Below are 55,975 nucleotides of genomic sequence, written 5' to 3'. Positions count from 1 at the left end.
GGTCACATCAATGACCTGCGGCTTAGAATTTTCGGAACGAAGGGTGGCCTAGACGTGCGGTTTGAGGGGGAGACGAGCAAGCTTTATGCCTGTCTGGAACCCGACCTGCAATCGGCAAATTGGCAAGAGGTCGATACGCCCGAAGTCAAAACCAACTACCGCCGGTTCATCGAAGCGATCCGGTCGGGCGTCCCAGGCTTGCCGGATTTCGACCGTGGCGCTGTTCTTCAAACTGCTTTGGACGCTGCTGTGGCGTCTGATGAAGATGGTGGCAAAAACACCCCAGTCGCGATCTAAGGCGAACGCCTTCGCCAAGGTTTGCCATTAATGCTCTGACAATCTGACGCTTTGCGTTTTAATTCGTTAAACGCTGAGATTGAGAAGCAGGGTAGGGCAAACCTTGGCACAAAATACGGAAAATAAGTCGCTCAAACGACGCGCCATCGAAGCGCATCGTGCAGGCGATTTGCAACGTGCCCAGAAATTCTATGCCGCACATCTCGCGACACACCATACCGATGCAGGCGCATTGTCCAATCTTGGCGTGCTGAACCGTTCGCTGGGTCGTCACCATGTTGCGCTCGAACTCCAGCGAAAAGCCTATCACATCGACCCCGACGACAAAGGCGTTCGAACCAACCTTGCGAACATCTTGTCCGACCTTGGCGATTATGATGGATCGATTTCTCTAAGAACTGCGCTGCTTGCGAAAGACCCAGACCATCTAAACCAGCTTGCGATGATTGGTCGATGCCATCGCGGCAAAGGGGCTTATGACGCCGCAATCGCTCACCTGAAAGACGCCCTAAAGAAATATCCCGACGATCCTGAACTCAATATGCAGCTTGCCTTTGCTTGCTTGGGAGCAGGCGATCACGTTTCCGGATTTGAGGCCTATCGGGCGCGCTGGACTGCGGGTGAACTGACCCCTCGCAATTTGGAAATACCGGAATGGTCCGGCCAGCCTTTGGACGGTAAGACTGTTGTTGTTTTGCCAGAACAAGGGTTCGGTGACGCGGTGTTTTACATGCGGTTCCTCCTGATCCTAAAAGACCTCGGCGCGACGGTGCGCGTTTGCGCTGAGGCGCCGGTTCTTCCTCTCTTCGCGGAGCTTGAAGACGCTGACGAAGTGGTTCTTTTCGTGCCTGAAAACATCGTCGGCGATTATTGGGTGAACCTGATCGATCTGGCCCTCTATCATTTCCGATCTTCCGACGATTGGCCCGATCCAACGCGGCTCACGGTGCCGGATACGTCGCGTCAGCGTGCGCGTGAAAGGGTCGCTCCGTTTGACGAAATGTTCAGAATTGGTGTCGTATGGTCCGGCTCGGAGACCTACAAAGGAAACGCTTTCCGATCCTTTCAACCGATGGAATTCACCACGCTCGCCGCACTGCCGAATGTTCAACTTTTTTCCCTCTATAAGGGCAAAGGCATGCGTGCTTTTGAAGACGCAGGGCTTTCTGGCCTGATCGTCGATGCAGCCAGCGATGATCGGCATTTCGGGGATTGCGCAGCAACCATGATGCAAATGGACCTTGTGATCACATCTGACACAGCCACCGCGCATATCGCAGGCTCGCTCGGCGTACCGACGTGGGTCCTGCTGCATTGGGATCCGTTTTGGGTGTGGAGACATTCATGCGATGCAACCGATTGGTATCCGTCAGTCCGGCTGTTCAGACAAGATCAACCGCAAGATTGGGCAGGAGTATTTGCGAAAGTCCGCACTGCTTTGACCACAGAATTGGCCGCGCGACATGGATGAAATCTTGATCCCCATCTCACCCGGAGAGTTGATCGATAAGCTGACCATCCTTCGGATCAAATCTGAAAAGTTGACGGACCCAAGCAAACTGGAAAACGTCCGGTTTGAACAGCGCAGGCTGCAATTGATTGCTGACGACGTTTTGCCAACAGATGAAACGCTATCCACGCTCTGGGCTGAACTTTATGAAGTGAATGTGGATTTATGGACGATCGAAGAAGACATCAGAAAGTTCGAAGATCAAAAAGACTTCGGCGCTGCGTTCATCGCCTTGGCGCGGGCGGTTTACGTGACAAACGATCGACGGGCTGAGTTGAAAAAGCAGATCAACACGCTGCTTGGATCGACTCTGGTTGAAGAAAAATCCTACACATCTTGTCTACCATGACACCGCAAGATCGTATCAAATCGGCGCGTGAGGAACTGCTCAAAGCCCAAAAGGAGCTGAATGAAGCGCTCGGATCAACGAAAACCCGTGCCCGCGCGCAGATTGTTCAGTCACTGCATGAGATCGGGGGTATGCTCTCCCCCGCTCGCCCATTCGCCAGCCAAGCCGGTCAGGATCGCGTTGTTGATCACATCTTCAAAGGCAAGATTGGCGGCACGTTTATCGATGTCGGCGGTTATGACGGCGTGACCGGATCGAACTCACTGTTCTTTGAAAAATGGCGCGGGTGGAAGGGTGTTCTAGTTGAACCCGTTGAGCTGCATCGCACCAAGGCCAAAGCGGCGCGGCAATGCCCGTGTTTGCCCTACGCTGTGTCGGCCGACGCGGGGGAGGCGGAGTTTCTGACGGTCGAGTCTGGCTTTACACAAATGAGCGGGTTGGTCAGTTCTTACGATACCAAACTGTTGTCTCGCGTGCGCTCTGATCAGCGCCACAAGGAAAGCATCTCAAAGGTGGAGACAAAGCCTTTGGCGGCGATCCTGAAGGAAGTTGGCATCGAGCATCCCGATTTCATTTCTCTCGACATCGAAGGCGGAGAGATGGATGTTCTCATGAGTTTTCCATTTGAGGATCATGAGGTCAAAACCTGGTCGATAGAAAACAACAATGGATCTTCCGAGCTTGGGAAGCTGATGCTGTCTAAGGGCTACCGCTTGATCGAATTTTGTGGGCCGGATGAGGTATACGCCCACCAAAGCCTTTTGCCGGTTTCGGCTTAGACCAATTGCTGAATTCCCAGAACGGCGGCTGCTGAGACCACCGCACCTAAGGCAAACCACGCTGCACGCGCTTTACGTCGCTGCGGCTTTGGCGGTGGCGGTGGATTGTTCGCGCGGATCAAAGCGGCCTCTGCCATGGCTGGCAATTGCGGGCCAAACCGCGACAGGATCATCACGGTTTTCCCAAGGTCTTTAAGCAACGCTTTGGGGCCAATGCTTTCAGTGATGTAGCGTTCGACCGTCGGGCGTGACACCTGCCAAATGTTCATATGCGGGTCGAGCGACCGCGCGACACCTTCAACAACGACCATTGTGCGCTGCAACAAGATCAACTCGGTCCGCGTTTCCATGCCGAACCGTTCGGTCACCTCGAACAGATACGACAACAAACGCGCCATCGAAATCCGGCTCGCGTCCATGCCAAAGATGGGCTCTCCCACGGCACGAAGCGCGCGAGCAAATTCATCGACGTCTTGGTTTGATGGCACATAACCGGCTTCAAAATGCACCTCTGCCACGCGCTGATAATCTTTGCGGATAAATCCAAACAGGATTTCGGCGTAGACTCTGCGTGTGTATTCATCGATCCGCCCCATGATCCCGAAGTCATAGGCGATGATGTCGCCGTTCTGGGCCACCTTCAGATTGCCCTGATGCATATCCCCGTGGAAATACCCATCGCGCAAAGCGTGGTTAAGGAACATTTGCAAAACCCGCGCGGCGAGGGCGCGGCGATCATGACCCGCCGCATCCAACGCATCATTATCCCCGATGCCGATACCTTCGGCCCAATCGAGCGTCATCACGCGACGGCCGGAGAGGTGCCAGCGCACATTCGGCACGTCAAAGCCTTCGTCTTTTTCGGTATTGGACGCAAATTCAGAGGCCGCAGAGCTTTCCAACCTCAGATCAAGTTCCCCCATCACGACGCCTTCGAAATGCTCGATCACATCCATCGGACGCAGGCGGCGCGAGGCGGGGGACAGCAATTCAATCGCACGGGCGGCGAAGTAGAAGGCGTCGATATCCTTGCGGAATGCCTTTTCGATCCCTGGGCGCAAAATCTTGACGGCCACTGCGTCACCACTTTCAACCAGATGCGCCTTATGCACTTGGGCGAGCGAGGCAGCCGCAACGGGTTCTGAGAAGGACGAGAAAAGCTCTTGAACCGATTGTCCAAGCTCGCGCTTCACTTCGCGCTCTGCTTCTTTCATTGAGAACGGTGGCAGTTTGTCCTGCAAGACACGCAGCTGTACCGCGAGTTCATCGCCGACGACATCAGGACGAGTCGACAGCACCTGACCAAACTTGATGTAGGCTGGTCCAAGCGCGGTCAACGCCCGTGTCGCCGGCGGCATGGTGACATCGCCTTTGTAGCCGAGCCATTGGAATGGCCAAACAATCGTGCGGAAGGTGACACGCAGCAGTGGCCCCGCATCAAAGGCATCCAATACGACGTTCATCGCGCCCGTGCGTTCGAGCGTTGCGCCCGTTCGGATCAGGCGAATAATGTTGTGCGGTCCGCGCATCGCTTAGATTTTCCATCCCGAATGCAATGCGGCAATCCCCATAGAGAGGTTGCGATACTTCGCATTCTCAAAACCAGCGGTCTTCACCATGCCAAGGAAGGTTTCCTGATCAGGGAACTTGCGGATAGATTCAACAAGGTACTGATAGCTGTCCGCATCATTGGCGATCAGCTTGCCCATACGCGGGATCACATTGAACGAATAAAGGTCATAGGCCTTTTGCATCATGTCGTTCGGCAATTGGCTGAACTCCAAAACCATCAAACGCCCGCCGGGTTTCAACACACGGTAGGCTTCATTCAACGCTTCTTGCGGGCGGGTCACATTCCGAATGCCAAAGCTGATCGTGTAGACGTCAAAGGTGTTGTCCTCAAACGGCAGCGCCATCGCGTCGCCAACCACCCAATCAAGGCTGTCGGCCATGCTTGCGGCTTCTGCTCGCTGGCGTCCCTCAACCAACATGGGTTCGGTCAGGTCCAGAACGATGGCATGGCCAGACCCGGCGCGTTTCAGAAAGCGGAAGGAAATATCACCCGTCCCGCCGGCCACATCCAACAGCTTTTGTCCCGGACGTGGTGCGAGCCAATCCATCATCGCGTCTTTCCAGATGCGGTGGATGCCGACGGACATCACGTCGTTCATAATGTCGTACTTATTCGCGACAGACGAAAAGACACCCTGCACCCGACCGGCCTTTTCGCCCTCTGGCACGGTTTCAAATCCGAAATGGGTGGTTGATTGGGTTTTGTCAGCCATGGCAGCACGTCGCTTTTCGTTTCAGGCTTGAGTTATACCTTCTGAACCCAAAGGACAAATTGTCATTCCGCCACAGTCTGTTTGCTTTTCTCCGAAATGTCATATCTTTAGGCGACCATGCCAGAACTACCCGAAGTCGAAACTGTCCGAACTGGCCTCGCCCCCGCGATGGAGGGGCAGGTGATCGTGCAGGCTGACGTCAATCGCCCTGACCTGCGGTGGCCGTTTCCTGAACAGATGAGCGAACGGTTGACCGGTGCGGAGATTCTGCGCCTCAGACGTCGATCCAAATATATCCTCGCGGACCTGAGCACCGATGAAACCCTGCTGATCCACCTCGGTATGTCGGGCCGCATGACTGTTTCGGGTCACGCGTTGGGCGATTTCTACCACGACCATCCCGCGCCGCAGAAACACGATCACGTGGTGTTCCACATGAGCAACGACGCCCGCATCACGTTTAACGACGCTCGCCGGTTCGGCGCGATGGATTTGATGCCCACTGCGGGGCAAGACGATCACTGGCTGCTGAAAGATATTGGCCCCGAACCCTTGGGCAATGATTTCAACGAAGCGCATTTGATCGCAAAACTGAAAGGCAAGAACACTCCAATCAAAACCGCGCTTTTGGATCAGCGAATTGTTGCAGGTCTCGGCAACATTTATGTGTGCGAGGTCTTGTTCCGCGCTGGTATCCATCCCGCGCGCAAAGCCGGAAGAATTAGTGCCAATCGAGTCGCGTCGATGGTCCCGATCATTCGTGATGTATTGTCGGAGGCGATAGAATCCGGTGGATCATCTTTGCGCGACTACCGACAGGCCGATGGCGAATTGGGGTATTTTCAACACGGTTTCAAAACCTACGACCGTGATGGTGAAACCTGCGTAACCCCCGACTGTGGCAAGAAAATTAAACGAATCGTCCAATCTGGCCGGTCCTCTTTTTTCTGTCCGCAATGCCAAAGATAGCTTGATTGCCGCGTTCGAATAACGGCACAAACAGCCCAGCCAAACCAAATAGAGGAACCGGAATGGCCTATGAGACTATCATCGTCGCAATCGAAGATCATGTCGCGACCATTACCCTGAATCGCCCCGATGCGTTGAATGCGCTTAGCCAAAAACTCTTGAAAGAATTGGCCCAAGCAATGGAAGAGGCAGACGCCTCTGATAAGGTTCGGTGCATCGTGCTCACTGGTTCCGAAAAAGCATTTGCGGCTGGGGCCGACATCACAGAGATGGCGGATCAGTCTTTTGTCGACATCTACACCAGCGCGTTCTTCGAACCCGAAACCACGCGGTTCAATCGGACCCGCAAACCGATCATCGCAGCCGTATCCGGCTACGCGCTGGGCGGTGGTTGCGAATTGGCGATGATGTGCGATTTCATCATTGCCTCTGACACTGCAAAGTTCGGCCAGCCAGAGATCAACCTTGGCGTTATCGCAGGCATCGGCGGCACCCAGCGTTTGACCCGCTTTGTAGGCAAGTCAAAAGCAATGGACATGAACCTGACAGGCCGCATGATGGACGCGGAAGAAGCGGAACGCAGCGGCCTTGTCAGCCGTGTCGTGCCCGCAAACAAGCTTTTGCAAGAGGCGAAAGACGCCGCTTCGAAGATTGCTGAGAAATCCTTGCTTGCCTCTATGGCTGCCAAAGATGCCGTGAATCGCTCCTACGAAACAACGCTCGCCGAAGGCCTGAACTACGAACGTCGCATGTTCCAAGCGCTCTTTGCGACGGAAGATCAGAAAGAAGGCATGGCGGCCTTCAGAGAAAAGCGCGAAGCGAATTTCCGGGATCGCTAAGAAAACTCTTTCCATTATGGCTTGAACGGGCTAAAGCCGCGCACAACATGCGCGTGATGCCCGCTTTGGCAGATTCGGCCGGTACAGAACCCGGTGGGCCATTAGGCGCATATATTTGTATTTGATGGACCAGACCGAAAGACACGACCATGGCAAACACAGCACAGTCTAAGAAGCGCGCCCGCCAGAATGCGGCCCGCTATGCAGTCAACAAACAGCGCCGTTCGCGCATCCGCACACATCTGCGCGCAGTCGAAGAAGCGATCGCATCCGGTGATCAGGCGGCAGCAGCAGCAGCTTTGAAAGCAGCACAGCCAGAGATCATGCGTGGCGTGACCAAAGGTATCCTGCACAAAAACACAGCAGCGCGTAAAATGTCGCGCCTGTCTGCGCGTGTGAAAGCCATCGCGTAAACAGTCTTTTTCCAGCAACACATGGCTGGAAATACCTCGATAAAAGGCGCGTCCTAAACGACGCGCCTTTTTGCATTTGCAGCACGACGCTCAAGTTTTTGAGTGGTTTCAAAGGGGTCAGAGATTCTTTTTCGACAAAGTATGAGTCAAGCGCGTTGTTGTGTTGAATGCGTCGCAAACACGTTGCTACGTTAGGCATGCGATTCACATCGTTCCGGGGGGGACATGGAGGAATTCGGCAGATTGTTGTGGCATTGATCCATCCGAGATTTTGCTACAAAGGGCTAATCTGACGAACTTCATGCGAAGACTTTGACAGGGCTAGGTCTTGATCAATGAATTCGTGTCCACGGCGCTGGTCAGGGAACTGGCGCCAATGTCCTAGAGACTGTCGAGATGTCGCCGAACACCTTAGCCGGGTGAAAGGGCGTCTGGGCCAAAGGTTCGTGTTGCAAGACCTGACGTCGAAAGACTTTTCGGCGAACGCGATTGTGCTGGACCTCTCCTGCGATTGATCGCCATGGCCCGGGGGGCTGTGTGGCAGGGATTGAGCGAAGGGACACGAGGGAACAATGACAACTCAAGTATGGGGCGAGGTTTTGCAATCACTCAAAGCTGGGATGAGTGCAAATAGCTATAAGAACTGGATCGCGCCCCTCGAGTTGAAAAGCCTCTCAGATAAAGTAGCGACATTTGAAGTGCCCACGGGATTCATCGGCAATTACGTTCAACAGAATTTCGGTGATCAGATTATTTATCAACTGAACCGTCACGAACAGGACGTTCAGCGCCTTAGTTTCTCCGTACCAGAGAAGACATCTGCCAAGCCTGCCGCGAAAGCACCTCGCAAAGCCCAAAAAGCAGACGACACCGCCGGCGGCCCAATCGACCCACGCTTTACCTTCGATAGTTTTGTTGTTGGTAAGCCGAACGAGCTGGCCAATGCAGCGGCGCGTCGTGTGGCCGAAGGAGGCCCGGTCACATTCAACCCGCTTTTCCTCTACGGCGGCGTCGGTCTAGGCAAGACACACCTGATGCACGCCATTGCTAACGAATTGCGCGAGCGTCAGCCTGAATTGAACGTGCTTTACCTTTCTGCTGAGCAATTCATGTATCGCTTCATCACCGCATTGCGTGAACGCAAGATGATGGACTTCAAGCAGCTGTTCCGCTCCGTCGACGTACTCATGGTCGATGACGTGCAGTTCATCGCGGGCAAAGACAGCACGCAGGAAGAGTTCTTCCACACGTTCAACGCGCTCGTAGATGCCAACAAACAGATCATCATTTCTGCCGACCGTGCACCAGGTGAGATTAAAGACCTCGAAGATCGCATCCGCTCCCGCCTACAGTGTGGTTTGGTTGTTGACCTCCATCCAACAGACTACGAATTGCGCTTGGGCGTTTTGCAGGCGAAAGTTGCCATCCAACAGGCGCAATATCCCGATCTGGTCATCGCCGATGGCGTTTTGGAGTTCCTCGCCCATCGGATCACAACGAACGTGCGCGTCCTTGAAGGGGCTTTGACCCGTCTGTTCGCCTTCGCCAGCCTTGTCGGTCGCGAAATCACACTGGAACTGACGCAGGACTGTCTGTCCGACGTGCTTAAAGCCTCTGACCGGAAAGTCACGGTTGAGGAAATTCAGCGCAAAGTCAGTGAACATTTCAACATTCGCTTGTCCGACATGATCGGGCCAAAGCGTCTTCGCACCTTTGCGCGCCCGCGTCAGATGGCGATGTATCTGGCCAAACAGATGACCAGCCGGTCGCTGCCTGAAATTGGCCGTCGGTTCGGCGGGCGTGACCACACAACCGTCATGCATGGCGTGAAGCGGATCGAAGAACTGATGGTCACCGACAGCCAGATCGCCGATGATGTGGAACTCTTGCGCCGCGCATTGGAAGAATAAGGTCTTGGGCGCTTGACGCCCATCGCACCTTGACAGACAGTTCATTTAAATTCTGCTTGAGCCGGACGTGAAAACAGGTAGTTTTTGCGTCCCTAAAGGCGTCAGCCACAGACATCGGAGCGTGGGATTATGAAGTTAAGTATTGAACGTGCAAGTCTGCTGAAGGCAGTCGCCCAAGCCCAATCCGTTGTGGAGCGTAGGAACACCATTCCAATCTTGGCCAACGTGTTGATCGAAGCCGAGGGCGACACGGTGCAATTCCGAGCGACTGACCTTGATATAGAGGTGGTTGATCGCGCGCCTGCCCAAGTTGAACGCGCAGGGGCAACGACTGTGTCGGCCGTGACTCTGAACGAGATTGTGCGCAAGCTGCCTGATGGGGCCTTAGTCACTTTGACTGAAGATGGTGCGTCAGGACGTTTGACGATTGAAGCGGGGAGGTCCAATTTCTCGCTCGCCACGCTACCGAAGGAAGATTTCCCGGTGATGGCGTCGTCCGAATATGCCGCGAATTTCTCCGCTCCAGCTCCCATGTTGCGCCGCCTGTTCGACAAATCGAAATTTGCGATTTCGACGGAAGAGACGCGTTACTATTTGAACGGTGTCTACATGCACATCGCTGACGCAGATGGCGGCAAAGTGTTGCGCTGTGTCGCGACGGACGGCCACCGACTGGCTCGTATTGATGCGGATTTGCCTGATGGGGCCGCCGATATGGCCGGTGTGATCGTGCCGCGCAAAACTGTTGGTGAGTTGCGCAAGCTTCTCGACGATGATGAGACGCAAATCGCCGTCTCGGTCAGCGAAACCAAAGTGCGTTTCGCAACGCCGGATATCACGCTCACATCGAAAGTGATCGATGGAACCTTCCCCGACTACACCCGCGTGATCCCGCAAGGAAACACCCGCAAGTTGGAAGTAGATGCCTCCGAATTTGCCAAAGCTGTTGATCGCGTCGCGACAGTGTCTTCCGAACGCTCGCGCGCTGTGAAGCTGGCCTTGGAAGAAGACAAACTGGTTCTGTCCGTGAATGCTCCGGACAGTGGCGCTGCGGAGGAAGAATTGGCCGTGGCCTATGGCGACGAGCGTTTGGACATCGGGTTTAACGCGAAGTACCTGCTGGAAATCGCCAGTCAGGTGGATCGCGAAAACGCCGTGTTCCTGTTCAATTCCTCAGGCGATCCGACCTTGATGCGCGAAGGCAATGACACCAGCGCGGTCTATGTCGTGATGCCGATGCGGGTCTAAGCGCCCTTTGCGAGGTGGGGAGCCACCGGCGTGAGGGTGAGTGGCGTCTCGGAAACGATACGGTGTATCGTTTCAGCCGCGAACGGGCGGAGCCCAGGATTTGAGTTCGCGACTGGGGAACCGCTATGAAACAACTCGCGCTGACCTCTTTGATGTTGTCGCATTTCCGGTCGCACAAGCTGGTGGAGCTTGAGTGCGATGGACGTCCTATTGCGATTTACGGGGCCAATGGCGCGGGTAAGACAAATCTGATTGAGGCTGTATCGTTGTTGTCACCCGGGCGCGGGTTGCGGCGCGCGGGGCCGGATGATCTGACGCGCAGGCCGGAAGCCTTGGGGTGGAAGGTGAAGGGTGTTCTGCAATCGCTTCACCAGACTCATGAGCTGGAAACAGGGGCTGAAGCGGGGCAGTCTCGACAGGTGCGGATTGACGATAAGGCCGCAGCCCAGATTGCTTTGGGTCGTGTCGGGCGCATGGTTTGGCTCGTGCCCTCCATGGACCGGCTTTGGATCGAAGGCGCGGATGGACGCAGGCGGTTCTTGGACCGCGCGACGCTCAGCTTTCTGCCACATCACGCAGAGGCAGTGTTAAAATATGAAAAAGCGATGCGGGAGCGGAACCGTTTGCTGAAAGACATGGTGCGCGATGCCCATTGGTATGTGGCACTTGAGGCGCAAATGGCAGAGGCGGGCGCGGAGATTACGCGAAACCGCCAACACGCAATCTCTGAACTGATAGCGGGGCAGGCGGATGCCGAAACCGCGTTTCCTCAGGCGGGTTTGAGCCTTGGCAATGCCAACCCCTTTGAGGGGCAGGATGATTCGGAGGCCCTAAAGGCCGCACTGGCTGATGGGCGGTCCAGCGATCTGGGTGCCGGTCGGACACTTGTCGGGCCGCATCGAGCGGATTTGGAGGCGGTGTTCACGGATAAAGGCGTGCCTGCGAAGGATTGTTCAACCGGCGAACAGAAGGCGCTTTTGATCAGCGTCATCCTTGCCAACGCCCGCGCGGTGGGGCGCGATTTTGGCGCGCCGCCGATCATTCTATTGGATGAGGTGGCGGCGCATCTCGATGCAGGGCGTCGTGCGGCGCTTTACGATGAGATATGCGCCTTGGGGGCGCAAGCGTGGATGACCGGCACAGGGCCGGAGCTGTTTGCAGAACTCGGCGATCGCGCGCAGTATATAGAGGTGAGCGAAGTGGACGGAGCCTCGGTCGCCGAACAAAGGAGCAGCCTATGACACCACAACGAGTGACTTTGATTACCCTAGGTGTCGCCGATCTTGAGCGGTCAAAAGCCTTTTATGCAGCCCTTGGATGGGAACCGAAAGAGGATTTGGAGGAAGCTGCTTTCTATCAGATCAATGGTATGGCTTTGGGGTTGTTTGGCTTGAAAGATTTAGCAAAGGATCAAGGCCGCCCTGGCACACAGCTTGGGATCGGGGGATCGACGCTTGGTCAGAACTTTCCAACAGAAGCAGAGGTGGATGCGGCCTTTGACAAGGCGCTAGCAGCGGGCGCCACCGAGTTAAAACGCCCCGAAAAAGTGTTCTGGGGTGGGTATTCCGGCTACTATGCAGACCCTGACGGCCATGTCTGGGAGGTCGCGATGAACCCGTTTTGGCCGCCAAATGAGGATGGGAGTTTGACTTTACCCGATGCAGGTTGAACGCATTCACGAACTTGATCTCACCTCGGAAGACGAGGCTCAGATCGCCGACCTGATGGCGCGGTGTTTTGAGACGGATTTTGGCGGCAGATCGTTTTTCCAACAACGTCACCACCTTCGGCTTGCCTTGCGAGATGAAGGAAAGATTGTCGCCCATATGGCCTTGGATTTCCGCGTCATTCGCTTAGGCGAAGACCTTTGTGATGCTGTCGGCCTTGCCGAAGTCGCAACCGACCCAACCTATCGAGGCAAGGGTTTGGCCACAGTGCTGATGAATGCCGCAGTCGAAGAAGCCAAAGCGAGCCTGGCTGATTTCTTCGTCCTATTCGGCGATCGGCCAATCTATGCAGGGCATGGTTTCCGAACCGTCCCGAACCATGCCATCTATACCACGATGGAAGGTGCACGTTCAGGCAAGGTCGTCCAAAGGCCGACGGGTGCGCTTATGGTGCTTCCCTTGCGCGGCAAACCATGGAATGACAGCGTGGTTGTCGATCTGATGGGACATAAATTCTGACATGACGATCACGCCGTCTGACATGCTGCTCTATGCCGGGGCGCTTTTGGTGCTGTTCCTAACGCCTGGGCCGGTCTGGGTTGCCTTGATCGCCAGAGGGCTCTCAGGCGGCTTCCACGGGGCGTGGCCGCTTGCACTCGGGGTCGTTGTCGGAGACGTCCTCTGGCCGTTTCTGGCGATCATCGGGGTCAGCTGGGTGGTGTCGGTCTACGCGGACTTCATGACCGTGCTGAAATGGGTTGCTGCGGTGATCTTCCTTGTCATGGGTTACATGGTCATCAAAAACGCGGACAAAACCATCGCAAGCGACAGCCGCTTGACCCGTCCTGGGGCGTGGGCAGGTTTCCTCGCTGGATTAGCGGTCATCCTCGGAAACCCTAAAGCGATCTTGTTTTACATGGGTGTCCTGCCTGGGTTCTTTGACCTCCGCGCGCTGACGGGTTGGGACATTGCCGTTATCTGCTTTCTCAGCTTCATCATCCCGCTGATCGGTAACCTGTGCCTTGCGATTTTCATCGACAAAGCACGGTCAATTCTCAAGTCGCCAACGGCTCTGCGCCGGACCAATATCACCTCTGGTGTCCTACTGATCGGAGTAGGTTTGGTGATCCCACTTACCTAGCGAAGATTGCCCCAAAATCTTGTGCCGATTGCGTGACATTCCGTCGCAAATTCTCTATATATTGAGGGATACAACGCAGGAAAATCCGCATGTCAGACGAGCAGCAGACACCAGAAGAATACGGCGCCGATTCCATCAAGGTTTTGAAAGGGTTAGAAGCTGTGCGTAAGCGTCCGGGCATGTACATCGGGGATACCGATGATGGCTCTGGTCTGCATCACATGGTCTATGAAGTTGTCGACAACGGGATCGATGAGGCTTTGGCCGGTCATGCTGACTATGTGCAGGTGAAAATCCACGCAGATTCGTCTGTTTCCGTCCGCGACAACGGGCGCGGTATTCCGGTCGATATGCACCCCGAAGAGGGCGTCAGCGCGGCGGAGGTCATCATGACCCAGCTGCACGCCGGTGGTAAGTTCGACAGCAACTCCTATAAGGTCTCTGGCGGTCTGCACGGCGTGGGTGTGTCGGTTGTGAATGCTCTGTCCGTTTGGCTGGAGCTGAAGGTCTGGCGCAACGGCAAAGTCCACTCTGCCCGGTTTGAGCATGGTGAGACGACGAAACATCTTGAGGTGATCGGCGATGCTGGCGACGAAACAGGGACAGAGGTGCGGTTCCTTGGCTCCACCGATACATTCTCGAACCTTGATTATTCCTTTGACACACTCGAAAAGCGCCTGCGTGAATTGGCATTTCTGAACTCAGGTGTCCGCATCATCCTCGAAGATGAACGCCCCGCGGAACCGCTTCGGTCCGAGCTGTTCTATGAAGGCGGCGTCAACGAATTCGTCAAATACCTCGACCGCTCCAAAACGCCTCTGATGGAGGCCCCGATCTACGTCAAAGGCGAACGCGACGACATCGGCGTCGAGGTCGCGATGTGGTGGAATGACAGCTACAACGAAATGGTACTGCCTTTCACCAACAACATTCCGCAACGCGATGGCGGCACGCATATGGCGGGCTTCCGTGGCGCGTTGACCCGTGCGATTTCGAAGTACGCGACAGAAAGCGGGATCGCGAAAAAAGAAAAAGTCTCGCTGACCGGTGATGACGCGCGTGAAGGGTTGACCTGTGTGCTTTCGGTGAAGGTGCCTGATCCGAAATTTAGCTCTCAGACCAAGGATAAACTCGTCAGTTCCGAGGTCCGCCCAGCGGTCGAAAACCTGATGGGCGAAAAGCTCAACGAATGGTTTGAGGAAAACCCCGGCGAGGCGAAATCGATCATCACCAAGATCGTCGAAGCCGCCGCCGCCCGGGAGGCCGCCCGCAAAGCCCGCGAAATCCGCCGTAAATCCGCGATGGACGTGAACTACAACGCATCCAAGCTGAAAGACTGCTCCGAAAAAGATCCCGCCAAAACCGAAGTGTTTCTGGTGGAGGGGGACTCCGCCGGTGGCTCCGCTCAAACGGGCCGTGACCGCCGCACGCAAGCGGTTCTGCCGCTCCGGGGTAAAATCCTCAACGTCGAACGCGCCCGCTTTGACCGGATGCTATCAAGCCAAGAGATCGGCAACCTCGTCATGGCGCTGGGCACCGGCATTGGCCGCGATGAGTTCAACATCGAAAAACTGCGCTACCACAAGATCGTCATAATGACCGACGCGGACGTCGACGGCGCGCACATCCGCACGCTGCTGCTCACCTTCTTCTTCCGTCAGATGCCGGAACTGATCGAAGGCGGCTACCTCTACATCGCGCAGCCGCCGCTTTATAAGGTGTCGCGCGGTAAGTCGGAGGTCTATCTGAAAGACCAAGCCGCCCTTGATGACTACCTGATCGAACAGGGCGTCGAAGGCGCGATCTTGCGTCAGGGCAATGGCGAAGAAATCACTGGCAACGACCTGCGCCGCGTGGTGGACGAAGCGCGTCAATTGAAGCGCGTGTTGGAGGCCTTCCCAACCCACTACCCGCGCCACATCCTCGAACAGGCCGCGATTGCGGGTGCGTTCGTGCAGGGCGCGGTGGACGCTGACTTGCAAGGCGTAGCCGACAAAGTCGCCAAACGCCTCGACCTGATCGCGCTCGAATGGGAACGCGGCTGGCAGGGCAGGATCACGCAAGACAAAGGCATCCGCCTCGCGCGTATCCTGCGCGGTGTGGAAGAGGTGCGCACCTTGGACGGCCCAATGCTCCGCTCCGGCGAGGCCCGCCGCTCCGGCAGCTTCACCCAAAGCCTGCAAGAGGTCTACGACCTCCCCGCAACGCTGATCCGTAAGGATCGCTCACAACTCATTCACGGGCCATTGGACCTGCTGAAAGCAATCCTAGAGGAAGGCGAAAAGGGCCTGACCTTGCAGCGCTACAAGGGGTTGGGAGAGATGAACCCAGACCAGCTCTGGGAAACCACCCTAGACCCCGATGCACGGACATTGCTGCAAGTGAAGGTCGAAGATGTGGCCGAGGCTGATGATCTCTTCACCAAGCTCATGGGCGATGTCGTCGAGCCACGGCGTGAGTTTATTCAGACCAACGCGCTGAGTGTGGAAAATTTGGATTTTTAGTTTGCTAGTCATATCACGAGTCAGTTCAGCAGTTTATGATGCAAAATAATTCGTAGCGGTATGTTTTTTGCGCCGCCGCAAGACGCGATAACTCTAGTTTTGAGGTAAGAATTTATGAGTTCTAGGAAATGTTTCTTCTTCTTTGGCTCTTTAGTTTTGTCTTTGGCGAAACCCGCATCCGCACAAGAAGCTACGCTTTATGAGGAGGCAGCCCTTTCGCAACGCTTGCCAACTGCGGAGGAACGTTTGCGCCAAGAGAACGAGTGTCAAATCGAGTATGATTACCAAAGCAGTAATGCATTGGTGGCTTTGTCAGCCGCTTATCAGGGGCGCGTTGTAAACTTACATCCCCAGCGCGGCTTGCTTATTTATTGGATTGCCTATGAAGGTCCCGAGAAAGGAACGTTCGCGATCTCATCTTCTGGTGAACTTCCACTAGGTGGCATTGCTGGCTTTGATATCTGTGAATTTATGACTTTGATGACGACACGTCCCGTGCAAAATCGGGGCGATGTCTTAAGATATGCGACGCTCAGGCTTCGCAGCAATTTGGATCTATCTGTTGACTATCCAACAGCAAATGCAGTGATTGACGAGAAAGGTTTGCTCGCAGTTACACCGGCATCAAAGTACGTTGAAATTTATGCCGATGAACCAAATGAACTACTTGATTGGATTGAAGAAAATAAGCAGCAGATTGATTGGCTCCGAATCCCTTTTCCGATAATTGGTTTGTCAGATCGCGTCTTGCTTCCCATGAAATAATGAGATCAGAGCCATTTGGGTCTCAATCTGATGTGCCCCTCTAAAAGTGGGGGGATTATCGGTAGACACGTTGGCAAAGGCCCCTTCGACAAGCTCATCGGTTGGGACTCGAGGCGGACTTCTTATCACCTTGCGCAATAGGTCGAATTTTCTATGTCCGGCTTTCCCGAAAAGCGATCTCAGATGTTTCAATGCGCCTTTGGCCAGCTGGCTTATTCGGTGTTCAACGCGCGACAGAAAATGTCTCACGGCCTCGAAAAATCATCCCGGACTAGGTCGTCATGATCGAAAACGAACCGACGGAAGGCCTGCTACGCTTCAAATCAGTGCCGTCCATCTTCCGCGCATACGAGGCCCACTTAAAGCCGCATTTCGCTTATGGGGTCCTCGAGAAAAGCGATTACGCCATCGCCTATGTCCTATACATCAGCAACCACTTGGAAGAGTTCCGCCTAACCTAATCTAACTCCACCTCACCAACCCAATAATCGCCGACCCCGCGTAGAACGCCTGCAATAGCAAAAACGCCCAACGCTTGTCCAGCCACCCCCACGCCGCAAAAAGCAGCGCAGAGATCAGCAGCAGCGAGAACCCCAAAATCTCATTCCCGGTATTCGACGCGATCAGCAGCGCATAGGCCATGGCCAGCACCGATCCCGTCACCTCAAACACTGTTGTCCAGCGACGGTTGTCCATCAGGTCTTGACCGAGCGGGCTTTGATCATCTCCACCCCGCTCTCGCCCAAGGGCACCACAGCGAACGGCCCGCCGTGGCACATATCTTCTGGGTCTTGGTTGTTCTGCGGCGGCGCGTTGGCAAGGATTTCTGCCGCGAACTCTTCCGCATTGTCCTTCGGCCGATACCCCAAAGCCGATGCGCCGGAGTTGTCCAACCCTGCTCGGTCGTTGTTCGATACACCATAGACAATCGTGAAGCCCGTCGTGGGTGCTGTCACGGATTTCTGCACCAACTGCACTAAATCCCCATCCGACAGCCACGACCCCAAAGCGCGAGAATTGCAAACCTTACCTGAGGCCGAAGCGATCCGCATCGCGACGGTCTCCAAGCCCCGCTTATCCCAATAAAGGCTGGCGAGGTCTTCGGTGAAACACTTCGCCAACCCGTAGTAAGTATCTGGCCGATGCGCCGCATCGACACCGATGAAGTCGTGTTTCTTGTGCATCCCAACCGCGTGGATCGATGAGGCGAATACGATCCGCTTCACCCCATGCTGATACGCACTTTCCCAGATGTTATAGGCACTCAAGATGTTGGAATGAAGGATATCTCCCCACGGCGCCTCATCCGCGATGGACCCAAAATGGACGACCATATCCGCGCCTTCCAGCAGAGCATGAACCGGCTCCCGCTCACCAATATCGCATTTCACATAGGTCTCATTCGCGGCCAATCCGTCGATGCTGTCGACGCGGTCGGTTGAGACCAGCTCATCACACATCTTCGACAAAGGCTCCCGACAAATGCCGCCCAAACGCCCTGCGGCTCCGGTTAAAACGATTTTCATGGCTCTCGTCCTTTCCCGTCAGATGACGGCCTTCTCTACAAATTTCCGATTTTCGATCACCCGATCATAGCCGAAAGGGCTCATGTCGATGGATTGATACGCGCCCGACGCGATCCATTCCGCTACGCCACGTCCGATGGCAGGGGATTGCTGGAAGCCATGGCCTGAGAACCCATTGGCGAAGATGAAATTCGTCACCTCCGGGTGCGGCCCGACAATCGCGTTTTGATCCAGCGTGTTATAGGCATAATGCCCGGCCCAAGAGTTGATCACCTTGGCCCGTTCAAAATGCGGCACGCGATAGGCCACCGCCGGCCAGATGTGATCTTCCCAAATCGCATGATCCATTTCGAAATCATCATAGGCGACGGCGTGATCATCCTCCGGCGGGCAACCGGCCATGAAGTAGGGGCCATCGCTGCGCATGTGCACGCCTGATGGGTTGATTGTGAGCGGTAAAACATGGCCCAGCGGCTCTTCGGATCGGAAGATGAATGTGTAGCGCTTGCGCGGTTCGATCGGCACTTCAATCCCCGCCATCCGACTGGTTTCTACTGCCCGCGGGCCAGAGCAATTGACCACCGTGCCGCAAGAGATTTCCTCTCCTGTTGCAAGCGTGACGGACGTGACAAGACCTGAGGGCGCTTGTGTCATCGACACGACTTCGTTGTGGGCATATTCGACACCACGCTCGCGCGCGGATCGTTTCCACCAGTCAAAGATCGTGTTGCCGTCGAAATACCCCTCATCAACGAGGTTGTGATTACCCGCCAGAATGTCTTCGAGGTTATAGAACGGATACCGTTCCTGAATTTCATCCCGCGTCAGGTGCATCGTGCCCGAGCCAAGCTTTGACTGGACCTGCTGGGCATCTTTGAGCGTCGCCGCAAAACCTTCATTGTCGGCCAGATAGAGATAGCCAAAACTTTGCAGCGTGATGTCAGGCACCCGCTCATCCCCGCCCATAAAACTGCGGAAGTTTTTGATAAACTCTGCCCCGAACTGAGAGATTTGGATGTTGATTGGTGCGCTAAATTGCTGCCGGATGCAGCTGTTCGTATGCGAGGTCGAGCAAAACTCATACGTCGGATCACGCTCGACGACCAAAACGGAACCATCAAAACCGGCCTGTTCTGTCAGCCACCACGCGATCGACGACCCGTACATCGCGCCACCGACAATGACCACGTCATAGGATGTTTTTGACGGAGCCTGCATTCACCTATCCTCCATGATTGAGTGCAGCGATATGGCGGACGGCATCATCATTTTGGAGCACTGTAAAGTGAAATATGCGCCCGAAATGCAAAGCGCTTCGGATCGCGACCGACCGTTAGCTAAGAACGACCCCAGCGTCCGCCATGCCGGTTTTCGCCGCCTCCAGTGAGCCGTCAAAATCGATCGCGCGGCACAGATTCTGCCGTACCGTTACATCGAACCCAAGCTTTGCCGCATCAACAGCAGAATAGTTCACGCAGAAGTCAAACGCCAAGCCAACCATCGTCACATTGTTGATCCCACGGGTGCGAAGATATCCTTCAAGCCCAGTCGGAGTGGTGTGATCGTTTTCGAAGAAAGCGGAATAACTGTCGATTGCAGGATTGTAGCCTTTACGGATGATCAGGTCGCCATCAACGCGCAGATCGCTGTGAAAGGCGCTGCCGCGGGTGCCTTGAATACAATGATCGGGCCAAAGCACCTGCGGCCCATAAGGCATCTCGATAACGCTCATCGGCTCCTGACCGTCATGCGAACTCGCCAATGAAGAATGCCCTGCCGGATGCCAATCTTGCGTCAGGATCACGGCGTCGAAATCATCCATCAAAGCGTTGATCCCACCGACGATCTCATCACCACCCGCAACGGCCAGCGCACCGCCGGGGCAAAAGTCATTTTGCACATCGATCACGATCAGAGCTTTTGTCATATCGGGCCTCCTAAAACTTAGCTCGTGCCTACCATCACGTCAGGCAGCGTCAAGTTTTGCAAGGTATTCATCGACATCTTTGCGCGTTTGAAGATGAACCAATTTAGCCGCTCCTGCATCAATCGCCATCTTTTCGAGTACGGCTCTATTCTTCTTTCGTGTGCGCAGAATGAACCACCAAAACGGCAAAGTTTCCTTATGAAACCCTTCATAACACCCCTCAGCAATGTCTGGGCGGTGTTTGCCATGGTCCCGAACCGTGCGTTTGATCACCCGCCAAAACCGCAAAGCAAACGGCAAGTCGAGCCAAATCATCGTATCCGAACGCGCCAGTCGCTCGGCATAGGTCGAGGACATGCCCCCTTCGAACACCCACCGATCCTGCGCGATGATCTCAAGCGCCATCAGCCGCTTTTCCTCATCATCGCGCGGCTCCCAACCCGGTTTCCAATGCAGATGATCCATATGAAAGACAGGCAAACCTGTCTTCTTGCCCAACAAACAGGCGAGGGTGCTTTTGCCCAATCCGAGGCCGCCGACGATCATCACGCGTTGCATTTGATTTTCCACTTGGCAGAGGGCTGTCAATGTCATAGGTCGGGCGTCTTTTTCAAGGGATTGGTCAGATGAAACACAGGCTCGGGATTGATTTCGGCACCTCCAACACCGCCGCTGCGATCATGGCGGGGGACAAACCCTATCTGATCCCCGTTGAGGAGGGCAAAACCACCCTTCCGACATCCGTGTTCTTTGACACCCACCGCGCCAATGCCGTTTACGGGTCGGCGGCGAATGCCGCCTTGATCGACGGGCGCGAAGGGCGGTTTATGCGCGCGCTGAAATCGGTCCTTGGCACGCCGCTGATGCACGAACGCCGCCTGATCTCCTACCAGCGCGTGACTTTGATCGAAGTCGTGGCTCTATTCCTGACTACCGTGAAACAACGCGCTGAACAGGCAACGGGCCTCACCATCGACAGCGTCCTGTCTGGCCGCCCCGTCCGGTTCCACCCCGACCCTGACCGTAACGCGCGTGCCGAGGTTGATCTGCGTAGTGCCTATGAAACCGCGGGCTTTACCGACATCTCTTTCATGTATGAACCAGAGGCCGCGGCGCAAACCAGCACCGCCAATCTCGATGGGAACTACGGGCTGGTTGTCGACATCGGCGGCGGTACCTCGGACTTCACAATCTTTGAAAAGTCATCGGGTCAAACACGGGTGATCGCCTCACACGGAGTTCGCGTCGGCGGCACCAATTTTGACCGTGCGCTGAACCTTGCCACTGTCATGCCGCTTCTTGGCTATCATGGCGAACTCAAGAATGAGATGTGCCCCGGCACCCACACTGCCCCAAACGCGCTGTTCCAAGACCTCGCGACATGGGAAAAGATCCCCTTCCTTTACACGCCTGAAACCCAACGGTTTACAAAACGCTACGCCAAACTGGCTCTCGACAAACCGCCCTTTGAACGCCTGGCAGAGGTGATTGAAATGGAAATGGGCCACGATATTTCCTTTGCGGTGGAGGCAGGAAAAATCGCGCGGAACGCAAGCGACAGCGCCGAAATAGACCTCAGCTTCATCGAACCGAATTTGGTTGTACCGCTCAGCGGCTCGATCCTTTCAACGACACTCACGCCGCTTACCACGCAAATCTCTGACGCCGCGCGAGCCACGCTCGCTATGGCGGACCTGTCGTCCGACGATATCGGCACAGTTGTCTATGTTGGTGGTTCAAGCCTGATGCGCTCCGTCACCGAGGCGATCACAGCCGTTCTGCCAAACGCGGCCCAAGAACGCACCGCCGCCTTCACCGCCGTTGCAGATGGCTTAGCCATGGCTGCAGCGCAAAGCCGCTAGACCTTGCCGATTCAAATTGACAGGCGTATCTGACCCCCATGTACACTGTAGCCGCGCTCTATCACTTCACGCGTTTCGACGACCCAGCTGCGATCAAAGACCCGCTGCTGGCCGCCTGTCGCGAACACGGTATTTCCGGCACGCTCCTGCTGGCGAAAGAGGGGATCAACGGCACCATCGCAGGTTCGGCAACTGGTATTGCGGCCATCCTAAAAGTAATCCGCGCGCTCCCCGGCTGCGCCAATCTGGAACATAAAGAAAGTCACGCAACTGTCCCCCCTTTCAACCGTATGAAAGTGCGCTTGAAAAAGGAAATCGTCACCATGGGGCAGCCCGACGTCGACCCGGTAGAGAAGGTCGGAAAATACGTGGCCCCCGAAGACTGGAACGAGCTGATCAGCGCCCCCGACGTGGCCGTCATCGATACGCGCAACGACTATGAAGTCGCGATTGGTACCTTTGACGGGGCCATCGACCCTGAGACAAAATCTTTTGGTGAATTTCCTGCGTGGTGGGAAGAAAACAAAGACCGGTTCCACAATAAACGCATTGCCATGTTCTGCACCGGAGGCATCCGCTGCGAGAAATCGACCAACTACCTGCTAGGGCAGGGTGTCGAAGACGTCTTCCACCTCAAAGGCGGCATTCTGAAATACCTTGAAGAAGTGCCGGAAGAAGACAGCACATGGAACGGCGACTGCTTTGTCTTTGATGCCCGCGTCAGTGTGGGCCATGGCCTCAAAGAAGGCCCGCATGAACTCTGCCATGCTTGTCGACAACCTATCCTACCGTCCGACAAATCCCGCCCTGAGTATGAGGACGGTGTCTCGTGCCATCAGTGCTTTGACACCACGACCGAAGACGCCAAGAACCGGTTCCGAGAACGGCAAAAACAAATTCGCCTCTCTGCTGAACGGGGTGAGAAACATATGGGTGAATTTTAGATGACAACCCAGCGCCTCGGCCCACCATTCTTGGCGCTCATCATCGGCCTACTTTCGGGCACCCTCGCTTACATTATCAATATGCCACTGCCATGGATGCTCGGTTCGATGATTGGCGTCACCATCGTCGCGATGGCCGGTGCGCCGATTAAAGCGCCCAACAGACTGCGCCCGATTGTGATACCGATCATTGGTGTCATGCTTGGGTCTGGCATGACGGCAGAGATCTTTGGCCAGTTGGGCCAATGGGCCGGCACCCTGATCGTGCTACCTTTCGTACTAACGGCAGCGGGCGTTGTAAGTTATACCGTCTATAGACGCATCGGAGGCTACGACCCGACAACAGCGTTTTACAGTTCCATGCCTGGCGGCTTAAACGAGATGCTCCTAATGGGGGGCGCCGCAGGTGGTGACGAACGCCGTATTGCTTTGGCCCACGCGGCCCGAGTCCTTTTGATTATTTTCTTGGTCGCAATGGTCTTTGGGCTGCTATTCGGCGTTCAAACTGGCGCGGGCGGCGGCAATTGGACGTCCCTCACCGCGCCCACTGTGCAAGATTATGCGCTCTTAATCGGCTGTGCAGTCATCGGCGTCCCTTTGGCGCGTGCGGCACGGTTCCCTGCGCCCGGCCTCTTTGGCCCCATGATTCTCAGCGGCCTCGTCCATACCCTAGGGTGGACTTATGTGTCCCCGCCGAGCCTCTTCATCATCACCGCCCAAATCGTCGTTGGCACGATCATCGGTTGTCGCTTCCTTGGCGCGACCCTGCGCGAGGTCGGTAAAGACCTCGTTCTTGCGGCGCTTGTGACCATCATCGCGCTGCTCGCAACAGGCCTATTCGCCTTCATAACCGCAGCCATCATCGGCATGTCAGAAGCGCAAGCCTTCCTTGCCTTCGCCCCCGGCGGTGTGACCGAGATGAGCTTGATGACCTTGGCGATCGGCGAAGACGTTGCCTTTGTCTCTATCGCACACCTCATCCGCATCACCCTCGTGATTGCAATTGCACCGATCCTGTTCCGCGCCTTCATGCGCATATCTGGCTTGGCACCGACAAAAGATTTGGATTAGCCTGCTCCAAAACCACCGTCAGAGTGACCACCATGATCGACCGTCTCCTCGCCTTTTTCAAAGCACCCGAAGACCATGAAACACCTTTGCCCGAAACGGATGCCCGCCACGCGCTAGGAGCCCTGCTCGTGCGGGCTGCGAAAGCGGATCATCTCTATCTGTTCGAAGAAGTGCAGCAAATTGACAAAGTACTGGCTGAACGCAACGGCTTAAACCCAGTGGAGGCCGCCAAGATGCGTGCTTCTTGCGAGAAATTAGAAGCAGAGATGCCGCCAACGGAAGAATTGGCCACGATCCTGAAGACTGCCGTCAGCGACGCGGAAAAAGAGGCGACAGTGGCTGCGCTTTGGAAGGTCGTATTCGCTGACGGGATCGAACACGAAAACGAGGACGAACTGCTCCATCAGATCGAAGCGGTCTTGGGCGTTTCACCTGCGACGGCAAAGCGCTTTCATGATGAGGCGGCGCAGACCTAGGCGCGTTTTGCGAGGATCAACGTGGCGAACCCGGACACAAGAATGATGCTCAATCCGATGAGGCTTTGCCGATCTGGCCATTCTCCAAACACGGCCCATCCAAGAAACGCCGCGTGGATCAGCTGGCTATAGATCAATGGCGCGATTAAACTCGCATCCGCAATCCGGCTTGCCAACACGATCAGCAGGTTACCAAAGGCCGACCCGAGAGCGCTGACCATCACCAAGCCGAGGACAGGCCACGACAGATTTGGCATGTCTCCGATGCCAAATGGAGCCAGGAAAACGGCGCCAATGAGAAGCTGTGACAGAAGAAGAAAACGCGGTCGGTACTGATCCGCGAGCCATTTCGTCGCCACCAAATAGCTGCCATGAAACAGCCCCGCCGCTAGGGCAAAGGCCAAGCCAATGGTCATCCCAAAGCCGGGCCGCACCACGATCAAGACACCGCCGAAACTCACCAACAAAAGCACCGCTCGCATCCAACCTGCACGTTCTTTGAACAGAACAACTGACAAAACAAATGCAAAGATTGGGCTGACGAAGAACGCTCCAAAGACATTGGCGATCGCTTCCGTTTGCAATGCCGTCAAAATGCAAAAGATCCCACAGACGATCAGCAACGTCCGCACCATAAGCCGCCAATCAAGAAACGCCGGAACCTCACGCAGGGCCACACCGCAAAACGGGGCCAAAACAACCGCGGCAACCGCAAATCGCGACCAGGCCACAAACACCGGGCTCACTCCTTCGCGCGTTAGGATCGTGCCTGCAATGTCGCCACCCACGATCAGAAACATCGCGCCCACAACCATTGCTGCGACTTGCCACATCTTGCCTTTGACCGCTCCAATTGCTCTAACACCCCTCAGCTACAGGGAATTACTGCAATGGTCGATATCGCCACCCGCGTCTGGAACCACAAATGGAAAATCGACCCGATCGTGCGCTCGCTGATCGATACCGATTTCTACAAACTGCTGATGTGCCAGTCGGTGTTCCGCAACCGGCCCGACACGCAGGTCACCTTCTCCCTGATCAACCGGACCAAAACCATCCGCCTCGCTGAACTCATCGACGAGGGCGAGCTGCGCGAACAACTCGATCACGTCCGCTCCCTCTCGCTCTCCCGCGGCGAAAGCACCTGGATGCGCGGCAACACCTTCTACGGCAAACGCCAGATGTTCACGTCCGAATTCATGGACTGGTTCGAAAACCTGCGCCTGCCGCCCTACCACCTCGAAAAACGCGACGGCCAATATGAGCTGACCTTCGAAGGGTCATGGCCTGAGGTCATGCTCTGGGAAATCCCCGCCCTCGCCATCCTGATGGAGCTGCGCGGCCGTGCCGTCGTGAACCAAATGGGCCGGTTTGAGATACAAGTCCTTTATGCCCGCGCCATGACCCGCCTGTGGGAAAAGGTCGAGAAACTGCAAGGCAACCCCGACCTCCGCATCGCTGATTTCGGCACCCGCCGCCGCCATTCCTTCCTCTGGCAGGATTGGTGTGTGCAGGCGATGAACGCAGGCCTTGGCGAAAGCTTCGTCGGTACCTCCAACTGCCTGATCGCCAAGAACCGAGACCTCGAGGCGATCGGCACCAACGCCCACGAACTCCCTATGGTCTATTCCGCGCTGGCGGAGACAGATGACGAGCTGCGCCAAGCGCCCTATGACGTGCTCTCCGACTGGCACGCTGAACACGACGGCAACCTGCGGATCATCCTGCCCGACACCTATGGGACCAAAGGCTTCCTCGACGCGGCGCCCGATTGGCTCGCCGGGTGGACAGGCATCCGTGTCGATTCAGGTGATCCGGCTACAGGGGCGGAAACGGCGATCAACTGGTGGAAAGAACGCGGCGAGGATCCCACGCAAAAGCTCGTGATCTTCTCCGACGGCCTCGATGTCGACAAGATCCTAGAGCTTCAATCCCAATTCGCCGGCCGCTGCCGCGTGTCCTTCGGCTGGGGAACGATGCTGACAAATGATTTCAAAGGCCTAACCCATAACGATACCCTCGCGCCGTTTTCCTTGGTCTGCAAAGCTATATCAGCCGACGGTAAACCGACCGTTAAGCTGAGCGACAATCCGAGGAAGGCGATGGGGCCTGAGGCGGAAATCGAGCGCTATAAGCGGGTGTTCGGGGTAGGCGATCAGGCCGAGGTTGAGGTGGTGTTTTAATTTTGGAAATAGACGTTCAATCAAAGGCAGAATAAGATAGGGTGATTTCACCAAGGTCCATTTTAGACTTCGTTTCAGAATGAATTTAAATACGTTGAACACCCTGCGTTTTATTACGCCTGCTATATTGATACTCATTTGTTTTTCGGTGCTGGGAGCCATGACTGGCGAGTGGGCTTTAGCGCTGCCTTCCGACCTTTCAGATTGGTTCAATTTTTGGCCCGCGTTGGTCCTTGGGTTGCTGTACTACTTGACCCCTTTTCGATCTCTTTCAAACCAAAAGTACTTTTCAGACGTTACTGAAAACATAAGAACCAGATTACTTGAAATTGCCGGGCGCGAGCATGATGAGACAAATGAATGGCCTAAGATACGAAAAGTATTTTTTGCTTTAGTTGACGATGACGATCAATTGAAACTTCAAGCAAACAGAGTGATGTTCAATGGCTACTATGGACGACATTGGCCGACCTTCGGGTCTTAGCCATATTTTCCGCCGCACTGTCGTTCATGTTTTTTCTACTCTTCGATAACTCCGGGAGTATGGCAGCTGCGCTGATCTTTGTAATTGTTGCCGCTATTTCTTTTCCGATCTCAGCGATTTTGACCAAGAGGCATAAAGACTTGGGTGAAGAGCAGCTTGGAATAATCTCGTTGAAGTATCCAGACAAGCTCAAATTGATGCTCTCAAGACTCCATGAGTGAACTGGTCTTTCAAGCGATTCAGCGGACTACTGAAGCACTAGAATGCCACGTTGATAGAGAGTGGATACTAGGGTTTTCTGGGGGAAAAGACTCAACGGCCCTACTGAAGATTTTCGTTTCAGCTTTGAGAAAGGTGAAGCGTTTTCCGCAAAAAGTTAGTGTGATCTTTTGCGATACTGGGGTCGAGAACCCCGTAATAGATTCTTACGTTAAAGGGCTCTTTTGCCTTTTGAATTCAGAGTTTGAAAACCTTGGATTGCCAATCGACTTGATAATGCTCAAAGCGCCTGTCGAAGAGAGGTATTTTGTCAAAGTAATTGGAAGGGGTTACCCAACTCCTACCAACAGCTTCAGATGGTGCACACAATCTTTGAGGATCAAGCCAGTTTCCCGCTTTATTGAAAACTCTTTCGCAGATGATGTTGTCGTACTGATCGGGAGCAGAAAAGCTGAAAGTCAGCAAAGGCGTAGGTCAATCGAAAAGATGGGTGGCGGCCATTGGCAAAAACAGGTTGAAGGAAACAGACGCTACGATTTGTTCTTACCAATACTTGATTTGTCGTTGGCTGATGTTTGGGATTCGATTTTTTTGTTGGATTACCCTCGCAGCATCGATCCAAAAAAGCTGGAGTCTATTTACAAGGATGCTTCGGGTGAATGCCCGATAATAAAGTCGCCTGATGCTCCGCCTTGCGCTAGCGGTCGATTTGGTTGCTGGACATGTACCGTGGTACGGAAAGACAGATCGGCAACGAAGATGATTGAAGCGGGTCACGACCAATTGTTGCCTTACCTAGAATTTCGGAATTGGATCAGCAAATTTCGAGATGACCTAGATATGCGTTGGCTTGTCCGGCGCAATGGCGTCCCGCGCCCAGGGCCTTTTAGTTTGATGGGACGAAAGACCATTCTGGAAAAAGTGAGAGAACTGGAGCGGGCTGTAGGACAGCAAATAATTGATGACGAGGAAACGATCGAAATTAAACGCCTATGGGATTTGGACGCAAATCATCCACAAGAAAAACTATGCTAGACCTCACTCCTCAACCTTCCCCCTAAGCGCCTTTACCTCCCCACGCTTCTTCTTCCCATCCAACCGCCGCCGGACCGACCCGCGCGTTGGGCGCGTCGCAATCCTCCGCTTCGGCGCGACCAAGGCTTTCTCAATCATCTCCACCAACCGCTCCCGCGCAATCTCTCGGTTGCGGACCTGACTGCGAGTCTCCTTAACAAACAACACAATCGCCCCGTCCCGCGTCCAGCGCCGCCCCGCGATCCGGCGCAGGCGTTTCTTCACCGCCGCCGTCAGGGCGGGGGACCGCTCCGCCTCAAACCGCAGTTCGACCGCCGTGCTGACCTTGTTCACGTTCTGCCCGCCGGGGCCGGAGCTGCGGGTGAACTGTTCCGAGATCTCCCAATCGGCGATCTCGATCTGATCATTGATGCGTAACGTCATCGTCTTTTGAGCCTAAATACTTGCCCGCCGCAGGCGTCCTTCGTGTGCCACATGTACATACGCCCTGTGTACGGCGTGTGTACGCACGGTGTACACGTAAAATAAGGGTTTTGGGCGCTTCCGTTGTATCCGAAGGATGCAACGGAAAAGGGCTGCCCCGGCGTTGGGACAGCCCTTCCTGATTTTTCGGAGGTGGGTCGGTTAGGTTTCCCACCTTATGGTGTTTTCAACCAAGGACTGCCTCAGTTGCGAACCTCATAAGTTGTCCCGACTGCCTTCTCCAATACGTCATGATGCACTGGATCACCTCCTTTCAAATGTTTCGCCTGATTAGGAGGTTGGCATAGATTTGGTTTAAATCAAGATAATTCTCACAACATCTCGCGGTTATGTGGCCGGTTGTGTAATCCGCCCAACAATGATGCGGAACGGGATCAGCGCGATCAAAGCGACGGCAATCTTCACACACCAGTCAGCGACAGCCAGCGTGACCCACAGCGGGGCGTCGGGGCCAACGTTGAAGAATGGCACGATCTCTTGCGCCCAGCTGACCTGCTCGGCCGCCGCAGCGCTGAAGCCATTGAAAAAGCTGGAGAATGCGACGCTGAAGAAGATGAAGGTATCAACGATTGATCCCACAAATGTCGACACCAGTGGCGCCGTCCACCAATTGCCATCGCGCAGGCGATCAAAGATAGAAATGTCCAAAAGTTGCGCGACCAAAAAGGCCGTCGCGGAGCCAATGGCCACGCGGATCGGCACCGCAGGTCCAAACTCTAGCTGGATTTGCGACCCGATGAGGGAACAGATGATGCCGACAACGAGACCCGCAAACACAACCTTCCGCGCCGGTCCGACGCCGTACACTCGGTTCATGACGTCTGTGACAAGGAATGCGAGCGGGTAGGTGAAGGCCCCCCAGGTCAGCAATCCGTCGAGGATCAGAAATTGAACGAGGATGTTTGAGGCAACCACGATGGCGGCCATGGCGAGAACGCCGGGAAGGATACGTGTCATGTCATGTGTTCCGTTTTGGCAAGGGTGCGGCACTTGGTCCGCACACCATGCGCGGACGGGGGCATGTACCGTTCTATCGATCGTCCGTCAAACGGTATTCAACGATCTCGGTTTGTTGGTACCATTTGAAATTGTCGTCGGAGACCATGACAATGCGGATATACCCTTCAGGGTCGCGCCAGATGGCGATGCCTTCAAGGTTGTCATGTGTGGCGTTGGCGGTTTCGAGGAGTGTTTCTTCATTGCCGCCTTCGAGGTCAAATCGACGCACGCGCGAGCGGAAGCCGATGCCTGTGAAATCCCGTTCAAGCAGGTAAAACAAGCCGTCGGGTCCAATATCAGCACCAACAGGAAGGAAGGGCGCACGCCTCGGGATTTGGAAGGATTTCTCCCAGTCCAGCCCTTTCGTCCGATACACTTGAAATGGTCGGGTGATCCGACCAGATCGTTCTGCGAGGGTATAGACCCAACCCTCTTGATCGATGGCGAGGGCTTCGAGGCTCGAATTGTCTTGCATGTTCTCAAAGTCTGGGTGGGCGCGCGGTTCTACTGCGGCAGACCGTTCATCGGCATAAAACCATACACGGGCAGGGCCTTCGAAGGAGACATAGAGGCGGCCATTCTCGTCGATGGCCAGACCTTCCGAGTCATTGTAGCCAGTCCAGAGATTCCGCTCCCAGCGGTTTTTGAGTTTCCTCAAAGCGCCGCTTTCGATGTCAGAAATCTCGCCCTCGGATCGAACCAACGTCCCCCGAATGACATGAGCTTTATCCGACATCGCGACGAAACTCGATCCGTTCTCGTCCACCTCAATTGCTGAAATGCCCCCGAAACGCGGCGTGTCACGATACCAAACGGTTTCAGACATAAGCTCTGCGCCAGCGCAGGCAGACGTTGCGCTTAAGAAAAGCGCGAAACATAGGCAAAGTCGTTTCATCAGTTAGACGTCAGAACCCCTGCACATTGACCAGGAAGTTGCGCCATTATGATAGGTCCGCGAGGTGGGCGCGGATTTGGGTCGGGTGGTGGCGGGTTCAGGATGCGGTCGACCCAACCTTGTGCATCGTCGCAGCCATCGCCCGGTGGCGGCGGAGGTTGGTTCGTGCAGTTTGCGTCACCTGCTGGGCAATTCAAACGAACGTGGAAGTGATAGTGATGACCCCACCATGGTCTGATTTTATTGAGCCAGCTTCTATCTCCGGTGGCGGAGTTACACATTGCAACTTTTGCACCGGCGAAGACAAAAATCCGAGCAACTCGAGGGTCTGATGCGGCCGCTTTCAGAATGGCTTCGTGCTGCGGCGTCCAGTTGCTGTTGGTATAAGCGCCTCCCGTACGTCGTGTTGAAATAGAAGACAGGTTCTCACGTTCGTCCCGCGTCAGGTTCAAACGATCTGGGGGCAGCATCCAGATGTCCGCATCCAATCCGATCTGGTGGCTGGCATGGCCAGAAAGCATTGGCCCGCCGCGAGGCTGACTAAGATCGCCAACATAGAGCCCCTCCCACCCTGGTTGAGTGGCCGCAAAACGGCTGAGGTCTTGCACGTAGTCAATGAGAACCGGCTTTCCCCAATTGCGGTTTCGCGAAAGCCGCATCGCTTGCCATGTAGGCCCTGTTTCAGGCAGTTCCACTCCACCCGCCATGCAACCGCGGGAGTATCCGCCGAAGGCCTGCGCGCGCTGTTGGCTCCCGACATCAGCAGCGCCAAAGAGGTTCTTTGCGACACGCGTGTCGTTGCTGTTTTGTGTCGAAATTGACGTCGTATCGCTGTCGCCTTGGCACGCGGCCAAAGCGAGAAGGAATGCGATTACTGCTGCGAAGCGGCCCATTCTGCGCGGTCCCCATCCTTGTTGACCCACCTTAGCAGGATAAGCCCAAGGAGGAACAGGAAGATAAGCGGAAGATAGCCGAGTTGGACGTTCCCCGTCGCCGCTGTGAATACGCTAATCAGCAAGGGCGCAAGGAACGCGGTGGCTTTTCCAGACAAAGCAAAAAGGCCAAATGTCTCGGTAGGTCGATCCGGATGGCCATGTCGTACCATGAGCGACCTTGATGCAGCGTAGAGCGCACCACCTGCGCCACCAATCATACATCCGATGATGAAGAAGATGATGTCCGGAATATTGGACCCCTCTGGTAGTGGAATACCGAATAAAGATTCACGCGACAGGCTAACGGTGACAACGCATACAAAGATCAGGAAGTAGATGCAGACCTTGATCACAGGCTTTGGACCAACCCTTGCATCAAAACGCCCACCCACGAAAGTGAAGACCGCTGCCGCGATGATTGACGCTATCGCGAATGGCCCGAGTTCTGCGACAGTCCAACCCAGAACCAAAGTCGCATAGACCCCGCCAAACGCGTAGAGCGCATTCAAGGCGTCGCGATAAAACATGCCGCCAATCAAGAAACTGGCTGTACTCTTGTGCTGTCCAACGCGCTTCAACGTTGTGACGAGGTCAGAGATTACCTTAGACATCTTCGGCACTTCGCCGGCATCTTCTGGGTCATCTTTAACCCACATGAAGAAGGGGATGATGAAAAGGACATACCAGATCGCAATAAACGGACCGACGGCGCGGGTGCCTTCGCGCTGGTCTGGGTCTAGGCCAAAGACGGGGCTAAGGCCTGCGATCGTTTTTCCTGTGTCGCCACTTTCCGCAAAGAAGGCGAGCATGATGATAACACTCACCAAGCCGCCCCAATAGCCGAACGCTGCACCGGACCCTGAGACTTTCCCAACTTCATCATCGTCACCCATTGAAGGCAGATACGCGTTGACAAAGTTCAACGCGGATTCTGCTGCGATAAAGCCGATGTAGAAGATAAAGAGGAACAGGAAGAGCGAAGATGTATCGGGCTTCATGTACCAAAGAGCGGCCGCACCGATGACATAGATGACAGAGAAGAGTGCGATCCACGGCCGTTTCCTCCCGGTGTTGTCAGCGAAAGCGCCTAGGAATGGAGCGGTGAAAGCAATGACCAAACCAGCCACTGTCTGACCACCGGCCCAGATGCTTTGGGCTTGCGCTCTTGCTTCTGCGTCAGCCAGTCCTTGCGAGAGATAGTAGTCAGTTGCCACGACGGCAAAATAGGGGCCGAAAATGAAGGTAAGTCCAAGGGTGTAGTAGGGCTGCGTCGCCCAATCGAACGTCATCCATCCCCAGATGCGCTTTTTGCTCACAGCTGCCATATCGCCCCTCATCCCTTTCGGTCACTAGACAACGAGATGTTGAAGCACGCAACCCCCTGAGAAGGCTCAGATGTTTTCTCCGGCCTCCGGTGGCCAAATGCGTGTGCTTTCGGCATCAATCCAGTTTTGAACCCAATCGGGCAATGCCGGGCGATCATCGGTATAGCCTGCCGCTGCGAACACGCGATCGGGTTTCACGATACCATGCTCATCCGTGATGGCAGATCGATAGAGGGCTTGCACAGCGCAGTTTTCCCCAATCCAGATCGACTGATCCAGGTAGAAGAATTTGTCGTCCCAGCCGATATAACGGCTCACCATCTGAAACTTGACAAAAGGTTTGATCCGACGCCGATAGCGGACAGACACCCCCGCCATGGTCATGCCCCAGCTGTTTTCTTTGAGCGTGCGCAGCAAGCCGACCCGTTTGGCTAGAATAGTACGCCCAAGATCGAGGATCGTCAGGATGCGCCCATTGTTCATTTCGATGAATACATCGATATCCTGCGGCCAACACCGATGGTGTGACACGTGAATACCTAGAACGGGTAGGTCGGGCGCGTTTCGATGGGCAAAAAACTCTTTCCCCATGCGGATCACAGGATACATGGCGATCTCCTTTCACAAAGAAATGTGATTACGTTTACGTAAACGTCAACCTTGACCTCACGGCAGGCACTTGTTCTTTCGAAATGTAAGGCTTACCTGCGGTGTCACGGAATACGGAGGACGGAATGGCGTCGATCTTTGATATCTTGATGTTGCTGCTGGGTGTAGCACGCATGTTTATCTTTGTTCATTTCATCATGAGTTGGTTGATCAACTTCGATGTTTTGAACGTGCGTCAGCCTCTTGTTGGGCAAATTTGGTATGGCCTGCAACGTATTCTGGAGCCGATTTATCGTCCGATCCGCAATATCCTTCCTGACATGGGGGGAATCGATCTTTCGCCCATTGTCGCGCTGATCGGGATTGAGATTATTAGGATCATTTTGATCAATAACGTCGCTCTATTCTACTAAGCGCTGTCTTCTTTCGGAAACCTAAGTCCTACTTTCTTGCACTCTGGTGGCGGAAATCCATGTGCGCATGTCGTGCATGGGCTGACGTAACCTTGCCAGCTGTGCTTTATTCCTTCCTAAGCTAAGGAAGGGAGACCCGATGTCAGAGAAGATTACATTCACTCTGGATGGGCAACAGGTCACGGCAGAGCCGGGTGAAACCATTTGGGAAGTCGCCAACGGGCGGGGCTTGGTGATCCCACATTTGTGCCACAAGCCGCAGCCGGGATACCGCTCCGACGGAAACTGCCGAGCCTGTATGGTCGCCATCGAAGGGGAGCGTACACTGGCGGCGTCTTGTATCCGCGAACCCTCCGAAGGCATGGTTGTAACTACCGACCAGCCACGCGAGGTTCAGGCGCGTCGTATGGTGATGGAGCTTTTGGTCGCAGACCAGCCAGAACAAGAGGTTGCGCGCGATAAGTCTTCTCACCTTTGGGATATGGCGGCAAAGCAAGATGTCTCTGACAGCCGTTTCCCCGCGATGGAACAGGACCACATCCCGCTTTTGGACGACAGCCATGTCGCGATGAGCGTGAATTTGGACGCTTGCATTCAGTGCGGCCTGTGCGTGCGCGCGTGCCGCGAGGTGCAGGTCAATGACGTGATCGGGATGTCCGGTCGTGGTCATAATGCCTACCCCACCTTCGACTTTGATGATCCGATGGGTGCCTCTACCTGCGTCGCCTGTGGTGAATGCGTTCAGGCGTGCCCCACCGGAGCTTTGATGCCGTCGAGCTTGATGGATGGCGATCAGGTTGGGGACCGGAGCGACTATGACAGTGAAGTGAAAAGCGTTTGCGCGTTCTGCGGCGTTGGTTGTCAGATTTCGATCAAGGTCAAAGACAACAAGGTTAAATATGTGGAGGGCATCAACGGCCCAGCCAACGAGGGGCGTTTGTGCGTCAAAGGCCGGTTTGGATATGACTACATCCACCACCAGCACCGCCTGACGAAACCTCTGATCCGCCGCGAAGATGCGCCAGCGAAGGGTTTGAACGTAAACCCTGACAATTGGCAAGAATTCTTCCGCGAAGCGTCATGGGACGAGGCTTTGGATTTCGCAGCTAACGGCTTGAAAGGGCGCGGGCGTGAGGTTGCGGGCTTTGGCTCTGCAAAGTGCACCAACGAAGAAGCCTATCTCTTCCAAAAATTCATTCGTCAGGGTTTTGGTCACAACAACGTCGACCACTGCACCCGTCTTTGCCACGCGTCTTCCGTTGCGGCGTTGATTGAGAACGTCGGCTCTGGTGCTGTGACAGCGACGTTTAACGAGATCGAAAACGCAGATGTCGCCATCGTCATCGGTGCGAACCCGCTGGAGAATCATCCGGTTGCTGCGACCTATTTCAAACAGTTCACCAAGCGTGGCGGCAAGCTGATTGTGATGGACCCGCGGAACCAAAGTTTGCGCCGCTTTGCGACGCATATGCTGCAGTTCAAGCCGGGCGCCGACGTCTCCATGTTGAACGGCATCATGAACGTGATCGTTGAAGAGGGGCTATACGATGAACAGTACATCGCCGCTTTCACCGAAGATTGGGACGCTCAGAAAGAACACCTGAAACGCTTCCCACCTGAGAAAATGGAAGAGCTCTGCGGCATCGACGCAGACATTATTCGTGCAGTTGCGCGCGACTTTGCGACTGCCAAGGCAGGCATGATCTTCTGGGGTATGGGCGTCAGCCAGCATATTCACGGTACAGACAACTCCCGTTGCCTGATCTCGCTCGCCTTGATGTGCGGCCATGTTGGGCGGCCGGGTACGGGTCTGCACCCGTTGCGTGGGCAAAACAACGTGCAAGGTGCTTCTGATGCAGGTCTGATCCCAATGTTCTTGCCGGACTATCAGACGGTGACGGACGATGGCGTGCGATCGGCCTTTACAGACGTTTGGAATTCGGGCGATTTCAGTAATGAAAGGGGCCTCACCGTCACCGAGATTATGGACGCGGTGCATGAGGACAAAATCAAGGCGATGTACATCCTGGGAGAAAACCCAGCAATGTCTGATCCCGATGTGGAACATGCGCGGGATGCTTTGGCAAAGCTAGATCACCTTGTGGTGCAAGACATCTTCATCACCGAAACCGCCAACTACGCCGATGTGATCCTTCCGGCCTCGGCGCTATATGAAAAGAGTGGTACAGTCTCTAACACCAACCGCACCGTTCAAATGTTGCGCCCTGCTGTGACGCCTCCCGGTGAAGCGCAAGAGGATTGGTGGATTGAGGTTGAGCTAGCCAAACGCTGCGGCTTGCCGTGGGATTACAAACACCCAAGCGAGGTCTTCGCTGAGATGGCCATTAACATGCGCAGCCTCGACAATATTACATGGGAACGCCTCGAAGGAGGTGCGGTGACGTATCCATCGCTGTCACCGGAAGACCCGGGTCAGTCTGTCGTGTTTGGCGATGCTTTCCCACGTAGCGAAGGCCGTGCGAAGTTTACCCCGGCGGAGGTCGTATCGCCTGATGATATGCCGACGCCTGAATTCCCAATGGTGCTGACCACCGGTCGTCAGTTGGAGCATTGGCATACCGGTTCGATGACCCGCCGCTCAAAAGTGCTGGATGCCGTGGAGCCAGAGGCGAATTGTTCCTTGCATCCGTCTACGTTGCGGAAGCTAGGCGTCGAGCCCGGTGGGCATGTGACGCTGACGACCAAGCGAGGGTCGATCACCATTATGGCCCGCGAGGATCGAGCCGTATCACCCGATATGGTTTTCGTGCCGTTTGCTTATGTAGAGGCAGCGGCGAATATTTTGACGAACCCAGCGATTGACCCATACGGGAAGATACCGGAGTTCAAATATTCTGCGGTTCGGGTGGAAAAGGCGTCGGCTTCGTATGCCGCAGAATAGAGAGCTGACATCTGCATTCATTTAGGCTCAACCAAAAAAGGCGGGCAATTGCCCGCCTTTTACTTTGTTTTTTGGTTTGTTTAAGCGTTCGACTTTTTGCGGCGCATAACGGCCATTCCGCCCAACCCAGTTAGCAGAAGCAAAGCGCCAGCAGGCAGAGGTACAGCCGTAACTTCTAGACCAGCAGCAGTCACATTCAAACTACCGTCGTCGCCACCAGAACCAAATCCGCTTGCATAGAAGCGTACTTCGTCAGTCAATACACCGTCACCATCCAGAGCGTATGATGCGAGGCCGACAGTGTCAAAGTTGCCACCGTTCTCGTTCACGAAGAAAGATGGAAATGCAGTCAATGTGCCCTTCAGCATGCCGTTGAGGTAGTAGTCGAGGCGCACAGCCTCTCCAGAATCAGGGTTTCTATCTGAAGTCGCAGATCCCCGTTCATAGGTCAGCATGCCCGCAAAGCTGTTCAATCGTACCGCACCGGTCGTAAAATCAACGCTCACATATTCCGCGATCTGCCTAGTGGTGTCGATCTCATTGTTGTTGCGCCCTGTGATGCCGAAGCCGACATCGTACCGGCCATTGTCGCCCTGAGTACACTCAAACCCTGGCGCACATCCCACGTTGTTCCAGTGAGTAGAGTCACGCAAGTTTCCACCTGATCCGGTGATCGCATAGCCAACGCCATCCTGTGACCCGATGGCAGACGCTACGTTGATGCTGTCAGATGTGAAGTCCAAAGTCGCTGCACTAGCTCCAGTCGCTGCCACGATAACAGCAAATGCTCCACTCAAGATTGTTTTGAATTTCATAAGTTTACTCCATCAATTCGTAGAGCAAACTTCAGAAACTAAGTAACACTCCACACCAAACGCCCCAAACAGTAAGGCGCTACGACAACTTTGTAACAAAAAGCTGCCGAAAAAAAAACATATTTTTGAGGGTCGAGTAAGCAAATCCGCTGCTTGGCGGATTCACTTAGAGTGTTTGGCTATTTCGCCGGCACCCACCGCTCCAGCCCCATGCGGATGAAACTTTGTGAGTCGGGCGAAACTTCTTTCAGACCGATGTAATAGGTGCCCGCACCGATGCGTGCAGCGACTTGGGAATCAAGCCCGTCGCCGTAGTCGTCGTTCAAAGCGACTTGGCGCCCAAAGTCGTCGTAGAGTGCGACAAGGGGGTCGCCGGTGCCATCGACAGAGATTGCTTCGATGAGCATCAATCCACCTTCTGGAACATTCACACTGAACCACATTGCTTTGTCAGTGACTTGTGCATCTCGTCTGATCCGAGTGGCCAGATCACCCAAATCTGCGATTTCAACAGTACCGTCGAGTGGTGGAGCAGCTTCAGCCCGATCGACCAAGGCCATAAGCGCCGCGGCCGGATCATACTCCGAAACGGTCACAAGGATCGGAAGGTCTGCATCGTTCAGAGCGTCAAGTCCGATGCAATAGTCTCCAGCGGGAAGCGTTTCGGTGACATCGATGCGAGAGTTCAGCCCATCCGAGTCGTCGTTCTCGTCGATATAGTTTTCGTCACCGTCATAGAGGGTAAGAACCGGATCGGCGTCTTGGTTTTCTGCTGTAAGCGACAAGGTCAATGGCGCATCCAAAGTGAACCGCAAGAATGGCGCTTGGTTGACCGACAATTCACTTTGCAATGTGGTGGAGAGGACGCCGATTGAGTCTGCCTCTGCACACCCCAGCGCTCCTGAACCTGATCCCGTATTCGTGGACGTATTTGCCACACCATCGGTGAGCGGTTCCTGTTCTTCGCGCCCGATCCGTACAAACGCGGTCATCGGCGAGGAGTCATAACTTCTCGTCGACACACAATATGTGCCGGCATCGAGAGGAATTTCTGCTCTGGAGGCTCCATTCCCACCTGAGTCGTCATCGGACACGACCAGAGAGCCATTTTGATCCAGAACGTCGATCAACGGATCACCTGAACCACGACCTTGCGCTTCAATGCGAACATTTGACGGCTGGCTCAACGTAAAGACAGAAACGTATTCGGAGCCACCGAGAACCAAAGCCATTTGCTCGCGATAGTTATCTGCCGTCGCAATGTCGGAGGACCCTTCAGAGCCGCCTATCCAGACGCCGCTACTACCAAGACCTGCGCAAAATTCTTGGGCTGCCAATGGCGCGGCGAACGATAACATCGCGCAGGAAAGAGCCGCTGACTTAAGATGGAATGATTTCATGGAACAAAATCCTTTACCTTACTAAATTGCAGGTACCGTAGTCCAAATGGCGGACCGCTGACCAGCAGCAAGATGAAAAATGCCAAATTTCGTTGTTTCGTCAGGCCAAACAAAAACAAAAAGGGCCGCGCGAGGCGACCCCTTACAATACTCTTGGTTCGGATTTCTTAACCCTGACGGGCTTTGAACCGACGCTGCGTCTTGTTGATTACATAGACGCGGCCCTTACGGCGCACGACGCGGCAATCGCGATGACGCTGCTTGAGCGAGCGGAGGGAGTTACGTACTTTCATGTACCTGTCCTCATTGTCGCGGCGCGCGGTGACGCCGAAGTTGCGTTTGCACCCAAAGGTGCGGTGAATTCCATGGTGGACGATACTGGGATTGAACCAGTGACCCCTTCGATGTCAACGAAGTGCTCTACCGCTGAGCTAATCGTCCATGGCCTTAATGCTGCCGCCCTTGTCCCATAAACAAACAGGACGCGGGGCGAACCGCGTCAGGTTCGCGTGCTATAAAAGGAGTCGCTTAGGGGATCAAGGCCTTTTGATAAAACTGCAAATCAGTCTATCATATATCCCAAGCAGGAGGCGAAATGAGCGCAGCGACCTACAACTTACGGCGTCCAGAGGAACGCACAACCTCGGTTGTGTTTGCGTCGCCACACAGTGGTCGCGACTATCCTGTCTCTTTCTTACGGAAATCGGTGCTCGACGAGCAGCAGATCCGGTCTTCGGAAGACGTTTTTGTTGATCAGTTGTTTAGAAGCGCACCTGAATTTGGCGCGCCTTTGCTGACCGCCTTGGCCCCAAGGTCATATGTAGATTTAAACCGTGCCCCCGAAGAGCTCGATCAGGCATTGATCGAAGGCGTGCGTCGGATTTCGCATAACCCAAGGGTGGCCAGCGGTTTGGGCGTCATTCCACGGGTCGTAGCAAACGGTCGTGCGATCTATCGAGGGAAAATGACGCTGGACGAGGCGCATCATCGCATTTCGCACTATTGGCGGCCCTATCACGACATGCTGCAAACGCTTCTGGATGAAAGCCAAAACAAATTTGGCGAGGCGATCCTGATCGATTGCCATTCCATGCCGCATGAAGCCTTAGAAAACGTTGGGCCACCGGGTGCCCCGCGTCCAGATATCGTTCTTGGGGATCGTTTCGGTGCGACGGCTGCGTCGTCAGTTATGGAGCGTGTCGAAGCGGCGATGACCAATGCCGGGCTTCGTGTCGCGCGGAATATGCCCTTTGCCGGTGCGTTTATCGCGCAGCACTATGGTCGACCATCGCGCGGCCAGCACGCGATCCAAATTGAGATCGATCGCGGGCTTTATTTGAACGAAACCACATTAGAACCGAACGAAAATTACGAGAACTTGCGGCGTTTGCTCATGGGCGTGATTGCGGAGATTGCTGCAATTGGTCGGCCGACCGAAGATCAGCTAGCGGCAGAGTAATAAACCGCCTTAAGCCTTCGCTAATTTGGCATTTCTTGAAGCGAGATAGCACATGACAACGATTTCTTTGGCGTTAGGCGCCGGCGGTGCGCGCGGGCTGGCCCACATTCACGTTTTGCGAGCGCTCGAAGAACTCGGCATTCGACCGGTCGCGGTATCAGGGTCTTCAATTGGGTCGATCATTGGAGCGGCCTACTGCGCGGGGATAACCTCTGATGAACTCGTTGCAGAGATTGAGAGCGGTCTCGATGATCCGCTCGGGCTTCTGCGTGATATGACGAGGATAAATCGCGAAAGTTTCACGTCATTCTTCAAGAAAGGCGGGTTTCGTTTCGGTCAGTTGGATTTGGAGCGCCTGCTTGAAGGCGTTTTGCCGGATGAATTTCCGCGGACATTTGAGGAGCTTGAAATACCGCTGAAAGTGTCCGCGACGGATTATTATGGTGAATGCGCCAACATTTTCGACGAAGGCGATCTCCGATTTGCGGTTGCCGCATCATCCGCGATCCCGGGTGTGTTCTTGCCAGTTAAGAAGGACGGTCGTTTTTTCATCGACGGCAATGCAACAGACCCTTGTCCCATTTCAGTGGTCCATGATCTGGCTGACCACGTGGTTGCGGTAGATGTAACTGGCGGCGCGACGGGTGACCCAACAGAAAGGCCCGGATTATTCGACGTCAACTATGTGGCTGGGCAACTCATGCAGAAGTCCATCGTTCGTACAAATGCGGCGAAACACCCAAACACCGTTCTCCTCCGCCCACCGGTCGATGAGTTCTTTGCGTTAGACTTCCACAAAGCGCGAGAGATTTTGGACGAGACTGAAGCGTTAAAGGAACAAGCCAAAACCGCGATTGACGCCTTGATGGTTTAGGGCGTTCCTATCGGTTAGGCCATTTTTTGACAGCTTGAAGTTGAAATGGCACCATCGATCGCAATTTTATGAATCCCCTCTTTTCGGGAGTACGAATTTTGCGTCCTTATCTCGTTGCACTTTGTCTTTCCGTGACACCAACATTGCTACAATCCGCCGAAGTTGGTCAGGCTGCGATTGATGGTTGTATAGACCAACTGCGCGTCGTTGGTGGCGCTGACGGCCAAAGCGGGACGGTCCTGTCGCGCGAATATTCTGAAGCTAACTCTCTGGTGATGTTGCAAGACAGCGGTGATACCATCTGGCGATGTCTCGTTGCCAATGATGGCGTCGTCGCCGAACTCAGTGTCGTTGACGGCTCTGCAGCGTCGGATGTGATGGCGCTCTCTGACGGCCTCCCCATTGTGTCGGGCGATCGACGAGTTCAATTTGCATCTGGCGAAAGTGGGACAGTCATGTCCACAACTCTAAACCCTGAAACTTCCGTCCGGTACCTATTGGGCGCGGCAGATGGGCAATTTCTTCGTGTCGATGTTGGCTCGCGGGGCGGCGCGTTGGACTATAAGATTTTCAATCCCGATGGCTCTCTTTTGTTGGATTTGATTTCCTCTGACACGCCGTACCAAGGGCAGTTGTGGCAATCTGGCGATCATGTTGTCGAGGTGGTAAATGCAGGTGCGCAGCCCGTCACCTTTGACATCGGCATCGGAATTGAATGATCCGCTAACTTTTAGAAAGGACAGACTTTTGAAGACTTTAGTATCAACCGCGGGTGTAGTTTTGGCATTTGGTTTGACAGCTTGTAATGAGCCAGAAGTGGTAAGCGACGTTGAGCTTCCCACAATTGGCAGTTCATCAGACCTAACCGCGTTTCAAGGCGCGCGTGCCGGCCAGGCCGAATTCGGCATTCAAAGATTAGGCTTTCAATTGGCGAGGTCAGAAGGCCTAACAAACTATTGGTTCAACCCGGCGACAGGCGCCTGCGCGAAGATAACGACCGATCAGGGCCGCTATTCCGAAGTCGAGATGGTCGCGGGCGGTGACTGCTGACCCCTTTGACAAGGTTAATCTGAGGCACGAAGCTCCTGCGCGAAAAAGTCGCTAGGTCCGTCGACTTCTTCGAGCCTCTTTCCCTTGATTTGCCAGAATCTGTTGCCGACGTTTCTGACAAAACTGCGGTCGTGACTGACCAACAGACAGGATACGCCGTGTTCGCAAAGTTCATGCTCCAGCACTTCCTGACCTTCGATGTCGAGGTGGTTGGTTGGTTCGTCCAAAAGGTAAAAGTTGGGGTTTTGCAGGCGAAGGATCAGCATTGCCAGACGAGCCCTTTGACCCCCCGAAAGCGCCTCAATCTTAGTGTCTTGCATCTGAATTGAGACACCGGCACCCGCCAAAAGGCCCCGCGCGCGTTGGTCGCCGATATCGAACGCACCGGTAACGGCCTGCATTGGTGTGTCTGTCATGTCAAACTGCGTAAGATGCTGGTCCGAGTATCCAAGCTGAACCGAAGCTGCAGATTTGATTGGGGACTCCTGACCCAACAGCGCCTCATGAACCTGCCGTACAAGCGTGGTTTTGCCGGTTCCGTTTGATCCCAGCAAAACAACACGGTCTCCGCGTGCGATCCATTTTTTTCCAGTCTTATATAGAAGGCGGCTGTCTGGAGTTTCGACGTCGAGTTCATCCAACGTCACCAGTGCTTTCGCGTGAGTGCCGGAGTTGGTGAGTTTTATGTCGCCTGCGCTCCGCTCTGTGTGGGCGGGCTTGGCAGCGGCTTCTAACTTGGCTGCGCGTTCATTCAGTTGCTTGGTCTTTACAACTAAGAGATCTGAACCTGAGTTGATCCCAATGTTTTTGAGTTTCGCGGCTTGTTTTCGCAACTGTTGGGCTTTGTTGAGATCATTTGCGAACTTTCGAGCGTCCGCTTCGTCCGCAATGTCGAGTTCCTGCCGTGCCGTGCTGAACGGCGCATTGAAGATCCGCGATCGTTCTGGCCTTAGGAAGAGCGTGCGATTTGTCACTTCATCGAGGAAAGCGCGGTCATGGCTGGTGAGGATGACGGCTGTATCTTTCGGAAGACCAGAGAGCCAGTTTTGAAGAAGGCCAATCCGCCCAAGGTCGAGGTGGTTGGTCGGTTCGTCCAAGAGCAACACATCAGGCTCTGTGATCCAAGTCGCTGCAAGAAGGGCAGTGCGTTGCCAGCCGCCGGAAAGTTCCGAAAGAGTTGTATGTTGGATATCGTAAGGGACGTTCAGGTCGCTGAGCGCAACATCGACACGCCAACTTTCGTAGTCGGCTTGATCTTGTGGAAGGGCCGCGAGAACGAGATCATAAAGTGTCAGGTTCAATTGGTCGGCGGAGATATACTGCGCCACTTCGCCGACGCGTAGGCCGCGCGCGGTTGTGATTTCACCAGTAGTTTGTTCCAGCCCTCCAGAAATTACCGACAACAGCGTCGATTTCCCGCGGCCGTTGGCGGCGATCAATCCAAGGCGGTCGCCTTTGTTGAGTGTGAACGTAAGGTCAGAAAAGAGTGGGTCGCTTAAGGTAACACCGAGGGAGTTTATTTGGATCAGGGACATCTTTGGTCTTTCAGTATGATGTGCGCGCCAAAGCGCGGGACTGGGCAGACCGGATTTTGGTCAGCCCTACAAACGGATTTGCAGGGCAGAACGGGGACCATGCTGAAGTCGGCGGATGATACGCATGCTCAGCTTGTGCCCTCCCTTTGTTGGTGTTGATCCTGTGTGCAGTAAAACTCTTGAAAAGAGTTTTGGCCAGAAAATTTCTTAATTTTCTGAACGCCTAACGCAGCGCCCGCCCCTTGATAATCGCGTCCTTACCGAATTTTTCTCTTATTTCGTCAGCCGCATGTTCCGCTTGAGCGCGCCGGTTCGCGCCTGGGTCTAGCAGATCCCCTTCACGGTCGGCATCAGCCGCGCTGGCGAGTTGGCTGATGCCGACCCCCAAAAGGCGATAAGGCCCCTTGTCACCAACCTGATCAAAGAGTCCACGCGCGGTGCGATAAATGACGTCAGTCAATTGAGTTGGGTGGTAGAGCGATTGCCGTTTCGTCACGAGCTTATGGTCGGATTTCTTGAGCTTTAGGGTCACAACCCGACCCGCCATATCCTTTGCCTTAGCGCGCGCGCTGACCTTTTCGGACATGCGCCAGATATGGCCATCAAGAATATCAACGTCATTGGTGTCTTCATGAAAGGTGGTTTCGTTCGATAGGCCTTTAACGGGTGTATGGGGCGAAATCCGACGCCCATCTTCGCCTCGAGCGAGGGAATACAATCGCTCCCCCATACCCCCAAACCGGTCGTGTAGATCGCGTCGATCCCAGCGGAGGAGGTCATCAAAGGTCCGAATGCCTGCTTTCGCGAGGCTTTCTTGTGCCATTGGGCCGATGCCCCAGATCAGGCGGACTGACTTGGGGCGAAGGAACTCCGTTGTTTCGGCCTTCCCAATGATCGAGAAACCGCGCGGTTTATCCAGATCAGATGCCACCTTTGCCAAAAACTTGTTGTGACTCAGGCCAATTGAACCGGTTAGACCGAGCTCGTCTTTCATCCGTTTGACCAATCGCGCCAGCATTACCGCAGGCGGTGCACCGTGCAGGCGTGCGGTGCCGGTCAAATCCATGAAAGCTTCGTCCAGGGACAAAGGTTCGACAACAGGCGTAAGCTCATCCATCATTGAACGGATCGCTTTGGAGGCTTCGGTATAGGCTTCAAACCTTGGCTTAACTACTACAGCCTCAGGACAAAGCTTCAAGGCTTGGAACATCGGCATCGCTGATTTCACGCCTTTGATCCGCGCAACATAGCAAGCTGTCGACACAACTCCCCTGCGGCCACCGCCGATGATGACAGTCTTATCCGCAAGCTCTGGATTGTCGCGCTTTTCGACCGATGCATAAAACGCATCGCAATCCATATGCGCAATGGATAGGTCGAAAAGCTCTGGATGCCGTGTTACCCGTGGGCTGCGGCAGGCCGGACATCGCCCTTCGGTGTCGAAGGTGGTTAGACAGTCTCTGCATAGGGCTTGCATGTTGGCAGTTTACGAAAGCTGAGAAACGAGAACAATGGCAGAACAAAGTTTCCATGGGTGCAAAGTCGCCTTGTTTATTGGCGACAAGCTTTTGATCAGCTTGCGCGATGACAAGCCGGATATCCCCTATCCGAACATGTGGGATTTTGTTGGCGGCGGTCGCGAGGGGAACGAGACACCCGAAGACACGTTGATCAGAGAAACCAAAGAGGAAGTGGGGTTGGATCTTCAGCCCGAAGATTTGATTTGGAAACGCAGGTATCGCGCCAATTTCCGACCAGATGTTCACGTCTTTTTCTTTGTCGCGCGACTGCCGGCGTCGCATGAAGCCAAGATCGTTTTTGGCGATGAAGGGCAGGGATGGAAGTTGGTCTCCATGAGTGAATTCCTCTTAATTCCCAACATGGTGCCGTCTTACGTGTCGCGTTTGGGCGATTGGCAAACCAGACGGTCTCAAGCGGATATTCCAGAGTAATCATTGATATTTTTCAACGCCTTAAGATCGTCGCATTTCTTCCGTTTAAACCGCCAACACATTGAAAATTGGGCTTGGAACACAAATATGTGAATAAGCCATAAGGAGACTACTCTATGCAATTTGAAGAACTGATCGGACAGAATATCGTCTATCTGCTGCTCGCCGTATTTATCATTATTTGCATCTTGGCCGGGGTTCGGATCGTCCCTCAGTCGCAGAAATACGTCGTCGAGCGTCTAGGACGGTTGCGGTCTGTTCTCGGGCCGGGAATTAACTTCATCGTACCGTTTTTGGATCGCGTGCGTCACAAGGTGTCCATCCTAGAACGCCAGCTGCCGACAAGCACGCAAGACGCGATCACCTCTGACAACGTGCTGGTTCAGGTGGAGACGTCTGTTTTCTATCGGATTATCGAACCGGAAAAGACGGTTTATCGTATCCGCGATGTAGACGGGGCGATCATGACGACTGTAGCGGGCATTGTGCGCTCTGAAATCGGTCGGATGGAATTGGATCAGGTGCAAGCGAACCGTGCGAACTTAATCGAAGCGGTGCGGAATCAAGTTGCCCAACAGGTTGATGATTGGGGGATTGAGGTGACGCGTGCCGAAATCCTGGATGTGAATTTGGACGATGCAACGCGGGCCGCGATGCTGCAGCAATTGAACGCAGAACGTGCTCGTCGTGCGCAGGTGACGGAAGCCGAAGGCACCAAGCGCGCGGTTGAGCTTCAGGCGGATGCCGATCTTTATGCGGCGGAGCAAGAAGCCAAGGCGCGACGCGTGGCGGCTGACGCGGAAGCCTATGCAACTCAAGTGGTCGCGAAAGCAATTGCTGACAATGGTCTAGAGGCAGCGCAGTATCAGGTGGCGCTCAAGCAAGTTGAGTCGCTCAATAGATTAGGCGATGGTGAAGGCAATCAAACCATATTGCTTCCGGCCAATGTGATCGAAGCGTTTGGTGATGCGTTTAAGATGCTGAAAGGATCGAAGTAATGCCGCTCTGGTTGGAATGGTGGGTTTGGATGTCGGCGGCACTTGCGTTAGCGACGCTGGAAGTCATCGTGCCCGGCTACATCTTCCTCGGCTTCGCTATCGGAGCATTGGTGATGGGCGTGCTTCTTCTGCTTGGTTTAACCGGACTGTCTCTCCCGCTCTTGCTGGTGATTTTCGCCGTCTTGTCCTTGGTTGCCTATCTGGCAATGCGCAAGGTCTTTGGCCTCAAGACAGGTCAGGTCAAAATCTGGGATCGTGACATCAACGATTAAACAAAAATGGCCCGATACGCGCGGTATCGGGCCAGTCGCAAAGGGCAGTTGCCGTCGGTTGGGGACTTACCGATCGGCATTCACTTTGCAGGCTCAAAAATGTGAGTGGAGCCGCTGGGGCGTGTCGGACATGTTCAAGGCGCGCTGCGTCAGGTGCTCGCGAACCCGATCGATGTCCATGTTCAGAGGGCCTTTGACTTCGCAAGGGTATCGGAAAACTTGTCCGTCTCGGTGAATATCTACCCGAGCTTCAAATGCGCCATGTTTGGCGTTGTAGCGGACGTCGCCAAGTTGAATGCGTTGCATGTTGGCCTCCTCTTTCGTGCCTGTTCTGCGTCTGAATTCGATATTGGATAAGGCGAAACAGAACGAAAGAGGGTGTCACGCTGACGTGACAGCAGTTTACCTGTTGGGTGTCAGAGCTTGCGGCGAATTCAATTCAGAAAGCATGGATTGAACCGCTGATTTGGGATCGGCAGCCTTCCAAACGGGTCGACCTACCACGATGTGATCCGCACCGTCTGCGATGGCTTGAGCTGGTGTCGCAACCCGCTTTTGGTCGCCCAAGTCGGCACCGGACGGGCGAACGCCCGGCGTCACGATCAGTTTGCCTGATGCTTCGGGAAGTGTCCGAATGAGGGAGGCCTCTTGGGGGGAGGCGATGACACCGTCTGCACCAGCTTCCAGTGCTTTTCCGGCCCGTTCCTGCACCAGATCGGTGATTGCACCGTCTTTGATGCAAGCATCGTCGAGGTCGCTCCGGTCCAGAGACGTCAACACAGTCACCCCCAAAATCTTAAGGTCTTTGCCAGCGGCCCCTTCTTTAGCCGCGCGCACAACATAAGGGTCGCCATGGACCGTTAGAAAATCCAGATCGAATTGAGCGATCCCTCTCACAGCCGCTTCGACAGTTGCACCGATGTCGAAGAACTTCATGTCTAGGAAAATGCGCTTGCCATGATCTTGCTTTAACTCATTGGCAAGGGCGAGCCCGCCTCCGGTGAGCATCCCAAGCCCGATCTTATAAAAGCTCACGGTGTCGCCCAGTTTTTCAGCCAGTGCGAGGCCATCGAGAACGTTCGGGACATCAAGCGCGACTATGAGGCGATCATCAGACATGGGGAAACTCCTATCTCGGTCCTCCGCCATGTAGCGGCTCACTGATCTGGGTGCAATTCTTTGGCGTAGTGCGGTCGGGCGCAGTCTGATTGGGGCAGACTGCGCCCTCCCGTGCGGCAGTTACCTACCCCACAATTCCGACGCCACACTGGGACATACGAACGCCGGAAACCGAAAACAGCTTTGGTTGGGTCACAACTGCGGCCTAACAGCATTTTTGGGTCAAACCCTGTGACTTCGAAAGAAGTCGAAACTTTGCCTTAGTTCGCGCCCGGAAGGTGAGACGAGAAGAAAACTCATCCTTTGGCGCTCAAATTGGCAGACAACGTATGTCCTCCACTCACGCCTCGACTATGCTGCGGCTCCCTTGGCAACGATACTGGGAAGAATCTCAAACGTTTCCCCTAATCCTCCGGTTGGCTTGCAAGCGGAGTTCACGATCCCCATTTAGAGTGGGAGGCCCAAATAGGTCATGTGCTGCAAAGCAGGCGTGATGAAGAGGGTGCTTTGATAAGGAGAGAAAGATGAACTTAGACAAGTTCACTGAGCGTTCGCGCGGCTTTATTCAAGCTGCTCAGACGATTGCGATGCGCGAGAACAATCAATCTTTGATGCCGGAACATTTGTTGAAAGCTCTCATGGATGATGAGGAAGGGCTCTCTGCAAATTTGATTACGAAGTCCGCAGGCGATGCGGCGAGCGTCCGTCAATCGGTGGATGTAGCGGTTGCCCGTCTTCCAAAGGTCACAGGGGCATCTGGCCAGATTTATATGGATGCGGCGACTGGTCGTGTTTTAGCCGAAGCTGAGAAATTGGCGAGTAAGGCGAGCGATAGCTTTGTGCCTGTAGAGCGGCTATTGACCGCTCTGGCAGTGGTGAAATCAAAAGCTAAAGAGGCGTTGGTCGCTGGCATGGTGACGGCCAAGGGACTTAATTCGGCAATCAATGAGCTTCGCAAAGGGCGGACAGCTGATAGTGCGACTGCCGAAGACAGTTTTGATGCGTTGAACAAATATGCGCGTGATCTGACCGAAGCGGCTGAGCAAGGGAAAATCGATCCCATCATAGGACGTGACGAAGAAATTCGCCGCTCTATGCAGGTGTTGTCACGCCGGACAAAGAACAATCCGGTTCTGATTGGTGAGCCTGGAGTCGGTAAAACAGCCATTGCCGAAGGCTTGGCGCTGCGCATCGTGAACGGTGATGTGCCGGAGAGCTTGCGCAACAAGAAACTCATGTCGCTCGACATGGGTGCTTTGATCGCGGGTGCGAAATATCGTGGTGAGTTCGAAGAACGCCTGAAAGCGATCTTGAAAGAGATCGAGGCGGCTGCGGGTGAGATCATCCTTTTCATCGACGAAATGCATCAGCTTGTTGGCGCGGGTAAGACCGATGGCGCGATGGATGCGGCGAACCTGATAAAACCTGCTTTGGCGCGGGGCGAGCTGCATTGTATCGGTGCGACGACGCTCGACGAATATCGCAAGTATGTAGAGAAAGACGCAGCACTTGCGCGGCGTTTCCAAGCCTTGATTGTAGAAGAGCCGACGGTTGTAGACACAATCTCGATCCTGCGAGGGATTAAGGAAAAGTATGAGCTGCACCACGGTGTTCGAATATCGGACAGCGCTCTGGTCTCTGCGGCAACGCTTTCCCATCGCTACATCACGGATCGGTTCCTGCCGGATAAGGCCATCGACTTGATGGATGAGGCCGCGTCACGTTTGCGCATGGAAGTGGACAGTAAGCCAGAAGAATTGGATGCGTTAGATCGTCAAATCATGCAGCTGCAGATCGAGCAAGAGGCGCTGAAGAAAGAGGACGATAAAGCCTCCAAAGATCGGTTGCTCAAGTTGGATGAGGAATTAGCCAACCTGCAAGACCGTGCCACTGAGATGACCGCGAAGTGGGAAGCAGAGCGTGCCAAATTGGAAGGTTCTCGCGAGCTGAAAGAGCAGCTCGACCGTGCACGTGCTGAATTGGACATCGCCAAGCGCGAAGGCAATTTGGCCAAAGCGGGTGAGCTGTCCTATGGCGTCATTCCCGACCTTGAACGCAAGCTGTCAGAAGCCGAAGACAATGACGACCTGATGGTCGAGGAAGCGGTTCGCCCCGAACAGATTGCCGATGTGGTCGAGCGCTGGACTGGTATTCCGACATCGAAGATGTTGGAGGGTGAACGCGAAAAGCTGCTTCGGATGGAAGAAGAGCTTGGCAAGCGCGTGATCGGCCAAAAGGCGGCTGTGACCTCTGTATCCAACGCAGTGCGTCGTGCGCGCGCTGGTCTGAACGATGAAAACCGTCCGCTTGGGTCGTTCTTGTTTCTTGGGCCTACTGGTGTCGGAAAGACCGAGTTAACCAAGGCAGTGGCCGAGTACCTATTTGATGACGACAGCGCGATGGTCCGCATTGATATGTCTGAGTTCATGGAGAAACACGCGGTCGCACGCTTGATTGGTGCCCCTCCGGGTTACGTCGGCTACGATGAAGGCGGCGTTTTGACCGAAGCCGTGCGGCGGCGTCCTTATCAGGTCGTGCTGTTCGATGAAGTCGAAAAGGCACATCCAGATGTCTTCAACGTACTGTTACAGGTGTTGGACGATGGTGTTCTGACCGATGGTCAGGGCCGGACGGTCGATTTCAAGCAGACGTTGATCATCTTGACGTCAAACCTTGGAGCGCAGGCCTTGAGCCAGTTGCCGGATGGGGCAGATGCTTCTGATGCGAAGCGCGATGTTATGGACGCGGTCCGCGCGCATTTCCGGCCAGAGTTCCTTAACCGTCTGGACGAGACAGTCATTTTCGACCGTTTGGTGCGTGAGGATATGGCTGGGATCGTAGCAATTCAGCTGCGTCGTTTAACCGATCGCCTTGCGAGCCGGCACATCACGCTTGATCTTGATGACGGCGCGATGACCTGGCTTGCGGATGAAGGATACGACCCTGTCTTTGGCGCGCGGCCTTTGAAGCGGGTGATCCAACGTGCGTTGCAAGACCAGTTGGCCGAGATGATCTTGGCTGGTGATGTGTTGGACGGATCAACTGTGTCGGTATCAGCGGGTGCTGATGGGCTGATCGTCGGGGACCGATTGTCGGTCAGCAATAAGCCAAAGCCGGACGATGCCATCGTCCACTAGGCTTTGATTTGGGAGTGGGGCGCCGTGGGAGGTTGCGGCGCCCCAATTTGATCTTAGCTGGATGGCAAGATCACTTTATCGATGACGTGGATGACACCGTTTGATGCTTCAACGTCAGCAGCAACGACGTTAGCGTCGTTCACCATAACACCGCCTTCAGTCATGATTGTAACGTCCTGACCGTTTGCCGTTGGTGCCATCATGTTGTTTGTCAGGTCGCCGGACATCACTTTGCCTGGGACAACGTGATATGTCAGGATCGCTGCAAGTGCTTCTGGATCTGCGAGCAGACCTTCAACTGTGCCTTCTGGCAGAGCTGCGAACGCCTCATCAGTTGGAGCGAACACAGTGAATGGGCCGTCGCCCTTGAGTGTGTCAACAAGGCCAGCTGCCTGAACTGCAGCAACCAATGTTGTGAAAGAACCAGCTTCAACAGCTGTGTCGACGATGTCTTTGTCGTTTCCCATCGCAAACGCCTGGAAGGCAAAAGCGGAGGAAGCTGTAAGTGCGAGTACTGTTCTGCGTAGCATAGGAAGTTCCCTTTCAATTTTTATGTTTCGTGCCGTGGTTACGCAGGTGGTTCACAATGGATCACTGGGGATTGTTGCTGATGGCATTTGACGACAAAGGATTGCGGACTAAGCCGCAGGTTGAAAATCTTTCCATTCACAAAAACGTGATCGAAAACGTGAGAATTATCTCAAATCCGTGGGTGGGATTGACCTGAAAGGGGCGGCTACGTTTTGTGCGACACAACCTCAAAAGGAACTCGCCCATGATGTCGCCCATGTTCTCTGCCTTCACGATCAATGTGATTTCCGTTTTAGCGGTTCTGTTCATTCTCGTTGTCGGGCTGATTGTTCTGGTTGTCATCATCACCTTCATCATTGACCGGAGCCAACGCACGGATGCGATCCGGCGGAATTACCCAGTATTGGGGCGTTTCCGGCACTACTTCTCTGCGCTGGGCGAATTCTTTCGACAGTACTTTTTTGCGATGGATCGCGAGGAACTGCCGTTTAACCGGGCGCAACGCGAATGGATTTCGCGGGCTGGGGGCGGCAAGGGGAATACTGTCGCCTTTGGGTCGACTCGCAACTTGGCGACACCGGGCACTCCTATCTTTGTAAATGCGGCCTTTCCGCCTTTGGATGAGCAAGCGGCTAAAACCGAACCGATGTTGATCGGCCCGAACGCGCGTGAGCCTTATTTGGCGCCGTCAATCTTCAATCTGTCGGGCATGAGCTACGGCGCAATATCAAAACCTGCGGTGCGTGCCTTATCTAAAGGCTGTGCGGAAGCTGGCGTTTGGATGAACACAGGTGAGGGCGGAGTGAGCCCTTATCACTTAGAAGGTGGCTGCGATCTGGTCTTTCAAATGGGCACGGCAAAGTATGGGGTGCGTGATCCAGAGGGAAATCTGGATGAAGACAAACTTCGTAAAGTAGCGGCGCACGATCAGGTCAAAATGATCGAGATAAAGCTCGCACAGGGCGCCAAACCGGGCAAAGGCGGCATTCTGCCTGCATCAAAGGTGAACGCAGAGATTGCAGAAATCCGCGGGATCAAGATTGGCGAAAGCAGTCTTTCCCCTAATCGTCACGTCGAGATTGATGATTTTGAAGACCTGTTGGATTTCATCGCGCGGGTGAGAGAGGTGTCTGGCCTGCCTGTTGGTATTAAAACTGTCATGGGGAGCGGAGCCGCTTTCGAGGAGCTTTTCGCGCTCATCAATGAACGCGGCCACGAGTCAGCGCCTGACTTTATTTCGCTTGATGGCGGGGAAGGCGGAACAGGCGCGTCTCCTATGCCTTTGATCGATCTTGTGGGCGTCTCTATTAGGGAGGCGTTGCCGCACGTCGCGCGTCTTAGGAATGAAGCAGGTTTAAAAGACCGCATTCGTCTGATCGCCAGCGGCAAACTTGTGAACCCGAGCGATGTGGCATGGGCCTTGTGTGCTGGTGCGGATTTTGTGACCTCCGCTAGAGGTTTCATGTTTAGCCTTGGATGTATCCAGGCGTTGAAGTGCAACAAGAATACCTGCCCGACCGGCATTACCACCCATGACCCTCGGTTCCAAAAGGGACTGGTGGTTGAAGAGAAATATCAGCGCGTGGCCAAATATGCCGAAAGCATTGTGAAAGAGGTCGAGGTTATCGCCCATTCCGTTGGCGTGAGTGAGCCAAGGCAGATGAAACGCAGCCATGTCCGCATCGTTCAGGCCGACGGATCCTCTGTCCCACTTGATATTCTGCAGGAACGTTACAAATCGCTGGCGACAACGTGAGACTCATTTCCAAGTAAATGCCTTATAGGCTTCCTACATAACGACGAGACAAAGACTGGAGGCCTGAATGGCACACCGCTGGAAGAATGACCTGACCCATGCTGACGTAACGCCGAAAGAGGCGTTCTTGAACCGTCGCCAGATTCTGGCCGGAACCGCAGGTTTGGGTGCGATTGCTGCTGCTGGATTGGCAGAAGCACAGGAAGACTTGCAGCCAAACAGTCTCGAGGACATCACCAGCTACAATAATTTCTATGAGTTCGGTACTGGCAAAAGCGACCCAGCGGCCAATGCCCACAAGCTTGAGATCGAACCATGGTCCGTCAAAGTGGATGGCTTGGTCGACAATCCCGGCGATTATTCTTCGGCAGACCTGCTGGATGGTCTGACAGTGGAAGAGCGCATCTATCGGTTCCGCTGTGTTGAGGCTTGGGCAATGGTCGTGCCTTGGAACGGGATCGAGCTTGCAGACATCTTGAATAAAGTCGGCATTCAGTCGGAAGCAAAATACGTCGCTTTTGAAACTGTCGTTCAGCCAGAGAACATGATTGGCGTGCAGCGCCGCGTGTTGGACTTCCCCTATGTCGAAGGTCTGCGCATTGATGAAGCGATGCACCCGCTGACGATTATGGCAACCGGTATCTATGGCGAACCAATTGCCAAGCAGAATGGCGCACCAATGCGTTTGGTTGTTCCTTGGAAATACGGCTTCAAGTCGATCAAGTCGATCGTGCGCATCTCTCTCACTGACTATGAGCCGCCAACCAGCTGGAACAAAGCGAATGCGCGGGAATATGGGTTCTATAGTAATGTGAACCCGAATGTGGATCACCCGCGTTGGAGCCAAAGTTCACACCGAGTGATCGGAGGTGGATTGTTTGCCAGCCGTGAACCCACGCTGATGTTCAACGGATATGAAGCAGAAGTGGCCAGTCTTTATGACGGCATGGATCTATCTGAATTCTACTAATGGATATCGTGGGGACCATAAACACCGCGGCGCGGAAGGTGCCAACGTGGACTATATATATAGTCGGCGCAGGTTGGCTGGTTTACCTGTTCTATCTCGCCGCATTCACGCGCGCCTTCGGGCCTGAGCCGATCAATGCGTTGGAACGTGAATATGGTGAAATTGGTCTCCAACTGCTTGTTGTGGGCTTGTTGATCACCCCGCTGCGCGAAACCTTCGGGATCAGCCTGATCAAATTCCGCCGCGCAATCGGGGTCATGACGTTTTTCTTCATTCTGGCCCACTTCCTCGTCTTCGCGATCTTGGATGTTCAAAGCCTGGAACGGGTTTGGACTGAGGTTGTCAAACGTCCCTATCTCACCGTCGGCATGATCAGTTTCGTTGCTTTGATCCCATTGGCCATCACGTCCAACAATTACTCTGTCCGCAAAATGGGTGCGATTGCGTGGAGACGGCTTCATTGGCTGACCTACCCGGCGGCGATCCTTGGCGCGCTTCACTATGTTTGGCTGGCCAAAGGGTTCCAGATCGAACCACTCGTTTATTTGGCAGTTCTCATTGGCTTGGTCGCTTATCGCTATCGGCCAAAGAACCGGTCAAAAAATCGGGCCATGAGTCGGGCCTAAAGTCTCCTCTTTTAATCCTAACATGTGCCGGTAGTGTCGGCGCATGATTGACGCCAAACGTACGACACTTCTTACAATGCTCATCTTTTCGCTCCACCCCGTGGCGTTTGGAGCGTGGATTGCTTTGATCCCAGTTGTGAAAGCAAACCTTGGCTTGAACAAAGCTGAGCTGGCCATCGCACTTTTGGGTCTGCCGGTTGCGACTGTTCCTAGCCTTCAGATTGCAAGTCGTGTGATGCCGCGCTTAGGACCTCGGCGGATTCTACGCGTCATGTTCCCGATACAGGGCGCGGTTTTGATCTTGCCGTTTATGGCGACATCACAGGCGACACTCTTTTTGGCCTTGATGATGTTTGGTGTCGCGATGGCGTTCATGCAAGTTTGTTTAAACGTCTATGCCGGACGACTTGAAAAGCAGCTCGGCGTGATCGTGATGAACCGCTGCCACGGCGCTTGGGCGCTGGGGTTGATGTTTGGCTCGTTGCTGGTCGTTTGGCTTGCATTCCTTGATGACGGC

The 55,975-nt window shown here is 54.6% G+C and carries 59 protein-coding genes and 1 tRNA gene (2 of these 60 only partly in view); 37 read left to right on the top strand and 23 right to left on the bottom strand.

Features of this window, described 5'->3' with window-relative positions:
• The 4 genes from BUA85_RS10150 to BUA85_RS10135 form a co-directional block, all read left to right on the top strand.
• Positions 1-297: the final stretch of a Gfo/Idh/MocA family protein gene (locus BUA85_RS10150; protein WP_242649042.1), read on the top strand. Its footprint begins 762 nt before the window's first position; only the last 297 of its 1,059 coding nucleotides appear in the window; its start codon lies beyond the left edge, outside the window; the stop codon is at positions 295-297.
• A 103-nt stretch (positions 298-400) separates the two neighbouring features.
• A complete protein-coding gene (locus tag BUA85_RS10145) occupies positions 401-1,768 on the top strand; it encodes a tetratricopeptide repeat protein (protein WP_072900808.1) in 1,368 nt (455 codons plus the stop codon).
• Positions 1,761-2,156, top strand: a complete 396-nt coding sequence (locus tag BUA85_RS10140) for a DUF6165 family protein (protein WP_072900807.1) — start codon at positions 1,761-1,763, stop codon at positions 2,154-2,156. The genes BUA85_RS10145 and BUA85_RS10140 overlap by 8 nt, the downstream gene beginning before the upstream one ends.
• On the top strand, positions 2,153-2,935 hold the full coding sequence (locus tag BUA85_RS10135; RefSeq protein ID WP_072900806.1) for an FkbM family methyltransferase: 783 nt from the start codon (positions 2,153-2,155) through the stop codon (positions 2,933-2,935). Before BUA85_RS10140 ends, BUA85_RS10135 begins: the two co-directional genes overlap by 4 nt.
• Here BUA85_RS10135 and ubiB read toward each other — a convergent pair.
• Complete coding sequence (ubiB, locus tag BUA85_RS10130) at positions 2,932-4,464, bottom strand: 2-polyprenylphenol 6-hydroxylase (RefSeq protein WP_072900805.1); 1,533 nt, start codon at positions 4,462-4,464, stop codon at positions 2,932-2,934. The two genes, BUA85_RS10135 and ubiB, sit on opposite strands and share 4 nt — an antisense overlap.
• A 3-nt stretch (positions 4,465-4,467) precedes the next feature.
• Positions 4,468-5,220, bottom strand: coding sequence for a bifunctional demethylmenaquinone methyltransferase/2-methoxy-6-polyprenyl-1,4-benzoquinol methylase UbiE (gene ubiE, locus BUA85_RS10125; RefSeq protein ID WP_072900804.1), 753 nt, complete (start codon positions 5,218-5,220; stop codon positions 4,468-4,470).
• A gap of 117 nt (positions 5,221-5,337) precedes the next feature.
• On the opposite strand from ubiE, the gene mutM reads away from it, so the two are divergent.
• The 13 genes from mutM to BUA85_RS17025 all read left to right on the top strand — a co-directional run bounded on the left by mutM (position 5,338) and on the right by BUA85_RS17025 (position 17,137).
• Complete coding sequence (gene mutM, locus BUA85_RS10120; protein WP_072900803.1) at positions 5,338-6,189, top strand: bifunctional DNA-formamidopyrimidine glycosylase/DNA-(apurinic or apyrimidinic site) lyase; 852 nt, start codon at positions 5,338-5,340, stop codon at positions 6,187-6,189.
• Positions 6,190-6,251: 62 nt separating this feature from the next.
• Positions 6,252-7,028, top strand: coding sequence for an enoyl-CoA hydratase (locus BUA85_RS10115; RefSeq protein ID WP_072900802.1), 777 nt, complete (start codon positions 6,252-6,254; stop codon positions 7,026-7,028).
• 149 nt (positions 7,029-7,177) lie between these two features.
• On the top strand, positions 7,178-7,441 hold the full coding sequence (gene rpsT, locus BUA85_RS10110) for a 30S ribosomal protein S20 (protein ID WP_072900801.1): 264 nt from the start codon (positions 7,178-7,180) through the stop codon (positions 7,439-7,441).
• Between the two features lie 572 nt (positions 7,442-8,013).
• On the top strand, positions 8,014-9,351 hold the full coding sequence (gene dnaA, locus BUA85_RS10105; protein ID WP_072900800.1) for a chromosomal replication initiator protein DnaA: 1,338 nt from the start codon (positions 8,014-8,016) through the stop codon (positions 9,349-9,351).
• A 129-nt stretch (positions 9,352-9,480) separates the two neighbouring features.
• Positions 9,481-10,599, top strand: a complete 1,119-nt coding sequence (dnaN, locus tag BUA85_RS10100; RefSeq protein ID WP_072900799.1) for a DNA polymerase III subunit beta — start codon at positions 9,481-9,483, stop codon at positions 10,597-10,599.
• Positions 10,600-10,724: 125 nt separating this feature from the next.
• Complete coding sequence (recF, locus tag BUA85_RS10095) at positions 10,725-11,840, top strand: DNA replication/repair protein RecF (RefSeq protein WP_072900798.1); 1,116 nt, start codon at positions 10,725-10,727, stop codon at positions 11,838-11,840.
• Positions 11,837-12,268 carry a VOC family protein gene (locus tag BUA85_RS10090; protein ID WP_072900797.1) on the top strand — a complete coding sequence of 144 codons (432 nt, stop codon included), beginning with the start codon at positions 11,837-11,839 and terminating at the stop codon, positions 12,266-12,268. Before recF ends, BUA85_RS10090 begins: the two co-directional genes overlap by 4 nt.
• Entirely contained in the window at positions 12,258-12,785 is a 528-nt protein-coding gene (locus BUA85_RS10085) for a GNAT family N-acetyltransferase (protein WP_072900796.1), read from the top strand. Before BUA85_RS10090 ends, BUA85_RS10085 begins: the two co-directional genes overlap by 11 nt.
• Position 12,786: 1 nt before the next feature.
• On the top strand, positions 12,787-13,407 hold the full coding sequence (locus BUA85_RS10080) for a LysE family translocator (RefSeq protein ID WP_072900795.1): 621 nt from the start codon (positions 12,787-12,789) through the stop codon (positions 13,405-13,407).
• An 89-nt stretch (positions 13,408-13,496) separates the two neighbouring features.
• A complete protein-coding gene (gene gyrB / locus BUA85_RS10075) occupies positions 13,497-15,911 on the top strand; it encodes a DNA topoisomerase (ATP-hydrolyzing) subunit B (RefSeq protein WP_072900794.1) in 2,415 nt (804 codons plus the stop codon).
• Positions 15,912-16,025: 114 nt separating this feature from the next.
• A complete protein-coding gene (locus tag BUA85_RS10070; protein WP_131802790.1) occupies positions 16,026-16,676 on the top strand; it encodes a hypothetical protein in 651 nt (216 codons plus the stop codon).
• A 153-nt stretch (positions 16,677-16,829) separates the two neighbouring features.
• On the top strand, positions 16,830-16,961 hold the full coding sequence (locus BUA85_RS17090) for a DUF1569 domain-containing protein (RefSeq protein WP_083526241.1): 132 nt from the start codon (positions 16,830-16,832) through the stop codon (positions 16,959-16,961).
• On the top strand, positions 16,958-17,137 hold the full coding sequence (locus BUA85_RS17025) for a DUF1569 domain-containing protein (RefSeq protein WP_072900792.1): 180 nt from the start codon (positions 16,958-16,960) through the stop codon (positions 17,135-17,137). The genes BUA85_RS17090 and BUA85_RS17025 overlap by 4 nt, the downstream gene beginning before the upstream one ends.
• Position 17,138: 1 nt before the next feature.
• On the opposite strand, the gene BUA85_RS10055 is transcribed toward BUA85_RS17025, so the two are convergent.
• From BUA85_RS10055 to BUA85_RS10035, 5 genes are all read right to left on the bottom strand, one after another.
• Complete coding sequence (locus BUA85_RS10055; RefSeq protein ID WP_072900791.1) at positions 17,139-17,372, bottom strand: hypothetical protein; 234 nt, start codon at positions 17,370-17,372, stop codon at positions 17,139-17,141.
• A complete protein-coding gene (locus BUA85_RS10050) occupies positions 17,372-18,202 on the bottom strand; it encodes an NAD-dependent epimerase/dehydratase family protein (protein WP_072900790.1) in 831 nt (276 codons plus the stop codon). The genes BUA85_RS10055 and BUA85_RS10050 overlap by 1 nt, the downstream gene beginning before the upstream one ends.
• 18 nt (positions 18,203-18,220) lie before the next feature.
• Complete coding sequence (locus BUA85_RS10045; protein ID WP_072900789.1) at positions 18,221-19,420, bottom strand: NAD(P)/FAD-dependent oxidoreductase; 1,200 nt, start codon at positions 19,418-19,420, stop codon at positions 18,221-18,223.
• A gap of 115 nt (positions 19,421-19,535) precedes the next feature.
• Positions 19,536-20,129, bottom strand: a complete 594-nt coding sequence (gene pncA, locus BUA85_RS10040) for a bifunctional nicotinamidase/pyrazinamidase (RefSeq protein ID WP_072900788.1) — start codon at positions 20,127-20,129, stop codon at positions 19,536-19,538.
• Between the two features lie 39 nt (positions 20,130-20,168).
• The gene (locus BUA85_RS10035; RefSeq protein ID WP_242649041.1) at positions 20,169-20,723 is read right to left on the bottom strand and encodes a P-loop NTPase family protein; all 555 of its coding nucleotides are present in this window, start codon (positions 20,721-20,723) and stop codon (positions 20,169-20,171) included.
• A 32-nt stretch (positions 20,724-20,755) separates the two neighbouring features.
• Between BUA85_RS10035 and BUA85_RS10030 the strand changes: the two genes are divergently transcribed.
• From BUA85_RS10030 to BUA85_RS10015, 4 genes are read left to right on the top strand one after another with little or no spacing between them, the layout of a single operon-like run.
• Positions 20,756-21,991, top strand: coding sequence for an Hsp70 family protein (locus BUA85_RS10030; protein WP_072900787.1), 1,236 nt, complete (start codon positions 20,756-20,758; stop codon positions 21,989-21,991).
• A gap of 38 nt (positions 21,992-22,029) precedes the next feature.
• Positions 22,030-22,935 carry an oxygen-dependent tRNA uridine(34) hydroxylase TrhO gene (gene trhO, locus BUA85_RS10025; protein WP_072900786.1) on the top strand — a complete coding sequence of 302 codons (906 nt, stop codon included), beginning with the start codon at positions 22,030-22,032 and terminating at the stop codon, positions 22,933-22,935.
• Positions 22,936-24,006: an AbrB family transcriptional regulator gene (locus BUA85_RS10020; RefSeq protein ID WP_072900785.1), complete on the top strand. Its 1,071-nt coding sequence runs from the start codon at positions 22,936-22,938 to the stop codon at positions 24,004-24,006.
• 32 nt (positions 24,007-24,038) lie between these two features.
• The gene (locus BUA85_RS10015) at positions 24,039-24,482 is read left to right on the top strand and encodes a tellurite resistance TerB family protein (RefSeq protein ID WP_072900905.1); all 444 of its coding nucleotides are present in this window, start codon (positions 24,039-24,041) and stop codon (positions 24,480-24,482) included.
• Here BUA85_RS10015 and BUA85_RS10010 read toward each other — a convergent pair.
• Complete coding sequence (locus BUA85_RS10010; protein WP_072900784.1) at positions 24,479-25,315, bottom strand: DMT family transporter; 837 nt, start codon at positions 25,313-25,315, stop codon at positions 24,479-24,481. The genes BUA85_RS10015 and BUA85_RS10010 overlap by 4 nt on opposite strands.
• 57 nt (positions 25,316-25,372) lie before the next feature.
• Here BUA85_RS10010 and pncB point away from each other — a divergent pair, with 57 nt between their 5' ends.
• Positions 25,373-26,665, top strand: a complete 1,293-nt coding sequence (gene pncB / locus BUA85_RS10005) for a nicotinate phosphoribosyltransferase (protein ID WP_072900783.1) — start codon at positions 25,373-25,375, stop codon at positions 26,663-26,665.
• A gap of 697 nt (positions 26,666-27,362) precedes the next feature.
• Complete coding sequence (locus tag BUA85_RS09990) at positions 27,363-28,403, top strand: phosphoadenosine phosphosulfate reductase domain-containing protein (protein WP_072900780.1); 1,041 nt, start codon at positions 27,363-27,365, stop codon at positions 28,401-28,403.
• Between the two features lie 3 nt (positions 28,404-28,406).
• On the opposite strand, the gene arfB is transcribed toward BUA85_RS09990, so the two are convergent.
• The 6 genes from arfB to BUA85_RS09960 all read right to left on the bottom strand — a co-directional run bounded on the left by arfB (position 28,407) and on the right by BUA85_RS09960 (position 33,649).
• The gene (arfB, locus tag BUA85_RS09985) at positions 28,407-28,826 is read right to left on the bottom strand and encodes an alternative ribosome rescue aminoacyl-tRNA hydrolase ArfB (RefSeq protein ID WP_072900779.1); all 420 of its coding nucleotides are present in this window, start codon (positions 28,824-28,826) and stop codon (positions 28,407-28,409) included.
• A 387-nt stretch (positions 28,827-29,213) separates the two neighbouring features.
• Complete coding sequence (locus tag BUA85_RS09980) at positions 29,214-29,843, bottom strand: queuosine precursor transporter (protein ID WP_072900778.1); 630 nt, start codon at positions 29,841-29,843, stop codon at positions 29,214-29,216.
• Between the two features lie 73 nt (positions 29,844-29,916).
• The gene (locus BUA85_RS09975) at positions 29,917-30,780 is read right to left on the bottom strand and encodes an esterase-like activity of phytase family protein (RefSeq protein ID WP_072900777.1); all 864 of its coding nucleotides are present in this window, start codon (positions 30,778-30,780) and stop codon (positions 29,917-29,919) included.
• Entirely contained in the window at positions 30,780-31,673 is an 894-nt protein-coding gene (mepA, locus tag BUA85_RS09970) for a penicillin-insensitive murein endopeptidase (RefSeq protein WP_072900776.1), read from the bottom strand. The genes BUA85_RS09975 and mepA overlap by 1 nt, the downstream gene beginning before the upstream one ends.
• Entirely contained in the window at positions 31,652-33,040 is a 1,389-nt protein-coding gene (locus BUA85_RS09965) for an MFS transporter (RefSeq protein WP_072900775.1), read from the bottom strand. Before BUA85_RS09965 ends, mepA begins: the two co-directional genes overlap by 22 nt.
• 66 nt (positions 33,041-33,106) lie before the next feature.
• A complete protein-coding gene (locus BUA85_RS09960; RefSeq protein WP_072900774.1) occupies positions 33,107-33,649 on the bottom strand; it encodes an acyl-CoA thioesterase in 543 nt (180 codons plus the stop codon).
• Positions 33,650-33,774: 125 nt separating this feature from the next.
• Here BUA85_RS09960 and BUA85_RS09955 point away from each other — a divergent pair, with 125 nt between their 5' ends.
• The gene (locus BUA85_RS09955; protein ID WP_072900773.1) at positions 33,775-34,062 is read left to right on the top strand and encodes a YggT family protein; all 288 of its coding nucleotides are present in this window, start codon (positions 33,775-33,777) and stop codon (positions 34,060-34,062) included.
• Positions 34,063-34,201: 139 nt separating this feature from the next.
• Positions 34,202-36,964, top strand: coding sequence for a formate dehydrogenase subunit alpha (gene fdhF, locus BUA85_RS09950; protein ID WP_072900772.1), 2,763 nt, complete (start codon positions 34,202-34,204; stop codon positions 36,962-36,964).
• 80 nt (positions 36,965-37,044) lie between these two features.
• Here fdhF and BUA85_RS16915 read toward each other — a convergent pair whose 3' ends face one another.
• The 4 genes from BUA85_RS16915 to BUA85_RS09930 all read right to left on the bottom strand — a co-directional run bounded on the left by BUA85_RS16915 (position 37,045) and on the right by BUA85_RS09930 (position 39,620).
• A complete protein-coding gene (locus BUA85_RS16915; protein WP_072900771.1) occupies positions 37,045-37,779 on the bottom strand; it encodes a VPLPA-CTERM sorting domain-containing protein in 735 nt (244 codons plus the stop codon).
• A 179-nt stretch (positions 37,780-37,958) separates the two neighbouring features.
• Positions 37,959-39,179: a pre-peptidase C-terminal domain-containing protein gene (locus BUA85_RS09940; protein ID WP_072900770.1), complete on the bottom strand. Its 1,221-nt coding sequence runs from the start codon at positions 39,177-39,179 to the stop codon at positions 37,959-37,961.
• Positions 39,180-39,346: 167 nt separating this feature from the next.
• Complete coding sequence (gene ykgO, locus BUA85_RS09935; RefSeq protein WP_010141322.1) at positions 39,347-39,472, bottom strand: type B 50S ribosomal protein L36; 126 nt, start codon at positions 39,470-39,472, stop codon at positions 39,347-39,349.
• 73 nt (positions 39,473-39,545) lie between these two features.
• Positions 39,546-39,620: transfer RNA gene (locus BUA85_RS09930), tRNA-Val, on the bottom strand.
• A gap of 154 nt (positions 39,621-39,774) precedes the next feature.
• Between BUA85_RS09930 and BUA85_RS09925 the strand changes: the two genes are divergently transcribed.
• The 4 genes from BUA85_RS09925 to BUA85_RS09910 all read left to right on the top strand — a co-directional run bounded on the left by BUA85_RS09925 (position 39,775) and on the right by BUA85_RS09910 (position 42,562).
• Positions 39,775-40,638 carry an N-formylglutamate amidohydrolase gene (locus tag BUA85_RS09925; RefSeq protein ID WP_072900769.1) on the top strand — a complete coding sequence of 288 codons (864 nt, stop codon included), beginning with the start codon at positions 39,775-39,777 and terminating at the stop codon, positions 40,636-40,638.
• A 52-nt stretch (positions 40,639-40,690) separates the two neighbouring features.
• Positions 40,691-41,512 (top strand): patatin-like phospholipase family protein, encoded by an 822-nt coding sequence (locus BUA85_RS09920; protein WP_072900768.1) that lies wholly within the window; start codon positions 40,691-40,693, stop codon positions 41,510-41,512.
• A 131-nt stretch (positions 41,513-41,643) separates the two neighbouring features.
• A complete protein-coding gene (locus BUA85_RS09915; RefSeq protein WP_072900767.1) occupies positions 41,644-42,231 on the top strand; it encodes a hypothetical protein in 588 nt (195 codons plus the stop codon).
• Positions 42,232-42,259: 28 nt separating this feature from the next.
• Positions 42,260-42,562 carry a hypothetical protein gene (locus tag BUA85_RS09910; RefSeq protein ID WP_131802789.1) on the top strand — a complete coding sequence of 101 codons (303 nt, stop codon included), beginning with the start codon at positions 42,260-42,262 and terminating at the stop codon, positions 42,560-42,562.
• Between the two features lie 14 nt (positions 42,563-42,576).
• Here BUA85_RS09910 and BUA85_RS09905 read toward each other — a convergent pair whose 3' ends face one another.
• Positions 42,577-44,097, bottom strand: coding sequence for an ABC-F family ATP-binding cassette domain-containing protein (locus tag BUA85_RS09905; protein WP_072900765.1), 1,521 nt, complete (start codon positions 44,095-44,097; stop codon positions 42,577-42,579).
• Between the two features lie 223 nt (positions 44,098-44,320).
• Positions 44,321-45,574, bottom strand: a complete 1,254-nt coding sequence (locus BUA85_RS09900; protein ID WP_072900764.1) for a DNA polymerase IV — start codon at positions 45,572-45,574, stop codon at positions 44,321-44,323.
• A 34-nt stretch (positions 45,575-45,608) separates the two neighbouring features.
• Here BUA85_RS09900 and BUA85_RS09895 point away from each other — a divergent pair, with 34 nt between their 5' ends.
• From BUA85_RS09895 to BUA85_RS09885, 3 genes are all read left to right on the top strand, one after another.
• Positions 45,609-46,049, top strand: a complete 441-nt coding sequence (locus BUA85_RS09895) for an NUDIX hydrolase (protein WP_072900763.1) — start codon at positions 45,609-45,611, stop codon at positions 46,047-46,049.
• Between the two features lie 116 nt (positions 46,050-46,165).
• Entirely contained in the window at positions 46,166-47,047 is an 882-nt protein-coding gene (locus BUA85_RS09890; protein WP_072900762.1) for an SPFH domain-containing protein, read from the top strand.
• On the top strand, positions 47,047-47,319 hold the full coding sequence (locus tag BUA85_RS09885) for an NfeD family protein (RefSeq protein WP_072900761.1): 273 nt from the start codon (positions 47,047-47,049) through the stop codon (positions 47,317-47,319). Before BUA85_RS09890 ends, BUA85_RS09885 begins: the two co-directional genes overlap by 1 nt.
• Positions 47,320-47,412: 93 nt before the next feature.
• Here the strand turns inward: BUA85_RS09885 and BUA85_RS09880 are convergent, their stop codons facing one another.
• Together BUA85_RS09880 and pyrF are read right to left on the bottom strand one after the other, a co-directional pair.
• Complete coding sequence (locus BUA85_RS09880; RefSeq protein WP_072900760.1) at positions 47,413-47,625, bottom strand: orotidine 5'-phosphate decarboxylase; 213 nt, start codon at positions 47,623-47,625, stop codon at positions 47,413-47,415.
• Between the two features lie 96 nt (positions 47,626-47,721).
• Positions 47,722-48,438 (bottom strand): orotidine-5'-phosphate decarboxylase, encoded by a 717-nt coding sequence (gene pyrF / locus BUA85_RS09875; RefSeq protein ID WP_083526239.1) that lies wholly within the window; start codon positions 48,436-48,438, stop codon positions 47,722-47,724.
• A 524-nt stretch (positions 48,439-48,962) separates the two neighbouring features.
• On the opposite strand from pyrF, the gene clpB reads away from it, so the two are divergent.
• Positions 48,963-51,575: an ATP-dependent chaperone ClpB gene (gene clpB / locus BUA85_RS09870; protein ID WP_072900758.1), complete on the top strand. Its 2,613-nt coding sequence runs from the start codon at positions 48,963-48,965 to the stop codon at positions 51,573-51,575.
• A 53-nt stretch (positions 51,576-51,628) separates the two neighbouring features.
• Here the strand turns inward: clpB and BUA85_RS09865 are convergent, their stop codons facing one another.
• The gene (locus BUA85_RS09865) at positions 51,629-52,105 is read right to left on the bottom strand and encodes a fasciclin domain-containing protein (RefSeq protein WP_072900757.1); all 477 of its coding nucleotides are present in this window, start codon (positions 52,103-52,105) and stop codon (positions 51,629-51,631) included.
• A gap of 245 nt (positions 52,106-52,350) precedes the next feature.
• Between BUA85_RS09865 and BUA85_RS09860 the strand changes: the two genes are divergently transcribed.
• The 4 genes from BUA85_RS09860 to BUA85_RS09845 form a co-directional block, all read left to right on the top strand.
• Entirely contained in the window at positions 52,351-53,862 is a 1,512-nt protein-coding gene (locus BUA85_RS09860; protein ID WP_242649040.1) for an FMN-binding glutamate synthase family protein, read from the top strand.
• A 67-nt stretch (positions 53,863-53,929) separates the two neighbouring features.
• Positions 53,930-54,832 carry a protein-methionine-sulfoxide reductase catalytic subunit MsrP gene (msrP, locus tag BUA85_RS09855; protein WP_072900756.1) on the top strand — a complete coding sequence of 301 codons (903 nt, stop codon included), beginning with the start codon at positions 53,930-53,932 and terminating at the stop codon, positions 54,830-54,832.
• Positions 54,832-55,458, top strand: coding sequence for a protein-methionine-sulfoxide reductase heme-binding subunit MsrQ (gene msrQ, locus BUA85_RS09850; protein WP_072900755.1), 627 nt, complete (start codon positions 54,832-54,834; stop codon positions 55,456-55,458). Before msrP ends, msrQ begins: the two co-directional genes overlap by 1 nt.
• A 43-nt stretch (positions 55,459-55,501) precedes the next feature.
• On the top strand, positions 55,502-55,975 hold the 5' portion of the coding sequence (locus BUA85_RS09845) for an MFS transporter (RefSeq protein WP_072900754.1). Its footprint extends 693 nt past the window's final position; only the first 474 of its 1,167 coding nucleotides appear in the window; its start codon is at positions 55,502-55,504; its stop codon lies off the right edge, out of view.

The sequence above is a fragment of the Cognatiyoonia sediminum genome, assembly GCF_900129845.1.
Classification (GTDB): Bacteria; Pseudomonadota; Alphaproteobacteria; order Rhodobacterales; family Rhodobacteraceae; genus Cognatiyoonia; species Cognatiyoonia sediminum.
This window is presented reverse-complemented; position numbering and strand designations above follow the sequence as displayed.

Coding starts and splice junctions, on each gene's coding strand:
- BUA85_RS09980 (WP_072900778.1), bottom strand. CDS start 29,843: ATGACACGTATCCTTCCCGGCGTTCTCGCCATGGCCGCCATCGTGGTT.
- msrP (WP_072900756.1), top strand. CDS start 53,930: ATGGCACACCGCTGGAAGAATGACCTGACCCATGCTGACGTAACGCCG.
- BUA85_RS09960 (WP_072900774.1), bottom strand. CDS start 33,649: ATGTATCCTGTGATCCGCATGGGGAAAGAGTTTTTTGCCCATCGAAAC.
- BUA85_RS10050 (WP_072900790.1), bottom strand. CDS start 18,202: ATGAAAATCGTTTTAACCGGAGCCGCAGGGCGTTTGGGCGGCATTTGT.
- BUA85_RS09865 (WP_072900757.1), bottom strand. CDS start 52,105: ATGCTACGCAGAACAGTACTCGCACTTACAGCTTCCTCCGCTTTTGCC.
- BUA85_RS16915 (WP_072900771.1), bottom strand. CDS start 37,779: ATGAAATTCAAAACAATCTTGAGTGGAGCATTTGCTGTTATCGTGGCA.
- BUA85_RS09975 (WP_072900777.1), bottom strand. CDS start 30,780: ATGAAACGACTTTGCCTATGTTTCGCGCTTTTCTTAAGCGCAACGTCT.
- BUA85_RS09920 (WP_072900768.1), top strand. CDS start 40,691: ATGACAACGATTTCTTTGGCGTTAGGCGCCGGCGGTGCGCGCGGGCTG.
- pncB (WP_072900783.1), top strand. CDS start 25,373: ATGGTCGATATCGCCACCCGCGTCTGGAACCACAAATGGAAAATCGAC.
- BUA85_RS09965 (WP_072900775.1), bottom strand. CDS start 33,040: ATGGCAGCTGTGAGCAAAAAGCGCATCTGGGGATGGATGACGTTCGAT.
- BUA85_RS09955 (WP_072900773.1), top strand. CDS start 33,775: ATGGCGTCGATCTTTGATATCTTGATGTTGCTGCTGGGTGTAGCACGC.
- BUA85_RS09940 (WP_072900770.1), bottom strand. CDS start 39,179: ATGAAATCATTCCATCTTAAGTCAGCGGCTCTTTCCTGCGCGATGTTA.
- clpB (WP_072900758.1), top strand. CDS start 48,963: ATGAACTTAGACAAGTTCACTGAGCGTTCGCGCGGCTTTATTCAAGCT.
- ykgO (WP_010141322.1), bottom strand. CDS start 39,472: ATGAAAGTACGTAACTCCCTCCGCTCGCTCAAGCAGCGTCATCGCGAT.
- BUA85_RS09885 (WP_072900761.1), top strand. CDS start 47,047: ATGCCGCTCTGGTTGGAATGGTGGGTTTGGATGTCGGCGGCACTTGCG.
- trhO (WP_072900786.1), top strand. CDS start 22,030: ATGTACACTGTAGCCGCGCTCTATCACTTCACGCGTTTCGACGACCCA.
- rpsT (WP_072900801.1), top strand. CDS start 7,178: ATGGCAAACACAGCACAGTCTAAGAAGCGCGCCCGCCAGAATGCGGCC.
- BUA85_RS10010 (WP_072900784.1), bottom strand. CDS start 25,315: ATGTGGCAAGTCGCAGCAATGGTTGTGGGCGCGATGTTTCTGATCGTG.
- BUA85_RS09925 (WP_072900769.1), top strand. CDS start 39,775: ATGAGCGCAGCGACCTACAACTTACGGCGTCCAGAGGAACGCACAACC.
- BUA85_RS10090 (WP_072900797.1), top strand. CDS start 11,837: ATGACACCACAACGAGTGACTTTGATTACCCTAGGTGTCGCCGATCTT.
- BUA85_RS09890 (WP_072900762.1), top strand. CDS start 46,166: ATGCAATTTGAAGAACTGATCGGACAGAATATCGTCTATCTGCTGCTC.
- dnaN (WP_072900799.1), top strand. CDS start 9,481: ATGAAGTTAAGTATTGAACGTGCAAGTCTGCTGAAGGCAGTCGCCCAA.
- BUA85_RS10115 (WP_072900802.1), top strand. CDS start 6,252: ATGGCCTATGAGACTATCATCGTCGCAATCGAAGATCATGTCGCGACC.
- BUA85_RS10140 (WP_072900807.1), top strand. CDS start 1,761: ATGGATGAAATCTTGATCCCCATCTCACCCGGAGAGTTGATCGATAAG.
- BUA85_RS17025 (WP_072900792.1), top strand. CDS start 16,958: ATGATCGAAAACGAACCGACGGAAGGCCTGCTACGCTTCAAATCAGTG.
- ubiB (WP_072900805.1), bottom strand. CDS start 4,464: ATGCGCGGACCGCACAACATTATTCGCCTGATCCGAACGGGCGCAACG.
- BUA85_RS10080 (WP_072900795.1), top strand. CDS start 12,787: ATGACGATCACGCCGTCTGACATGCTGCTCTATGCCGGGGCGCTTTTG.
- msrQ (WP_072900755.1), top strand. CDS start 54,832: ATGGATATCGTGGGGACCATAAACACCGCGGCGCGGAAGGTGCCAACG.
- BUA85_RS10045 (WP_072900789.1), bottom strand. CDS start 19,420: ATGCAGGCTCCGTCAAAAACATCCTATGACGTGGTCATTGTCGGTGGC.
- BUA85_RS10015 (WP_072900905.1), top strand. CDS start 24,039: ATGATCGACCGTCTCCTCGCCTTTTTCAAAGCACCCGAAGACCATGAA.
- ubiE (WP_072900804.1), bottom strand. CDS start 5,220: ATGGCTGACAAAACCCAATCAACCACCCATTTCGGATTTGAAACCGTG.
- BUA85_RS10035 (WP_242649041.1), bottom strand. CDS start 20,723: ATGACATTGACAGCCCTCTGCCAAGTGGAAAATCAAATGCAACGCGTG.
- BUA85_RS09905 (WP_072900765.1), bottom strand. CDS start 44,097: ATGTCCCTGATCCAAATAAACTCCCTCGGTGTTACCTTAAGCGACCCA.
- BUA85_RS10085 (WP_072900796.1), top strand. CDS start 12,258: ATGCAGGTTGAACGCATTCACGAACTTGATCTCACCTCGGAAGACGAG.
- BUA85_RS09880 (WP_072900760.1), bottom strand. CDS start 47,625: ATGCAACGCATTCAACTTGGCGACGTCCGCTACAACGCCAAACATGGC.
- BUA85_RS09860 (WP_242649040.1), top strand. CDS start 52,351: ATGATGTCGCCCATGTTCTCTGCCTTCACGATCAATGTGATTTCCGTT.
- gyrB (WP_072900794.1), top strand. CDS start 13,497: ATGTCAGACGAGCAGCAGACACCAGAAGAATACGGCGCCGATTCCATC.
- arfB (WP_072900779.1), bottom strand. CDS start 28,826: ATGACGTTACGCATCAATGATCAGATCGAGATCGCCGATTGGGAGATC.
- BUA85_RS09990 (WP_072900780.1), top strand. CDS start 27,363: ATGAGTGAACTGGTCTTTCAAGCGATTCAGCGGACTACTGAAGCACTA.
- mutM (WP_072900803.1), top strand. CDS start 5,338: ATGCCAGAACTACCCGAAGTCGAAACTGTCCGAACTGGCCTCGCCCCC.
- BUA85_RS09895 (WP_072900763.1), top strand. CDS start 45,609: ATGGCAGAACAAAGTTTCCATGGGTGCAAAGTCGCCTTGTTTATTGGC.
- recF (WP_072900798.1), top strand. CDS start 10,725: ATGAAACAACTCGCGCTGACCTCTTTGATGTTGTCGCATTTCCGGTCG.
- BUA85_RS10030 (WP_072900787.1), top strand. CDS start 20,756: ATGAAACACAGGCTCGGGATTGATTTCGGCACCTCCAACACCGCCGCT.
- BUA85_RS10055 (WP_072900791.1), bottom strand. CDS start 17,372: ATGGACAACCGTCGCTGGACAACAGTGTTTGAGGTGACGGGATCGGTG.
- pyrF (WP_083526239.1), bottom strand. CDS start 48,438: ATGTCTGATGATCGCCTCATAGTCGCGCTTGATGTCCCGAACGTTCTC.
- pncA (WP_072900788.1), bottom strand. CDS start 20,129: ATGACAAAAGCTCTGATCGTGATCGATGTGCAAAATGACTTTTGCCCC.
- BUA85_RS10070 (WP_131802790.1), top strand. CDS start 16,026: ATGAGTTCTAGGAAATGTTTCTTCTTCTTTGGCTCTTTAGTTTTGTCT.
- BUA85_RS09900 (WP_072900764.1), bottom strand. CDS start 45,574: ATGCAAGCCCTATGCAGAGACTGTCTAACCACCTTCGACACCGAAGGG.
- dnaA (WP_072900800.1), top strand. CDS start 8,014: ATGACAACTCAAGTATGGGGCGAGGTTTTGCAATCACTCAAAGCTGGG.
- fdhF (WP_072900772.1), top strand. CDS start 34,202: ATGTCAGAGAAGATTACATTCACTCTGGATGGGCAACAGGTCACGGCA.
- BUA85_RS10135 (WP_072900806.1), top strand. CDS start 2,153: ATGACACCGCAAGATCGTATCAAATCGGCGCGTGAGGAACTGCTCAAA.
- BUA85_RS10020 (WP_072900785.1), top strand. CDS start 22,936: ATGACAACCCAGCGCCTCGGCCCACCATTCTTGGCGCTCATCATCGGC.
- mepA (WP_072900776.1), bottom strand. CDS start 31,673: ATGGGCCGCTTCGCAGCAGTAATCGCATTCCTTCTCGCTTTGGCCGCG.
- BUA85_RS17090 (WP_083526241.1), top strand. CDS start 16,830: ATGTCCGGCTTTCCCGAAAAGCGATCTCAGATGTTTCAATGCGCCTTT.